The sequence below is a fragment of the Collinsella sp. CLA-ER-H3 genome (assembly GCF_040092425.1).
Classification (GTDB): domain Bacteria; phylum Actinomycetota; class Coriobacteriia; order Coriobacteriales; family Coriobacteriaceae; genus Collinsella.
On the sequence record NZ_JBBNLP010000008.1, the window covers coordinates 57,329 to 114,860 of the forward strand.

Below are 57,532 nucleotides of genomic sequence, written 5' to 3' on the forward strand. Positions count from 1 at the left end.
ACGGTGCGAATGACACGCGCCGCCTCGTCGGCCTGATGCTCGTTAAAGGTCACGAGGATATAACCGGAAATTCGAGACACGGCATTCACGGAAAAGGCGGCCAAGGCCGCCTTGATGTTATCCATGAGGATATGCTCAAAATGTGCGCGGTTCTTACCCTTCAGTCCAACCTCGTGATAGTGGACCAGGCAGACGCGAGCCGCCATTTAGGCTTCAGCAACCTTGTGGCCGAGCGCCTTCTCGTAACGGGCCTCGTCGTAAGAGATGTCGCCGTCGACAATCTCGTCCATAGCCATCGAGATGGTGTCGGCACCGGAAAGCCCGATGGTGATGTCATCGACATCCTGGACGGCAAGCACGCGGTTGTGCTGGCCACGCAGCATGCTATTGATGTCGCAGGCGCGCTTGGAGGCAAGCGAAGCGAGCAGGAAGCGGTTGTGATCGGTCTTCTCCAGAAGATCGTCAATGCAAGGCTTTACAACGGACACGGACCTCAGATCCTTTCATGCATATCGAGAACGCGAACGAGCTCATCGGTCGCGCGGTCGAGATCGTCATTTACCACGACTTCGTCGTAGCGGTCGGCAAGGGCAAGCTCATCGGCGGCGTTTGCCATACGCAGCTCAATCGTCTCGGGCGTCTCGGTACCGCGACCGACTAGACGCTCGCGAAGCACCTCGAGCGAAGGTGGTTTGATAAAGATCAGCACGGCCTCGGGGAAACGCTCCTTGACCTGCAGGGCACCCTGGACATCGATCTCCAAGATGAGAGACGAACCAGAGGCGAGCTTGGACTGAACCTCGCTCACCAATGTGCCGTAGCAGTTACCGTGGACCTCGGCCCACTCAACAAACTCACCGTTTGCCACGCGGCGGTCGAACTCCTCGCGCGTCAGAAAAAAGTAGTTGACGCCGTCGGCCTCACCTTTGCGTGGTGCTCGCGTGGTAGCCGAAACCGTCAGGCCCAGGTTCGAGCGGCGCTCGCGCACACGAGTGACGAGCGTACCCTTGCCTGCGCCTGACGGTCCAGAAATCACAAAGAGCTTGGAATCCTGAGCGCTCACTTATTTGGTCAGCTGCTCGAGGAGCTGCTCGCGCTGACGGACGCCGAGGCCCTGGACGCGACGGGTAGCGGAGATACCGAGCTCCTCCATGATCTTGGCGGCCTTGGCCTTGCCATAACCAGGAAGAGACTCGATGAGGGTGGAAACCTTCATGCGGGAAGCGATGGGGTCATCGGAGTTGAGCACGGACTCGAGGGACTTCTCGCCCTTCTTGATCTGCTCGCGAAGCTCAGCGCGGGCGTGACGTGCGGCAGCAGCCTTCTCAAGAGCCTGCTTGCGCTGCTCATCGGTAAGCTGAGGGAGTGCCATTCGTACCTCCAAATAGTTGGGTTATATCTGATTCAATAATTGGCATTTTAGCACGTAGAACGTACAAAATGCCCAATCGCGGCTCCATAGGTTAGACGATACCCGCAAAAAGTGCAATATACTGCGCCCAAAGTTAAGCCCCTGACCTGCGATTCCACACAAAGGATGGGAAAGATTACGCAGGCACAGGGGCTATTTTGTGCTAATGAGACCCAAAAGTGGTGACTTAGGGGAATCTTTTACGCGACGTTTTCGACCAGCTCAGCGACGATGGCGTCAAAGGCGGCAACCGGATCGTCGGCACCGGTGATGGGACGGCCCACCACAATGTGGCTTGCGCCACGCTCGATAGCCTGGGAAGGCGTCGCCACGCGGGACTGGTCACCTAAGGCGGCACCCACCGGACGCACACCCGGAGTCACGATCAGGGCATCAGGGCCCAGCAGCTCACGCATGTCGTGAGCCTCCATCGGCGAGCACACGATGCCATCGATGCCGTTGGCCTGAGCGAGCTTTGCCAGGCGGGCGGCCTCCTCGGCCACGGGCGACTCGACGCCGATCTCGCTCAAGGCATCCTGATTCATGCTCGTGAGCACGGTGATGGCGACGAGCTTGGCGCGGTCCTCGCGCGCCTCCTCGGCACCCTCGCGGCAGGCAGCGAGCATGGCGCCCGAACCCAAGCCGTGAACCGAGAGCAGGTCGGCACCGGCAAGCGAGGCCGAACGGGCGGCACCGCGAACCTGATGCGGAATATCATGGAACTTAAGGTCAAGGAAGACCTTAAAGCCCAGGTCCTTAAAGGTCTTGACGATCTCGGGGCCCTCAGCGTAATAGAGCGTCATGCCAACCTTGAGCCAGGCGGCATGGCCCGAAAGCTCGTGGGCGAGCTCGAGCGAACGTTCACGATCGCAGTCGAGGGCGACGATTACGCGGTCGCGGGCATCGGTCTCTAGCATTCGAAAGCACCTACCAGCTCGTTGATGTCCTTTACGCCCTGGGACTCGGCCCAGGCCTCGAGCTCATGCGCGATCTTGAGCGAAGCGCACGGATCGACGAAGTTGGCCATGCCGACCGACACGCAGGTGGCACCGGCCAGGATAAACTCAGCCGCATCCTCACCGGTCATGACACCGCCGACACCGTTGATGGGGATATCGACGGCCTGGGCAACCTCCCAGACCATGCGCACGGCGATGTGGTGGCACAGCGGGCCCGAAAGGCCGCCCTTGGGCTTGGCCACGCGGGACTTGCGGGTATGGACGTCGATGGCCATGCCCTGAATGGAGTTGATGACCGAAAGGCCGTCGGCGCCGGCAGCCTCGAGGGCCTTGGCGATCTCGGCGACGTTGACCGGCGCCATCTTCACGAACAGCGGCTTATCGGTCACCTTGCGGCAGGCAGCCATAACGGAAGAGGCGCCCTCGGGCGTGGAGCCCATGGCGGCACCGCCGGCGGCGATATTGGGGCAGCTCACGTTGATCTCGTAGCCGGCAGCCCAGGGGCACAGCTCGACATACATCTCGAGTGCGCGGACAAACTCGTCAACGGAGTGGCCGGCAACCTGACAGATGACCTGGCAGCCGTCCTTGGAGAGCTGCTCGAGCCACGGACCGGACTCGCGAGCAAAGGCGGCCACGCCGGGGTTCTGAAGGCCCACGGAGTTGATCATACCGCCGGGGATCTCGGCCATGCGGGGCGCGGGGTTACCGGGCCAGGGCTCGGCTGCGCAACCCTTGGTGGTGATGGCGCCCAGTTGGGAAACATCAAAGAAGTTCTGGAACTGCCAGCCGTAGCCAAAGGTACCGGCTGCGGTGTTGATGGGGTTTTGCATCTTGACGCCGCCGAAATCGACGGCCATGTTCACGGTACCCACTAGAAGACCACCACCTTGGAAGCATCGAACACGGGGCCGCACATGCAAGCGCCCTTCATACCGTCGACCGTCTCGACATTGCAGGTGTTGCAGGCGCCAAAGCCACAGCTCATCATGCGCTCAAGCGACACCTCGCAGTACGCACCGGCCTCGGCGGCAGCGGCGGCGACTTTCTTCATCATGACAGCGGGGCCGCAGCTGGCGACGTAGTCGTAGCCGCCCTCGCCGAGCAGCTCGGCGGCAGGATCGGTGCAAAAACTGTGCGAGCCGAGCGAGCCGTCGTCGGTGCAAACGTTGACCGTGGCGCCCAGCGCGCGGAACTCATCGACACCCACGGCCTTGGAAGCGGTGCCAAAGCCCAGGCACACGTCAACATCCACGCCCTGCTCGGCAAGCATACCGGCAAGACACAGCACAGGCGGAACGCCGATGCCACCGGCGACGAGCAGGGCCTTCCTGGTGCCCTCGGGTACCATCCAGCCACGGCCACCGGGGCCCAGCAGGTTAGAGGTGGAGCCAGGGCCCATCTGGGACAAACGACGGGTATCGTCGCCCACGACGGCGTACCACAGCTCGACGGTGCCGGCCTCGGCGTCGACGCGGTAGTAGCTCAGGGGCACGCGAAGCAGCGAGGACGCATCGCCGGGTACGGCGATGTTCACAAACTGACCGGGCTTGAGCGCACTTGCAAGCTTGGGGGCCGAGATGACGAGCGAGAAGATGCCATCGGCGATCTCCTGGTTCGAGACGACCTCGAAGTCGTGCATGCGTGCAGTGGAAGGTGTGGGCATAGACGCTCCAATCCCCCATGCGGTTGCATGGTCAAAACGAACAGAAAGCGCGGCACCGCAAGGGCGCCGCGCACAAAAGCGATAAGGCTATGCTAGCAGATGCAGCCGTCGGCAAGCGTCTGCTTACCGCCGACAAACACATCGGTGGCACGACCGGTGAGCGTGCGGCCGGCAAAACCGGAGTTCTCGGCGCGCGACTCGTAACCGTCCTCGCCAACCGTCCAGGTGGCGGACGCGTCGAACACGGTCAGGTCGGCAACGGAGCCCGCCTTGACCTGAACCTGGTCGAGGCCCAGGATCTCACGCGGCTTGATGGCCATGAGCTCGACCATACGGCCCATGCTCATCTTGCCCGTGTTGACCAGCTCGGTGAGTACGAGCGACAGCGAGGTCTCGAGGCCGATCATGCCAAAGGGCGCAAGCTCGAACTCGCGGGCCTTCTCCCACGGGGTGTGGGGAGCGTGATCGGTGACGATAACGTCGACGGTGCCGTCGATGACGCCCTGACGAATGGCCTCGGCATCCTCCTCGGTACGCAGCGGCGGGTTGACCTTGAGCGAAGTGTTGTAGGTCTCGTCCAGGTCGTTCTCGGTCAGGAACATGTGGTGCGGGGTGGCCTCGCAGGTAACCTGAACGCCAGCGGCCTTACCGGCACGCACGATCTCCAGACCATGGGCGGTGGAGATGTGCTGGATGTGCAGCTTGGCACCAGTCAGCTTGGCGATCTCGATGTCGCGGGCGATCTGGAGCTCCTCGCCGGCAGCCGGCCAACCCTCGAGAGCCAGACGGGTCGAGACCTTGCCCTCGTTGATCTGGCCGTGGCCGACCAGATCCTCGTCCTGGCAGTGGCTCATAAAGACCTTGCCGAACATCTTGCCGTAGTCCATGCAACGACGGAGCATGCCCGCGCCCTGCACGCCGCGACCGTCGTCGGTGAAGGCGACGGCGCCGTGGGCGACCATATCGCCCATCTCGGACATGGCCTCGCCCTTAAGACCGCGGGTCATGGCGCCCGACGGATAGACGCGGCAGTGACCGACCTCGGCAGCACGGGACTTGACGAACTCCACGACGGTGCCGTTATCGGTGACGGGATCGGTGTTGGGCATGGCGCACACGCCGGTAAAGCCGCCCTTGGCAGCTGCGCGGGTGCCGCTCTCGATGTCCTCTTTGACCTCGTAGCCGGGCTCGCGAAGGTGAACGTGCATATCCACCAGGCCAGGGACGAGGTACTTGCCGGAAAGATCGCGGACCTCGGCTCCCTCGACGGCGAGATTCTCGCCGACCTCGGCGATCTTGTCGCCGTCAATCAGGACGTCAACGACACCGTCAAGCTCGACGGACGGGTCGACGACGTGGGCATTCTTAAGAAGCAAGGCCATTATCGGCACCTCCAAGCAGCAGATACAGGATAGCCATACGCACGCAGATACCGGCGTAGACCTGCTCCAGGATGACGGAGCGTTGCGGGTGGTCGGCCATATAGGAGTCGAACTCGACACCGCGGTTGATGGGGCCCGGGTGGCAGATGATCGCGTCGGGCTTCATGAGCTTCTCGCGGTCCTTGGTCAGGCCGAAGAGCTTGTGGTACTCGCGAATCGTGGGGAACGGGGCACCCTCGAGGCGCTCCTGCTGCACGCGCAGCATGTAGACGACGTCCAGCTCGGGCAGGACGGAATCGAGGTCGCTCGTCACGTGGTCGCAGCCCAGGACCTCGGGCGCCGGCGGCAGCAGCGTGCCGGGGGCGACGGCGTAGGTCTCGCAGCCCATGATCTTAAGGGCGGGGATCAGCGAGCCGCAGACGCGGGAGTGCGCGATATCGCCGACGACGGCGACCTTCAGACCGTGGAAGTCACCCTTGTGCTCCCAGATGGTGTACAGGTCGAGCAGGGCCTGCGTGGGGTGGTTGTGCTTGCCGTCACCGGCGCAGATGACGCTCGCGGGCGAGTTCTGCGTGACGATGTAGGGAGCGCCGGCGTGCTTGTCGCGCACAACGATGCAGTCGATCTTATAGGCGTTGAGGGTCTCGACGGTATCGACGAGGCTCTCGCCCTTGACCGTGGAGGTCGAGGAGCCGCCAAAGTTGAGGCTGTCGGCCGAAAGACGCTTCTCGGCGAGCTCGAAGGAGCTACGGGTGCGCGTCGAGGGCTCGTTGAACATGTTGACGATGGTCTTGCCCTTGAGCGTGGGGACCTTCTTGATCGCACGCTCGTTAACCTCGGAGAACGCCTTGGCGGTCTCGAGGATGAGCTTGATGTCCTCTTCGGAGTACTCGGTAATGTCGATCAGGTGCTTATGGTTGAACGCCACGGTACTACTCACCTCCCAGCGGCGCGGAGCCCACGTGGGAACCCGGCGCGACGTCGTTAATCTCGACGGCGGTGTGGCCGTCGACTTCCTTCATATATAGGTGCACGTTCTCCTCATGCGACGAGGGAACGTTCTTGCCGACAAAGTCCGGCGAGATGGGGAGCTCGCGGTGGCCGCGGTCAACGAGGACAGCCAGCTCAATGCGGTTCGGACGGCCCAGGTCCATGACGGCGTCGAGAGCGGCGCGAATGGTACGGCCCGTATACAGGATGTCGTCCACCAGCACGACGCGCTTGCCGTCGACGCTAAAGGGAATGTTGGTGGCGTGGATCGCGGGAGCGAAATTGGTCGCATAGTCATCGCGGTAGAAGCTGATGTCGAGGCTGCCGAGCGGAACGTCGACGCCCTCGATCTCCTTGATCTCCTCGGCGAGCTTCTTTGCCAGAAGGTCGCCGCGCGTGACGATGCCGACCAGAGCGAGGTCTTCACAGCCCTCGTTGCGCTCGAGAATCTCGTGCGCGATGCGGGTCATCGCTCGATTGACGGCGGTCTCGTCCATGATGACCGCCTTGGGGGAAGTCGTGCCCATCGATCTCCTTCCTCACATGTCTTGACTGCTGACACAGTCAAAAAAATAGATGCCCGACCGCTTAAAGCGGACCAGACACCCACAGGAAGGGCTGCTCTTTGGGCAGCTATGTAATTCCATGTGGGTATCTCGTACCCCTTTAATGGTCATGGGATAGTGTAGCCAACCTCGAGCTTAATTGCGAGCATAAATACAGAGCAATCCGTAAACGGAGCCCAAAGCTCAATAAACCTATATATTTGTGGGACGAGCTTGAAAACGCACGCACGAGCTGGCATAATCCCCTCTGCTGCACGCAAATCGGATCTACGTCCAGGGCCGTGGCGTGAGCACTATCGCCAAAAGAGGAATATCTCTGTGTAGATTGCGCACAGGGAGCGACTTCTGTGCTATAGTTCAGGCTTGTTTGTTAACGCGACATGTTCGTTTGTCGCCCAAGGAGGGTCAGTTATGTCCAAAGTTTGCGAAGTTTGCGGTAAGCACCCCGTTGCCGGTCGCTCCATCAGCCACTCTCACCGCGTCACCAACCGTAAGTTCCGCCCCAACATCCAGCGCGTTTACGTCGTCGTCGATGGTCACCGTCGCAAGATGAACGTTTGCTCCACCTGCCTCAAGTCCGGCAAGGTTGCGCGCTCGTAAATAAGGTCTTACCAACAAGTACCTCGGACTCTCCGGGTCAAAGACCTCGCGTTCACATAGAACTTACCAAAGGCGCCCTCCCCAATGAGGGCGCCTTTTTGCACTCATTGGGGACAGACTTACATGAGTGTTTTCACGCATTTGGGACAGACATTACGCATGCCGGCAGCGGTTCGGCCCCTGCCTCACGCAGCCTCCCTCCAGCCTACGGTGGCCTTGGTCACGCTTGTAGCGCCGATGCCGGTGATACGGGCAATTTGCTTGACCGTGAGATGTGCCCGCCTGAGCCTCAGCAGACACGCATCACGATCGGGGCGTGGCAGGGCCTTGAGCAGCGCAGGATCTATGCTCGGAAGGACTTCGCGCGCAACGGAAAGAGCATCCTCATCGAGGATCCGTCGGCGTGGAAGAATCTCCTCTGACCAGATGCGCCCGGCAACTTCCTCGATATGCTCGCAATAGCAACGGGAACCTCCGACAATATCGAGCATAGCGGCCGCATCACAAATATCAAAGGGATCGTAGCCCAGCTGATATGCCTTGTAACTTGACCAGCGGTACGCCTCAAGTGAGTCGAGCGCACCTTTCACGGGATTGAGATGGATATAATCGAGCAGCTGCACTGCCTGCGTGTCCGACTCAACCGCGACCCGCGAATAGCGATTGTCAAAATGCTGAGCCTGTAACCTATTTATATCCAATGAGCGGCAATAACAGGCCCAGAACGGCAAAATGGCAAATCGATGTCTGTCCCAAATGAGTGAAAGCACTCATGTAAGTCTGTCCCCAATGAGCGGGGCGATACGCAAGGCAGATAGATTTAGTTGAAACGGTTCATTTGATTGAAGCGTTTTAGTTTGTCTTTTACGGGAATCTGCCCGTTCACCGAATTATTTCTTGCTATCATGCATCTTGTAGGGTAAATCTCCGATCGCAAGGAGACACAAATGGTGAAAAAGTCACCGGAAAACACTACTCCCGCCATCGTGGACAACGTGGAGGCGCTTGAGGCCAAACTCAAATCTATGCGTGAGGCCCAGGCTAAATTCGCTGAGTACACTCAGGAGCAGGTAGACAAGATCTTCTACGAGGCTGCTATGGCCGCCAACAAGGCTCGTATTCCTTTGGCCAAGCTCGCCATCGAGGAGACAGGCCGTGGCGTTCTCGAGGACAAGGTCATCAAGAACCACTACGCCGCTGAGTACATCTACAACGCTTACAAGAACACCAAGACCTGCGGTGTCATCGAGCGCGACGACGCTTACGGCATCACCAAGGTCGCCGAGCCGATCGGTATCGTTGGCGCTGTCATCCCGACCACCAACCCGACCTCCACGGCCATCTTCAAGACGCTCATCTGCCTGAAGACCCGTAACGCCATCATCATCTCCCCGCACCCGGCAGCCGCCAAGTGCACCATCGCCGCCGCCAAGCTCGTTCTCGACGCAGCTGTCAAGGCCGGTGCTCCTGAGGGCATCATCGGCTGGGTCGACAAGCCGTCCATCGAGCTGACCAACATGGTCATGCGCGACGTCGACATCATTCTCGCAACCGGTGGCCCGGGCATGGTCAAGGCTGCTTACTCCTCCGGTAAGCCCGCACTCGGCGTCGGCGCCGGCAACACCCCGGTCATCATCGACGATACCGCGGACATCAAGCTCGCCGTCAACTCCATCATCCACTCCAAGACGTTCGACAACGGCATGATCTGCGCTTCCGAGCAGTCCGTCACCGTCCTCGACTCCATCTACAAGGATGTCAAGGCTGAGTTCCAGCGTCGCGGCTGCTACTTCGTCAAGCAGGGTGCCGAGATGGACGCCCTGCGTGCCGCCATGTTCAAGAACGGCGCACTCGATCACCGCATCCCCGGCATGGCTGCCGCCAAGATCGCCGAGCTCGCCGGCATCGAGGTTCCCGCCAAGACCAAGATCCTGATCGCCGAGGTCACCTCCACCGATCCCGAGAAGGAAGAGTTCTCCCACGAGAAGCTCTCCCCGGTCCTCGCTATGTATCACGCCAAGGACTTCCAGGAGGCCGTTGACAAGGCAGAGCACCTCGTCCTCGCAGGTGGCCCGGGCCACACCGCCTCTCTCTACGTGCACCCGGCACAGAGCGAGAAGATCGCTAAGTTCCAGCACGTCATGAAGGCCTGCCGCATCGTCATCAACACCCCGTCCTCGCACGGCGGCATCGGTGACCTCTACAACTTCGGCATGAAGCCGTCTCTAACCCTGGGCTGCGGCTCCTGGGGTGGCAACTCCGTCTCCGAGAACGTTGGGGTGAAGCACTTGATCAACGTCAAGACCGTGGCAGAGCGCCGCGAGAACATGCTGTGGTTCCGCGCACCCGAGAAGGTCTACTTCAAGAAGGGCTGCACGCCCGTCGCACTCGACGAGCTCGGCACCGTAATGGGCAAGAAGCGCGCCTTCATCGTTACCGACCAGTTCCTCTTCAAGAATGGCAACACGCGTGCCATCGAGGCCAAGCTCGATGAGATGGGCATCGCTCACGACTGCTTCTACGACGTTGAGCCCGATCCCTCCCTGCAGTGCGCACGTCGCGGCGCCAAGCAGATGACGCTCTTCGAGCCGGATGTCATCATCGCCGTCGGCGGCGGTTCCGCAATGGACGCCGGCAAGATCATGTGGATGATGTACGAGCACCCCGAGGCGAACTTCGAGGACATGGCCATGGACTTCATGGACATCCGCAAGCGTATCTTCACCTTCCCCGAGATGGGCAAGAAGGCTTACTTCGTCGCCGTCCCGACCTCTTCGGGCACTGGCTCCGAGTGCACGCCGTTCGCCATCATCACCGACAAGGAGACCGGCATCAAGTGGCCGCTCGCCGACTACGCGCTGCTCCCCAACATGGCTATCGTCGACGCCGACAACTGCATGACCGCCCCGAAGGGCCTCACCGCAGCTTCCGGTATTGACGTCATGACCCACGCCATCGAGTCCTACGTCTCCATCATGGCTTCCGATTACACCAAGGGCCTCTCCGAGCGCGCCGCAAAGCTCGTCTTCGAGAACCTCCCGAGCTCCTTCACCAACGGTGCCAAGGATCCGCACGCTCGCGAGGAGATGCACAACGCATCCTGCATGGCCGGTATGGCATTCGGTAACGCCTTCCTGGGCCTCAACCACTCCATGGCCCACAAGCTCGGCGCTTTCCACCATCTGCCCCACGGCCTCGCAAACGCAGTCATCCTGACCCGCGTCATGCGTTACAACGCCGCCGAGGCTCCTGTCAAGATGGGAACCTTCTCTCAGTATCCCTACCCCAACGCGCTGCACAACTACGCCGAGATGGCTCGTTACTGCGGCATCGACGGCATGGACGACCGTGAGGTCTTCGAGAACTTCATCACCAAGCTCACCGAGCTCTGCGACTTCATCGGTGTCAAGCACACCATCGCTGAGTACGGCGTTGACGAGAAGTACTTCCTCGACACCCTTGACGAGATGACCGAGCAGGCATTCAACGACCAGTGCACCGGCGCTAACCCGCGCTACCCGCTCATGAGCGAGATCAAGGAGCTCTACCTGGACGCCTACTACGGCCGAGAGCCTCAGGATTACGCCGTCTGCTAGTTCTAGCACGGTTTTTAACGGCGGGGGTGCACGGGTGTTTCACACACCCCCGCCGTCGCTTCTATCGCATCGTTGAAAGGATGCAACCATGCTGCTACCCGATTCCAAGACCGAGCTCGTCCGCCGTGGCAACAAGGTCGTTTACGACCTGGGCGACAAGATCGTCAAGGTCTTTAACGAGACCAAGCCCGTCTCCGACGTGTTCAACGAGGCTTTGAATCTTGCCCGCATCAATGAGTGCGGCATCCGCAGCCCCAAGGCTCTCGAGGTTTCCCAGCTCGAGAACGCCAACGGCTGGGCGCTCGTGACCGAGAAGGTTCCGGGCACTACCCTTGCCGAGAAGATGACTGCCGAGCCCCAGCGCTTTGGTGAGTACCTCGAGATGTTCGTCGACCTCCAGATCGAGATCCACGGCTACACCTCCCCGCTGCTTAACCGTCAGCGCGACAAGTTCGCCCGCATGATCGACAGCCTTGATCAGCTCAATGCCACCACGCGCTACAACCTTCAGGAGCGTCTGGACGGCATGACCAAGGAGTTCAAGGTCTGCCACGGCGACTTCAACCCTTCCAACGTCATCGTCGGCGACGATGGCCAGCTGTACGTCTGCGACTGGGCACACGCCACCCAGGGCTCCCCTGCTGCCGACGTTGCCACCACCTACCTGCTCTTTGCCCTCAACAGCAAGGATCAGGCCGAGGCCTACCTGGAGCTCTACTGCGACCGCGCCGACATGCCCATGCAGGTCGTGCGTCAGTGGACGAGCATCGTCGCCGCATCCGAGCTCGCTCGTAAGCGCAACGTGAACGATGAGTTCCTGAAGAACTGGATCGACGTCGTCGATTATCAGTAATATCTGAGCGATTCGCTTCGCATCGGAGGCACAAAGAAAACCCCGCAGCTCATTTGGGCTGTGGGGTTTTCTGTTACCCGTCGAGCTGATTCACGCAACAAAAAGGACTGCCCCGCTTCTCATCCTAAGAGAGATACGGGGCAGTCCTGTAATTGCATCTAATAGCAGAAACGTCGATTAGCGACGGGCAGCCTTCACCAGCTCGGCAACCTTGGCGACGACCTCGTCAATCGCCACGTCCTCACGCTCGCCGGTAGCACGGTCCTTGAGCTCCACCGTGCCATTCTTGAGGCCGCGCTTGCCCAGAACGACCTGATACGGGAAGCCCATAAGGTCGTTGTCCGCAAACTTAAAGCCGGGGCGCTCGTCGCGGTCATCCACGACAACCTCGATACCCTCGGCACACAAGCCCTCGACGATTTGGTCGCAGACGGTCGCGCACTCCTCCTTCTTGGGATCGAGCGGAATCACCGCGACCTCGTACGGAGCGACAGAGACCGGCCAGACGATGCCGTGCTCGTCATTGTGCTGCTCCACGACGGCAGCGAGCGAGCGGGACACGCCCACGCCGTAGCAACCCATGATCAGCGGTTTTTCCTTGCCGTCCTCATCCATAAAGGTGGCACCCATGGCCTCGGAATACTTGGTACCCAGTTGGAAGACCTGAGAGACCTCGATGCCGCGGGCAGCAGAGAGCGGCTTGCCGCAGTGCGGGCAGGGATCGCCGGCAACGACGGTGACCAGGTCGGCCCACTCATCGACGGTAAAGTCGCGCTCGGGGCAGGCGCCGGTAAAGTGATAATCGACCTCGTTGGCACCGCAAGCCCACTGCTTGGACTCGCGCAGGCTCTCGTCGCAGACCAGACGAATACCATCGGGCAGGTTAACCGGTCCGATAAAGCCCTTATGCAGACCGTAAGTCTGGAGCTCCTCGTCGGTCATCATGCGATAGCCCTTGCCAAAGACATGCTCGGCCTTGCAGTCGTTGAGCTCATGATCGCCCGGGACGATGGCCACGACGGGCTTACCCTCGGCATCGATCAACGCCAGGGACTTGCGCGTGCCGTTCTCGGGGAAGCCGAAGAACTTGGCGACGGCCTCGATAGTGCCCATGCCCGGAGTCTCGACCTTGGTGAGCGTACCGTCGCCGGGGCCCTCAGTCACGACGACCTTGGTGCTTGCCGCCTCATCATCGGCAGCAAAGCCGCAATCGTCGCAGTAGACCAGCGAAGCCTCGCCGGCGTCGGCCAAAGCCATGTACTCGACGGAGGTATCGCCACCGATCTCGCCGGAGTCGGCAACGACGGGCAGGGCCTTGATGTAGCAGCGCTCGCAGATGTTAGCGTAGGCCTGCTTCATCTTGTCGTACTCCTCCTGCAGGCTCTCCTGCGTGGCGGAGAAGCTGTAGGCGTCCTTCATGATGAACTCACGACCGCGCATCAGACCAAAGCGGGGGCGGAACTCATCGCGGAACTTATCCTGGATGTGATAGAGGTTGACGGGCAGCTGCTTATAAGAGCGCAGTTCATTGCGCACCAGGGCGGTGACAGTCTCCTCGTGGGTGGGGCCCAGCACGAACTCACGGCCGTGACGGTCATCAAAGCGCACGAGCTCTTTGCCATAGGCGTCGATGCGGCCGGACTCGCGCCACAGCTCAGCGTCGACCATAATGGGCATCATGAGCTCCTGGGCACCGGCGGCATCCATTTCGTCGCGCACGATGTTCTCGATCTTGCGGATCGAGCGCCATGCGAGCGGCAGATAGGAATACAGGCCGGCGGCCTCCTTGCGGATCATGCCGGCGCGAAGCAGCAGACGGTGGCTCGCAAGCTCGGCGTCCGCCGGATCCTCTTTGAGCGTCGGCGCGTAAAGCTTAGACATATACATTGCTCGAGTCATTTATTTCTCCTCAATAAGCTTGTCGACCTCGACCATGAGCGCGTCGACAATTTGATCCTCAGCTACTTTACCAATGATCTGGCCATGCGAAAAGAGCAGGCCCTGACCTCGTCCGCAGGCAACTCCCAAGTCGGCATCAGAAGCCTCGCCGGGGCCATTAACGGCACATCCCATCACGGCGATCGAAAGCGGCGCGGAGTAGTTCTTGAGCCGTTCGGTGACCTCCTCGGCAATGGGAATGAGGTTGACCTGGCAACGAGCGCACGTGGGGCACGAGACGATCTCGGGACCACGACGACGCAGGCCCAGGGACTGCAGAATGCCCCAAGCGACCGGCGGCTCCTCAACCGGATCGGCCGTGAGCGAGACGCGCATGGTGTCACCGATACCCTCAGACAGCAGGATACCAAGGCCCACCGAGCTCTTGATGGTGCCCTGCAGCTTGGTACCTGCCTCGGTTACGCCCAGGTGAAGCGGAACGTGGGGAATCTCACGCGACAGGGCTCGATAGGTATCGAGCGTCGTATGCACGCTATGGGCCTTGGCGGAAAGAACGATGTTGGTGAAACCGCGGTCCTCAAAATGCTTGACGAAGCGCTCGCTCGACATCACGAGCTTTTCGGGCTGCGTAAGATCGTCGCGCTCGGCAATATCCTGCTCGAGCGAGCCGGCGTTCACGCCGATGCGAATCGCGCACCCAGCAGTGCCCGCAGCATCGATCACAGCATCGACCTTGGCCCAATCGCCGATGTTGCCAGGATTGATGCGCAGCTTGGCAGCACCGGCCTCAACGGCACCAATGGCGAGCTTATGGTTAAAGTGGATATCGGCGACAATCGGCACCGGAGACTCGGCACAGATGGTGCGGAAACCCTCAAGCGCGGCCTCGGTGGGCACGCTCACGCGCACGATATCGCAGCCAGCCTGCGCCAACGCGCGCACTTGCGCAAGCGTTGCCTGGGCATCAGCGGTATCGGTGCAGGTCATGGATTGGACCACCACCGGCGCGCCGCCACCGATCTGCACGCCGCCCACATGCACGGGGCGCGTCAGCTCGCGAGGCAAAGGATGGGATAAAGACAATCCAAACACTCCCCTACAAAATAAATCGAAGGACGTCGGAACGAAGCATATAGACAAACAACAGCGCAAAGAGCGCGATGCCCACATAGCTCACAATCGTCTGGACCTTGAGCGGAAGCTCGCGGCCCGCAATCTTTTGAATGATCTCGATGACCAGCTTGCCGCCATCGAGCGGTGGGATGGGCAGCAGGTTCATAAAGCCAAGCGAGAACGAAATGAGGGCGGCAAACGAAAGGAACGTGGCAGGGCCGGCAGCAGCAGCCTGTGAGGACATAACGCTAATGCCCACGATCGAAGAAGACTGATCGAGAATCTCCATCGTATGCTGCGGCTGGAGCAGGCGCATCACGCCCTCCGCGGTCTGCACAACATAGGAGAATGACAGACGTGCCGAGGTGATGGGGTCCAAACGGACTACCTGCGTAGAGGCATACACACCTAGGCGCTCGTCCTCTTTGAGCGCAACCGTGGTCGAATGCTGCTTGCCGTCACGCTCGTACTCGATGGCGATATCGTCCTTACCGGCGGCCTTGCCGATGGCATCGTAAACGCTCATCCATGTGGAGCACGATACACCGTCAACCGAAAGGATCGCATCACCAGCCTCGATACCCGCCTTGGCGGCAATAGACCCCTCGTCAACCTGACCGATCACGTTGGTATCGATCGACACGGTGACGCCCGCAATGGAATAGATGCTCATAAGCAGCAAAAAACCCGTCAGGATATTGACGAGAATGCCCGCGAGCAGCATAAAGGCGCGCTTGAGAAAGCCCTGGCCAAGATAAGTGTGCGAGCGCTCTTGCGCCAAGAAATCAGCCTCGCCGCACGGCAGCTCCCACACATCGCCCTCGGCAGTCGCATGCTCTCGATCGAACCGGCGGCCGTCAAAGGTGGTGTAACCCGCCGCGTCTCGCGGCAGCGTCTGATACTTGGTGGGATAGTAGCTCGGCGAGGGTTTCTCCCCTTCCTCATACCAGGGAGCGATGGAGCCCCAGCCCAGCAACAGAGCACAAGCCTCGAGCACATCCTCCTCGGAAAGCTCGAGCTCGACAGCAAGGTCGGCCACGGTCACGCGACCATGACGGTAGATAGCCGCGAGCACGCGATCGGCGCAGGAGACATCGGTCGGATCCATACCGCAGATGGCAGCGTAGCCACCCAGCAGCAGCGGGGTCACGCCAAACTTGGTTCCAATGCGACGCGACGTGTAATGGATGTCAAAGCGGCACGGCAGGCCCAAAAAGAACTCGGTCACACGGACGCCGCAGGCACGCGCCGCCAAAAAGTGGCCGCCCTCGTGCAAAAACACGAGGACGGAAAGCATCAGCAGGCCCCAAAAGACCGATGAGAGAACGCTCAGAACAGTATCCATAAAACGAAAAAGCAATCCTTATGGGTTAGGAACGGGTTGCGGCGAGTACCTGCGCAGCCTTTTCACGCGCCCACGCATCGATGTCGCGAAGCTGCTCAAACGAATCGACCGCCTGCATATCGTGGGCATCCATGCAGGATTCCACAATGCGATCGATATCGGTAAAGCTGCAGCCATCGTGCAGGAAGGCATCGACGGCGACCTCGTTGGCGGCATTGAGCACGCACGGCATGGTGCCACCCGTCTTGCCGGCACGCTCGGCCAGTGCCAGACAGCGGAAGGTATCCATGTCGGCAGCATCAAACGTGAGCTGCCCCAGCTCGCGGAAATCGATACGAGGCGCCGGGGTATCCCAACGCTCGGGATACGAGAACGCGAACTGGATGGGAATACGCATGTCGGAAGCACCGAGATGCGCCATCACGGAGCCGTCGGCAAACTCGACCATAGAGTGAATCTTGGACTGACGCTGCACGACCACGTTAATGAAATCGAGGTCGCAGTTAAACAGATGCATGGCCTCAATGCGCTCCAGGCCCTTATTCATGAGGGTGGCGGAGTCGATGGTGATCTTAGCACCCATGGCCCACGTGGGATGTGCGAGGGCATCGGCACGCGTCACGCGATCTAGCTCGTCGCGCGTGCGGCCAAAGAACGGACCGCCCGAGCAGGTGAGCCAAATACAATGAGCCTCGCGCGGGTTCTCCCCCAGATAGCACTGGTAGATGGCGGAGTGCTCAGAGTCGACTGGAATAAGCTGGCCCGGTTGCGCCAACGGCATAAGCAAGTCGCCGCCGACGACGAGGGACTCCTTGTTGGCAAGGGCAAGGCGCTTATTAGAGGTCAAGGCCGCATGGCTCGCCTCGAGACCGGCGGCGCCCACAATAGCAACGAGCACGCAGTCGACATCGTCGCGACGCGCGAGCTCGCAAACCGCCTGCGCGCCAACGCCGAGCTTCGTTCCCTCGGGCAACTCCTGCAGCACGGCGTCATCGCCGTGAGCGACATCGGCCACGGCAACGGCCGGAACCGAGAACTCGCGAGCGGCGGCAACGAGCTCCGAGGTGCTGGAATTGACGGACAGCGCCGTTACCTGCAGTCGATCGGCATGCTGACGGCACACGTCGAGTGCCTGCGTGCCGATAGAGCCCGTACAACCCAGGATGGCAACACGAAGGCGTCCATCGGAGCCATACGTCGTCTGGAATGACATTACAGCACGCCCCCGATCATCAAAAGCAGCTGCGCGGTAATGCAGCCGAAGATAAGCGAGTCGCTACGGTCGAGCATGCCGCCATGGCCCGGGATAAGGTTGCCGGAATCCTTGACACCCACGCCACGCTTGATGCGCGACTCAATGAGGTCGCCGATAACGCCCAGGATGGACACGACCAAGCCGCACAGCAGCGCATAGGGCAGGCTGAGTTTGTAGAAGTGCGTCGCCCACAGGATGAGCCAAATCAAAACCGAGCCCAGAATGCCGCCGACAAACCCCTCCCAGCTCTTTTTAGGAGAGATCTTGGGAACCATCTTGTGCTTGCCGATACGGCTGCCCACGATGTAGGCAAACGAATCGGAGACCCAAAGGGACGCGCAAACGCCCACTGAAAGCAGGGCGCCGGCAAAACCGGGCACGGCATCGCGCAGCAGCACGATAGCCGACAGCATAAAGCCAGTGTAGATGGGACCCATGAGCGTCACGGCCACATCAGAGATGCGGGTACGCGGCGACCAGACATACCAAATGCCCACAGCGAGCATCAGGGCAAAAAGCAGGGCATTCAGCAACATCGAATCGCCCAACGCCGACAGCGGAAAGAGTACGGCGGCAGCGATACCCATGCGCTCGTTAGCCATCTTGCCATCGAGCCTCGTCATACGGAAAAACTCATAGCAGCACAGACCGCTCATGACAGAAACAAAAATGGCCGTGGGCACGATACCCAAAACCAGGCACAGGATAAAGACAACGGCGTAGACGATACCGGCGGCGGCACGGGTAATAAAGCCCGCCAGCCACGAACCGGTGCCGCTCTTAACTGCAGGCGCTTCCGCAGTGGCAGCTTTGCGCGTAGGCGTCTTGGGAGCAGATGCCTTGGGACGATCGGACACGATTAAGCCTCCTCGGTCTTGCTCAGACCACCAAACCTACGGTCACGGCCCTGATAGGCCAAAATGGCGTCGACAAGGCCCCAACGATCAAAGTCGGGCCAATAGGTATCGGTGACGTAGAACTCGGAATAAGCCACCTGCCACAGCAGATAGTTCGAAAGGCGCAGCTCACCAGAGGTGCGAATCACAAGCTCAGGATCGGGAAGGCCGGCGGTATAGAGGTGGGAAGCCACCATGTCGTCATCAATTGCGGCAGGATCGATCTTACCGGCGGCAGCGTCGAGTGCGATCTGACGGACAGCGCGGGTAATCTCGGCACGCGCGCCGTAGTTGACGGCAAGCGCCAGCGTCATGCCGGTGTGATCGGCGCACTCGGCAAGACCGCGTTCAAAAACGTCGCGGGTCTTCTTGGGCAGCGCGGAAATGTCACCCAAAAAGACAACGCGCACGTTTTCGCGCTTCAGAAGCGGCAGCTCGTCGATAAACGTCTTGGCAAACAGATGCATCAAGACGTTGACCTCATGCTGCGGGCGGTTCCAGTTTTCGGTAGAAAACGCATAGGCAGAAAGCACGTCGACGCCCAGACGCACGCAGGCGGTAATAATCTCGCGAAGGGAGACGATACCCGCCTTGTGGCCCTCGGTGCGTGCAAGACCGCGCGATGTGGCCCAACGACCGTTGCCGTCCATGATGCACGAGATATGGTGCGGAATGTTATTGAGGTCAAGGTCGGAAAAACCGACGCCCGCAGGGGCGTCGGCAAAGTACTCGACCAGTTTATGCTCGTCGTATTGCACCTTAGATCTCCATGACCTCGGCTTCTTTTTCCTTCAGAAGCTCCTCGACCTTGGCGACATACTCATCGGTGTGCTTCTGGACCTTGGCCTGCTCGCGACGGACATCGTCCTCGGTGAGCTCCTCATCGCGCTCGAGCTTGTTGTTGAAGTCGCGACGGATGTTACGGATAGAAACCTTGGCCTGCTCGGCGTACTCGCGGCACTCCTTGACGAGCTCGCGACGGCGCTCCTCGGTGGGAGCCGGGAACGGAAGACGAACGACGGTGCCATCGGAGTTGGGGGTAATACCCAGATCGGAAGCGCCGATGGCCTTGACGATAGCATTGATGAGCGCCTTGTCCCACGGCTCGATGAGCAGCATGTGGGCCTCGGGGGTCTTGACGGCGGCAACCTGCGTGACCGGCGTGGGAACACCGTAATAATCGACGGTGATGTCGGACAGAATGTTGGCATTGGCGCGGCCGGTACGGACCTTGGAGAAGTTATGCTTGAGGGACTCGAGCGACTTGTCCATATGGGCGGTGATGTTCTCTGCCATGCTTAATCCTCCTGATAGACGAGCGTGCCGACGGGCTCACCCGCGAGCGCGCGCTTGACAGTGTCCTCGCCATCGATGTTGAGGACCAAAATCGGCATACGGTTATCCTGGCAAAGTGCCGTAGCCGTGGAATCCATAACCTGCAGACCGCGGACGAGCACCTCATGGTAGGTGATCTTATCAAAGCGGACGGCATCGGCGCACTTGACGGGATCCTTGTCATAGATGCCGTCGACCTTGGTGGCCTTGATCAGAATCTCGGCGCCGATCTCGCACGCACGAAGAGCCGCGGCGGTGTCGGTCGTAAAGTACGGATTGCCCGAACCGGCGGCAAAAATAACGACGTTGCCCTTGGAAAGGTGGTTGATGGCGCGACGGCGAATATAGGGCTCGCAGATCTCGTTCATCTGGATAGCGCTCATCACGCGGCAGGGAACATCGTTATGCTCGAAGGCATCCTGCAGGGCGAGCGCGTTCATAACGGTTGCCAGCATGCCCATGTAGTCGGCCTGAGCACGCTCCATGCCACCGGCAGCGCCGGCCATGCCGCGGAAAATATTGCCGCCGCCGACAACGACGCCGACCTCATGGCCAACGGCGAGCAGCTCCTTGACCTGCTTGGCAAGATGGTCGGTAACCTTGGGGTCGATGCCATATTGGCCGTCGCCCATCAGTGCTTCGCCGGAAAGCTTAAGAAGCACGCGTTTATATCGGATGTCGGACAAAGCGATCCTCCTTTAGATTGAACTCTCAACATTCTATCAAAGGCTCTTAGAAGAGCCATGAAAAAGCAGGCTGTGAGTAAAACCCACAGCCTGCTCATTACCAGCTACAAGAGCTTATTTACTCGCCACGGACCAGACGGTCAAAGGCAACGACGGTAATGGTGTCGCCGAGCTTCTTGGAGACCTGCTCAGCGTACTTCTTGATGGTGAGGGAGCTGTCCTTGATAAACTCCTGCTCAGTGAGCACGGACTGCTTGTAGAACTTCTCCAGACGGCCAACAGCCATCTTCTCCTGAATGGCCTCGGGCTTGCCGGACTCGGCAGCCTGAGCCATGTAGATCTGCTTCTCGTGCTCGACGGTCTCGGCCGGAACCTGATCGCGGGTAGCGCAGATCGGGGCGACGGCGGCAACCTGAAGGGCAACGTCGTGAGCGAAGGTCTTGAAGGACTCAGCCTGAGCGGTCTCGGCCTTCTCGAAAGCAAACTCGACGAGGACGCCGATCTTACCACCCATGTGGATGTAAGAAGCGAGCGCGCCGTTCTCGGCCTTACGGGCGGCGAAGCGGGAGATCTTCATGTTCTCGCCCATGATGTGAATCATCTCGGTGAGCTCGGAGGAAACGGTCTCCTCGCCCATCGGCTTCTCAAGCAGAGCGTCGACGTCAGCAGGCTCGGTGGTAGCGACAACCTCAGCGACCTTGGAAGCAAAGCCGGTGAACTTGGCGTTGGAGCCAACGAAGTCGGTCTCGCAGGAGAGCTCGAGCAGAGCGCCGGTCTTGCCATCCTCGGAGACGAACGCGGCGACAGCGCCCTCGTTGGTCTCACGGCCAGCCTTCTTGGCAGCCTTGGCAAGGCCGTTCTTACGCAGAACGTCGACAGCGGCGTCCATGTCGCCGTCAGCCTCGACGAGAGCCTTCTTGCACTCCATCATCGGGGAGTCGGTCATCTCGCGGAGCTGCTTGACCATAGCGGCGGTAATCTGGGCCATTGTGGTTCCTTTCAAAGAGATGAAAAAGAATTAACTAAGACTGATTTACTCGGCCTTGGGCTCAGCGGCCATCTCGGCCTCGGAGACCTGCTCCTTGCCGGAGCCAGCGAGGCAGGCGTCAGCCATGAGCTCGCACATAAGGGTGACAGCGGAGATAGCGTCATCGTTGCAGGGGATGCCGTACTCGACCTCGTCGGGATCGGAGTTGGTGTCGATCAGAGCGACGACGGGGATGTTCAGGCGCTGGGCCTCCTTGATGGCGTTCTCCTCGCGCTTGGTGTCGATGACGAAGAGAGCCTGGGGCAGACCCTTCATGTCGCGGGCGCCACCGAGGTTGGTCTGGAGCTTGGTGAGCTCCTTACCGAGCACAGCCTGCTCCTTCTTGGGGAGCACTGCCATGCGGCCGTCCTCGACCATGGCCTCGAGCTCCTCCATACGGTTGATGCGGGAGCGGATGGTGACGAAGTTGGTCAGCATACCGCCGAGCCAACGCTGGTTGATGTAAGGCATGTTGGCGCGCTCAGCAGCGTTCTTGACGGCCTCCTGAGCCTGCTTCTTGGTGCCGACGAACAGCACGTTGCCACCCTTGGCGACGTTCTTGACGAAGGTGTAGGCCTGGTCGGCGTCGAGGATGGTCTGCTTGAGGTCGAGGATGTAGATGCCGTTGCGCTCACCGAAGATGAACGGCTTCATCTTGGGGTTCCAGCGACGGGTCTGGTGACCGAAGTGGCAGCCGGCCTCGAGCAGGGTGCGGATATTAATCTTGGTAGCCATGTTAAACCTCCTGTGGTTTGCCTCCGCGCGGGGTCATCCTCCAAGACCAACCCGGACATGTGCTACCAAAGCCCGGGCACCACGGTATGAAGTAGCCGCGCGTGCGTGATAAAAACATGTTGCCGTGAAGCAACCCGATGAATGATAGCAGGAATGCATCTTCCTGCCAACCCGCAATCAAAACCACACACCTGAGTGCAGCGCGGAACGTCCCAGCAACTATTCGCCGCGGGGATGGGCTTGAGCCACGGCCCGCTTAAGCCGATCGGGCGTGAGATGCGTGTAGATCTGCGTCGTGGACAGACTCGCATGACCCAGCAGCTCTTGAACCGAGCGCAGGTCCGCACCGCCCTCAAGCAAGTCGGTCGCAAAAGTATGGCGCATCGCATGCGGGGCGATGTCGGCCGGAATGCCGGCGAGCGTCGCCAGCGTATGGAACCGCCGCCGGAGCATGGCGGCGCTCATGCGATTGCCGCGCGCCGATATAAGCAGCGGATGCGGCCCGGTAGCGGGGTCACGACGCTTTGCCTGAGCGAGCAATTCCGGCCTCCCCTCCTCAATATAGAGACGCGTCGCCTCGAGCGCACGACGATACAGAGGGACGATACGTTCTTTGCTCCCCTTGCCCCAAAGGCGCAGCGTGCGTTCGGACCAAGCGATGGACTCCACATTGAGTGCTGCGAGCTCAGAGATACGAGCACCCGAGGCATAGAGCAGCTCGAGCATCGCCGCATCGCGCAGTCCCGCGGGCGTCGAGGTATCAGGCGTCTTGAGCAGCGCCTCGACCTGCTGGGTCGTAAGGACGCCCGGCAGGTCACGCGGCAGCTTGGGCGATGCGATCGCCGAGACCGCATCACCCTCGACAATCCCCTCGGCAGCCATCCACCGATAGAGCGAGCGAATGGCAGACAGATGCGCCGCAAGCGTTCGGGGAGCCACCTGGTCACGCGAAAGCTCGGCAAGATAGCGACGAATGGTACGCACGTCGGCAGCAAAAGCATCGATATCCTCGCGCTCGCACCAAGCAGCAAAGCGCTCCAGCCTCGAGCCATAGGCCGTTACCGTGTTGGGAGAAAGTCCCTCGACACGTGCGATATAGGCGATAAACGAGTCGACGGTGTCGTACAGGTCAAAAGCTATGACCGGTCGCCCCCAAACAGGTCGGGGCGAGTGGCCAGATAGGCATCAAGGGCCTCGAGCGCACGGTCCGCATAGGCCTGGTAGCGGTCGCGCTTGCTGCGGCGCTTACCGTCCTCGAGCGGCGGCACCAGTCCAAAGTTAACATGCATGGGCTGATAGCCCACGGTGGCAGGATCGGTCGCATAGCCCACGAGCGCACCCAGGGCGCCCACACGCGGCAACTCGACGCCCGCGGCACCGATAGCCTCGGCATAGGTGTTGAGCGCCGCGAGCAGACCTGTCGCCACGGCTTCCATGTACCCCTCGGTGCCGGTGATCTGACCGGCCAGGCGCACGCCGGTACCGGGCACGGCAAAGGTGCCATCGAGCACGTGTGGGGCGTCGACAAAGGTATTGCGGTGCATGACACCGTAGCGGAAGAACTCAGCGTTCTCCAGGCCCGGCACCATATGGAAGACGCGCTTCTGCTCGCCAAAGGTCAGGTTGGTCTGGAAGCCCACCAGATTGTAAGCGGTCTTCTCCTTGTTCTCGGCACGCAGCTGAATCGCCGCCCAGGGGCGACGTCCGGTACGCGGGTCGGTGAGGCCGACGGGCTTCATGGCGCCAAAGCGAATGGCGTCCTTGCCGGTGCGTGCAACCTCCTCGGCAGGCTGGCAGGCCTGGAACAGATCGCCTCCCTCAAAATCCTTGAGCACCACGCGGTCGGCCGTGGTAAGCGCCTCGATAAAGGCCTCGTACTCCTCCTTGTTGAGCGGAGCGTTGAGATAGTCGCCACTCCCCTGCTCCTCGTAGCGCGACTGCGAGAACAGCACGTCCATATCGAGCGTGGAGGCATCGACGATCGGCGCCGCGGCATCGAAGAACGCAAGGGCGTCGCCACCGACGAGCTTCATGACCTCTTCGCTCAGCGCCGGCGAGCACAAGGGGCCGGCGGCAATGACCACGTGACCCTCGGGAATCTGCGTGACCTCGCCGTGAATGATCTCGATATTGGGACGGGCGGCAACCTCGGCCTCGACAAGCTCGGAAAACTTGACGCGGTCGACCGCCAAGGCACCACCGGCGGGAACAGCGGCGCGATGGGCGCAATCGAGCAGGACTGAACCCATGCGCTGGAGCTCGGCTTTTAGTAGGCCAGCAGCGGAATCTGGACGGGTCGACTTAAACGAATTGGAGCAGACGAGCTCTGCCAGGTGATCGGTATGGTGGGCCGGGGAGCTCACCTGGGGGCGCATCTCGCACAGCTTTACGGCAAACCCGCGATCTGCCAGCTGGATCGCGCACTCCGACCCCGCCAGACCGCCACCGATAACTGTCACCTGATCGAACTGCATCTGCAAACACCTTTCTAATTGACACGTTTTCCATTGTGACCGAAGGGTGTCTGGGCGTGAAGGGCAAACTTGGAGGGCGCATACCTTCCATCCATCATGCGCTCGATAAGGCCCTCGAGTTCAAGCGAACCCAAGAGTTTGAGTACGCCGACAGCATCGAGCGAGACGAGCGCCGCGATGTCGTCGACCTTGAGCGGAGAGGCGATGAGCGCATGCATCACGGTCTGCTGCGTTGGATCAAGGTCGGCAATGCCGGGAGCAATGGGGCGCGAGTAGCGCAGGGTTCCGTAGATGCGTGAGATAGCCATCTCGATAGATTCCTCGTCGACGATGCAGCAGGCACCGTTCGCAATGAGGTAATTCGTGCCACGCGACTCGGGCGATAGGATCGACCCCGGCACGGCAAGAAGTTCGCGCCCCAACTCCATAGCAGCCTCGGCTGTAGAAAACGTCCCAGAAGGCATACCCGCCTCGGATACAAAGAGGGCTTGCGACAGGGCCGCGATCACGCGATTGCGGCGCGGAAAGGCAAACTTGCGCGGACCCATGCCCCACGGAGAGATCGACACGACCGCGCCACCCGTATCAAGCGTGCGCGTAATCAGCCCCGCGCTCGAACGCGGGTAGACCACGTCGGCGCCCGTCCCCAGCACCACAACGTGTTTGCCGCCGGCGTTGACCGCAGCCCAACCCGAGGCCTGGTCACAACCGACCGCACCGCCCGAAACTACCGTCACTCCCGCCTCAACCGCCACCTTCGCCGCAAGCTCTGCCACGGCAAGACCATACGGCGAGGCCTTGCGCGCGCCGATGATGGAGAGCGCGGGCGTCGAAAGCACCTCGGGGTTGCCGCGCACATAAAGCGTCTGGGGTAAATCTGAAAGCTCCAAAACGGTCTCGGGATACAACGCATCACCTGGATGCAGCTCGAAGGTCCCCTCGGCCATCATTGGTCCCTCCTTCCCTGGTACATCGCCGCCTCGAGCACGTGGTCCTGCGTCACCTGCTCGCTCTCGGCGACATCTGCGATCGTACGCGCAATGCGAACCAGGCGCACGATGCCACGCCCTGTGAGATGCGTGCGTTTGGATAGGCCGAGCACACACTTCTCCGCCGCATCATCGAGCTCGAAGGTCGAAACGACGCCGTCAATGGACCGTGTCTCGTCATCCTCGGCCTCGGCATCCGCATCGTCCATGCGGGATTCGCGCCAAGCGCGAAAGGCGCGACCGCGCACAACGTAGTCACGTAACTCGGCCGACGACATACCCTCTGCGCCCTCGATAATCACTTGAGGGTCGGGACGGGTCACATCGATCATCATGTCGATACGGTCGGCCAAAGGACCGCGCAGTTTAGACCGATAGCGCTCGACCATCGCCGCCGAGCAGCGACACGGTACCTCGCGATCGCCCAAAAAGCCGCAGGGGCAGGGATTGCTCGCAGCCAGCAGCTGAAAGCGCGACGGGAAGGTAAAAGCCCCGTCGACGCGTACGATCCTCACGTAGCCGCGCTCGATGGGCTGACGCAGCGTCTGCAGCACGCCAGTGGGAAACTCGGCAAGCTCGTCCAAAAAGAGCACGCCGCCATGAGCAAGGCTGATCTCACCCGGGCGCACCGGGCGCCCGCCGCCGATAAGGCCTGCGGTCGAAATACTGTGGTGGGGACTGCGGAAGGGGCGGTGCCCCGCCAACAAGCCATCAATGTTCTCACCCAAAACCGAATGGATGCACAGTGCCTCCTGCTGATCCTCAACGGAAAGCTCGGGCAGGATGCCGGTCATACGGCGTGCGAGCATCGTCTTGCCCGATCCCGGAGACCCGATCATGAGCAAGCCGAGTTCTCCTGCCGCCGCAAGCGCCATGCCGCGTTTAGCGACTTCCTGCCCCAGCACGTCTGCATAGTCGAGCTCGGGCTCAAAGGTCGCCTCGACACCCTCGGAATCCAAGTAGTGCCGTGCGGCATCGCCCATGCCGTGAGCAAGCTGAGACAGATGCGCGATAAAGCCGCAATCCACGCCCGCGAGTGGCACATGCTGGTCGGACCTACCGGCGATAAAAGACAGCCCCATGTCGCGAGCCAATAGCTGAAACGCCACCTCGCCTTTGACAGGAAGCACCGTACCGTCCAAGCCGAGCTCGCCGGCGATAAGGCAGCGATCGAGGTTGTCGCGGGGAATCTGACCATCGGCCGCTAGGACCGCGATGGCGATGGGCAGATCAAAGCCGCTACCGGTCTTGCGAATATCGCCGGGCGCCAGATTGACCGTAATGCCCGAGCGCGGGATCTCGAACCCGGCGGAGCGCATCGCACAGCGAATACGACCACGTGACTCCATCACCTCCATACTCGGGATGCCGAGCATCTGAATGCCCGGAACGCCGCCGGCAAGCGAGACCTCGACCGTGACGTGAATCGCCTCGACGCCGCGGATGCAGGCCGCGTGAACGGCAAACGTCTCGAACGCCATCACGACACCTGCCAATCGAACGCGTTGTACTGATGCTCGATCTCGGCGATATGCCCGCCGCGAATGGTGACACCCACGGCATCGAAGCGGATCGCCTTGAGCGGATAATGCTCCATAAGATAGCAGCTTGCGATGCGGCGGTAGCGGCGTTGCTTTTGGGCGTCCACGGCCTCCTCGGGAAAGACCCGCGTGTTGCAATCCAGTACGACGCGTCTGGTCTTGACCTCGGCCATCACCACGACATCGTCGAGCTCATCGAGCAGCACCAGATCAGCCTCGCCCTCGGTGCAACGATAACCCTGCTCCAGCAAGGTGTAGCCGCGCTCGTTAAAGTAGTCGATGGTGATCAGCTCGCCCAGCATGCCCAGCTCGCGGGGACTGAGTCCCTTGATAAACTCGGGCGTCATCGCCCCGCAGTCGAGCTCGCCGTTTTCCCAACGCTCCTTGAGCTGCTGTGTCTTGCTCTTTTTGCTTGCGGCACTCATGGGGTCTCCTTTCCCGCACACTGCAGTGCCCCGATGATGAGGGCACCTTTCATGCGGGTAAGTACCGGAAGCTAACCAAAAGCTGACCAAATGCCGTCAAAAAACGGGCCGTACGCAACAATGGTGTTGCATACGGCCCGCTACCAGCAGGTTTATAAAACCCCAGAGGTCCCTGTCTCCACAATTGACCTAGAAAAGGCGCTCAGTCTGCAGAAAGTTTCCGCAAAAGCTCACACGATGCAGTGGACAAAGTCCATGTTTTCGAATGGCCTCGATGTGCTCGGGGCTCGCATAGCCCTTCGACTCGGCCAGATGGTACTCGGGATACTCAGCGTCGTACTCGACCATCATCTCGTCACGCGTGACCTTGGCCATGATGGACGCCGCGGCGATGCAGGCGATCTTGGCATCGCCCTTCACCACATCGCGCTCGTTAGGAACGGCGCCCAAGGGGTTGCCATCCATAAGCACGCAATCGGGCTCGAGCCCCGTATCGGCCACGGCGCCCGCAACGGCGGTACGGATAGCACGGGCCATGCCCATCTCATCGATATCCTTAGGCGCGATATGGCAAAAACCGATCGCCGTCGCCACCTCGGCAATCTTCACTGAGAGCAACTCGCGGCGCGCCGGCGTGAGCTTTTTGGAATCGTTGATGCCCCAGACGCGCGGCTCCATAGGAAGGCAGACAGCGCATACCGTCAAAGGACCGGCCACCGATCCGCGACCCACCTCGTCGACACCAACGACCACCCCATCGCCGCCAAGCTCATGCATAAGCTCGTACATGTCATTGACGCGCTCGCGCTCGGCAAGTTCCTTGGCATGGCGCTTAAGAGCACGCTCGCAAGCCTTGATCACCTGCTGGCGCGGGTCCTCGCGATAATGCTCCACGAGGGCGGGGATCTCCTCAAACGTTGCGCTCGCCAGCTCTCCGGCAACCTGCGATGCCGAAACCGAGCTCGTCATATTGGCCATACCAGGCCCTCCTTGCATGCAAATCAGATAAAAAGAAGGGCCACCCGAAGGTGACCCTTGTGTCCAAACGAGTGGACAGACGCTGCGATCTTCTTAGCGCTTCTCGGGGATGCGAGCAGCCTTGCCCACCTTGTCGCGGAGGTAGTACAGCTTGGCGCGACGGACGCGACCATGACGAACGACCTCGAGCTTGGCGATCTTGGGGCTGTGAAGCGGGAAGGTACGCTCAACACCGACACCGAAGGACATCTTGCGGACGGTGAAGGTCTCGCGGGCACCGGCGCCGGCCATGCGGATGACGTCGCCCTGGAAGACCTGGATGCGCTCGCGGTCGCCTTCCTTAATGCGGTAGTGAACCTTGACGTTGTCGGCGACGCGAACCTGAGGAATGTCCTCGCGGATCTGCTGACGCTCGATTGCGCGGATGTAATCCATGTGCAATTCCTTACTCTTCTAGAGGTGCCGTACCACCTTGGCCGGCACGTAGTTGAACAAACGTATTCGAGTATACACGCGCGGGTTTCTGCTGCAAGAACAATTTTTTACGCAGACAAAAAGACAAAACCCGCACATGATAACCGCCCGTCTCACGAATGAGACGGGCGGCATGAAGGGGACAACGCTAGGCGTCTAAACCCAAAACGTTAGGCGGAACGCTTGGCCTCGAGCTTGGCCTGAGCGGCAGCCAGGCGTGCGAGGGGCACGCGGTAGGGCGAGCAGGACACGTAGTCCACGTCGGCCACGTTAAACAGGCCCTTGATGGACTTGGGGTCGCCACCGTGCTCACCGCACACGCCAAAGTGCATGTCGGGGTTGGTGGCGCGGCCCTTCTCGACGGCCAAGCGCACCAGTTCGAGTACCGCCGTGTCGATGGTCTCGAAAGGATTGTCCTCCAAGATCTTCTTATGCATATACAGCGGGATGAACTTAGCCTCGGCGTCGTCACGCGAGAAACCGAAGGTCGTCTGGGTGAGGTCGTTGGTGCCAAAGCAGAAGAAGTCTGCGTAATGGGCGATCTCGTCGGCGACCATGCAGGCACGCGGCAGCTCGAGCATCGTGCCCACGGGAATATTGAGCTCGACGCCCTCTTCGTCGGAAACCTCTGCGATCACGCGCTCGATAACCTCGCGGGTCTGGACATGCTCCGCCGTGATGGAAACGAGCGGAACCATGATCTCGGGGCGCGGGTCGACGCCTTCCTTGATGAGGCGGGCAGCAGCCGTGGCGACGGCGCGAACCTGCATGAGCGGCAGATCGCTAAAGACGACAGACAGGCGCACGCCGCGTAGGCCGAGCATGGGGTTCGACTCGACCATGCCGTCGATACGACGCAGGCGGGTGCGCAGGACGGCAAGCTCTTCCTCGCTGGCGCCAGCGGCTTCCTTCTTGGTGATGGCGACCTCGAGCTCGCGAGGATTATCCAGGAACTCATGAAGCGGCGGATCGAGCAGGCGAACGACCACGTCGCGACCGGACATAGTCTTGAACATCGCCAGGAAGTCCTCGGTCTGAACCTTGAGCAGGTCGGCCAGGGCCTGCTGCTTCACGGTCTCATCGTCAGACAGGAAAAAGCTCTGGATGATGTTCTTACGGTCGCCCAGGAACATGTGCTCGGTGCGGCACAGGCCGATGGCCTCGGCACCAAACTCGAGGGCGAGCTCAGCGTCCTCAGGGTTGTCGGCGTTGACGCGCACGTGGTTGGCGTGGCCATCGGTCTCGTCCAGACGAATCTCGTCGGCCCAGGACAGGATGGTGTCCAGGTCGCCGGTGAGCTCAGCCGAAACCAGATCAACGGCGCCGTCGACGACGATGCCCTGAGTACCGTCGATGGAGATGATGTCGCCCTCATGCAGCACGCGGTCACTGCCCTCGATGTGCACGACCTTCTCGGCGGCGTCGATGTGGAAGCGTTCAACGCCGCAGACGCAGGGCGTACCCATGCCGCGGGCGATAACGGCGGCATGGCTCGTCTTGCCACCGTGACTGGTCAGGATGCCCTCGGCGGCGACCATGCCCTTCAGGTCATCGGGGTTGGTCTCCCAACGAACCAGAATGACCTTGTGACCCTCGTTGGCGCGCGCGACGGCGTCATCGCTCGAGAACACGACCTCGCCCACGGCGGCACCGGGGCTGGCGTTAAGACCGCTGGCCAGCGCCTCGTACTTCTTGGAGGCGTCAAACTGCGGGTGCAGAAGCTGGTCGAGCTGCGCGGGATCGATGCGGCTCACGGCCTCCTCGCGAGTGATCAGGCCCTCCTCGACCATTTCGATGGCGATGCGCAGGGCGGCGGTGGCAGTGCGCTTGCCCACGCGAGTCTGGAGCATCCAGAGCTTACCCTGCTCGATGGTGAACTCGATGTCGCACATGTCGCGATAGTGATCCTCGAGCGTCAGGAACACGCGCTCGAGCTCCTCGCCTGCGGACTCGAGGCCCGGGGTGGTCTTGAGGTCGGCGATGGGCTCGGTATTGCGGATGCCGGCGACGACATCCTCGCCCTGGGCGTTGACCAGAAAGTCGCCGTAGAACTCCTTAGTGCCGTCGGCCGGGTTGCGCGTAAAGGCGACGCCGGTCGCGGAGGTCTCACCCTTGTTGCCAAAAGCCATAGCCTGGACGTTGACGGCAGTACCGAGCTCGTCGGAGATGCCGTGCTGTTTGCGGTAGATGCAGGCGCGCTCGTTCATCCAGCTGCCAAAGACGGCCTGGATGGCAAGGCGCAACTGGAGCTCCGGATCATGCGGGAAGACGGGCTTGCCGCCGGTGACCTCGAGCTCGGGATACAGGGCGGCCTCGACGTTATCAGAGAAGATGCCCTTGAAGGTCTCGACAAGCTCCTGAAGGTCCTCGGCCGAAAGCTCGGAATCGACGCGAACACCGGCGACCAGGCGGGCCTGGGTCAGGGCGTTCTCGAACAGGTCGGCATCAACACCCATAACGACGTTGGAGAACATCTGGATAAAGCGGCGGTAGCTATCCCAGGCAAAACGCGGATTTTGCGTCTGGGCGATGAGCCCCTGAACGGAGTCGTCGTTGAGGCCCAAGTTGAGGACCGTGTCCATCATACCGGGCATGGAAAATGGAGCGCCCGAGCGAACCGACACGAGCAGCGGATCATTGTCGTCACCGAGCTTCTTGCCACAGCGGGCCTCGAGGTCGGCCTCGGCGGCAACGATCTCATCGAGTGCGCCTTCGGGCCAGACGTTGCCGGCACCGGAGTACTCGACGCAAGTCTGGCAGGTAATGGTAAAGCCACCGGGAACCGGCAGGCCGATGCGGCTCATCTCGGCAAGGTTTGCGCCCTTGCCGCCAAGCACGAAGTTCATGGACTTGTCGCCCTCAGTGACACAGGTGCCCTGGGCGTCGGTTCCAAAACGGTAAACCCTCTTGCAATCGCTCACGATACTTCCCCTTCCATGCGCTTACGCGCACGACCGTGGTAACGAATCGACCCGCCGGATGCGGGCCGTGAGGGAACTATACGGCCGGATTTGAACGGGCTTGAGCAGAGGATACGCGGTTTGGTAAACGTGCTAAAACTGGCGGTAAACGGTAGGTAAAGTTGGTTACCTTATGAAGATACCAACACAATAAAAAAGCAGGTCAGATGCGATGTTTTTGCTAAATCGCTTTATCAAAATGCTACTAATATTAGGCGCGGCGGGTGGCTCGGCGGGCGCGAGCTTCTTGGATTTCCTCCAAGTGGCTAATGATCTCGGCAGCGCTTTCCTCGATGGCCTTGCCGTCGGTACGCACCACAAAGCAGCCTAGGCGCTTCATGAGGGCACGAGCTTCCTCGAGCTCGCTGCGCACGCTCTCGGGCTCGGCATAGGAGCCGGCAACGGCACGGGCGTAGTCATCGCCCAAGCGGCTATCGCGAATTTCGGAAATCACATCGACGGTCGAAATCAGGCCGAACAGGCGCATCGGGTCGACCTCGTAAATCGACTTCGGCGGCTCCATGCCATGGGCCAACGGAACATTGGCAACCTTGTAACCTTGATAGGCCAAATACATCGACAGCGGCGTCTTGGACGTGCGCGATACGCCCAGTAGCACGATATCGGCACCCGACAGATCGTCGCAACCGCGCCCGTCATCGTGCTCAACGAAATACTCCATGGCCTCGATACGATGGAAATAGCGGTCATCGGTCTTGTGAATCACGCCCGCAACGCCCTTGGGCGGCACGCCGACGAGCGACGACAGCACGGCGAGCGTCGGACCGATCAGGTCGACCGAGCGAATGTGCAGCATGCCCAAGTAGTCGAGCACACGAGCACGAAGGGCCGGATCGACAATGGTGTGGAACACGGCGATATCGCGATGGTCGGCATCGACGCGCGGCCCCACAAATGACTTGACCTGCTCCACGGAGGCCACCTTGGGCAGGCGCAAAACGCGAAAAGCCCCTTCATCAAATTGCCCGGACGCCGCAAGCACCACCTCACAAGCGGTATCGCCGAGCGAGTCGGAGATAACGATAACGGTGGGACGAACGGCGACCGGGCAATCCATGCGGGGCTCCTTTTGCGCTTACGCGCAGGCTGGCTTACTTTTTGCGGGCAAGCTCACCGATGTTGGCGATGCCGGAGAAAACGGCCTCGAAGCGGTTGAGCAGCTTAAGGCGATTATCGCGGAGCTGCTCGTCCTTGTCCATGACCATAACCTCGTCGAAGAAGCGGTCGATGGGGGCACGCAGAGCTGCAAGGGCGGCAAATGCGGCCGGGTAATCCTCGGCAGCAAGGGCGGCATCAACAGCGGTCTGAGCGGCCTCGGAGGCGTCGGCGAGCGCGAGCTCGGCCTCGCCCATCAGGCTGCGGTCGTACTCCGCACCCAGCTCGGGCTTGGAGATGTGCGCGGCGCGGGCATAGGCGGTAGCCAGGTTGTCGAAGGTCTCGGCATCGTTCTTGCGGGCCTCGTCGAGCGCGGCGCAGCGGGCGAAGAAGACGGACGGGGCGATGATGTGCACCGCGGAGACGGCGGCAACGGTATCGGCCGGGATCTTTTCGTCGCGGGCCATGCTCACAAGGCGGCCATGGAAGAAGTCGCGAACCTGCTGGGCGACCTCGGCGGCGTCGAACTCAATGCCCTGCTCACTGTAAAGCTCGAGGGCGAAGTCGATGAGCGACGTGGGGTCGATCGGCAGACGGTCGCGCAGGATGTTGATGATGCCGATAGCGGCACGACGCAGCGCGTAGGGGTCGGAGGAGCCGGTCGGGGGCTCGCCGATGGCAAAGATACCGGCGATGGTATCGAGCTTGTCGGCGCAGGCCACGATGCAGCCAGCGGTGCCCTCGGGCAGCTCGTCACCGGCAAAGCGGGGACGATAATGATCGCGAATGGCGTGGGCGACCTCGTCGTTCTCCCCCATCGCGGTCGCGTAATAACCGCCCATCACGCCCTGCTGGCTCGTGAACTCGACGACGGCGTTGGACACCAGGTCTGCCTTGCACAGGTGCGCGGCGCGAGCAGCGTCGGCGGCAAGATGGGCGCCCAGATGAGCCTCGCGGGCGATAGCGAGCGCGAGCTGCTCGATGCGCTCGGACTTGGCGAGCACGCTACCGAGCTTCTCCTGGAAGGCAACCTTGGCCAGACGCTCACGGAATTCGTCGAGGGAGATCTTCAGGTCCTCCTCGTAGAAGAACTTTGCGTCGTCCAGACGGGCGCGCACGACGCGCTCGTTGCCGTCGATCACGCGCTCGGCGTTCTCGGGCTTGCTGTTGGAGACGACCACGAACTCACGCGTGAGCTTGCCCTCGCCGTCATAGATCGGGAAGTAGCGCTGGTTGGTGAGCATGGACTCGCAGATGATCTCGTGCGGGACCTTGAGGAACTCCTCATCGAAGGTACCGACGAGCACCGTCGGCCACTCGCAGAGGTTGATAACCTCCTCGAAGACCTTCTTGGGCGTATCGACATGGCAGCCGGGGCGGGCAGCCTCGACCTCGGCGATACCGGCGAGGATGGCCTCACGACGACGCTCGGCAGAAAGCACGCCGGCGTCCTCGAGCACCTGCTCGTAGACGGCGGGGCTGGCAACCACATGGTCACCAGGGCCAAGTACGCGATGACCACGCGTGGTGTTGCCGCTCGTCACGTCGGCAAACGACACAGGCACAACATCCTCGCCCAAAAGGCAGCAGATCCAACGGACCGGACGAACAAAGGTCGCGTGCTCGTGGCCCCAGCGCTGGCTGCGGTAGTTGGGCCACTGCAGGCCGGCAATAGTCTTCTCGCACAGAGCGGTCAGAATCGGGGTTGCCGGTGCGGAGGGAATATTCTTCTCGGCGAACACATACTCGCGACCGTCAGTGTCCTCGCGACGGACCAGGTCCTCGGCAGCCACACCGCACTTGCGGGCAAAGCCCTGGGCGGCCTTGGTGGCGTTACCGTCAGCGTCGAAGGCAATGTTGGCCGCGGGGCCACGCTTGACCTCGTGAACCTCATCGGTCGCGGTGGCGACGTCGGCCACGAGCGCAGCCAGACGACGTGGGCTCGAGATCACGCGGACCTCGCCGTGGGCCAGACCGGCCTCGTCGAGGCCCTTGGCGATCATGGTGCCAAGCTGCTTGACGGCATTGTTCAGCGGTGCGGAGGGCATTTCCTCCGTACCGATCTCAAACAGGAAATCCTTAGCGTCTGCCATGGCTTACGCCACCTCGCCTTCCTGGTCGGCATTCTCGTTGACTCCGGCGACCTCGGCCATGTAGGCCTCGCAGCACGCCTTGGCGACGGCGCGGACGCGCAGGATGTAGTTGGCACGCTCGACCGCGGATAGGGCACCGCGGGCATCGAGCAGGTTGAAGGCGTGGCTGCACTTCATAACGCAGTCGTACGCCGGCAGCGGCAGCTTTCGCTCCAGGCAGGAATGGCACTCGGCCTCGTAGTCGTCAAACTTCTGACGCATCATCTCGACGTTGGCGACCTCAAAGTTATAGGCACTGAACTCGCGCTCGTTCTCGAGGAACACGTCGCCATAGGTCATGGGCGTGCCGTCGGGCAGGTAGCTCCACACCAGGTCGTAGACGGAGTTGACGCCCTGCGCATACATGGCGATACGCTCCAGGCCATAGGTGATCTCGACAGGCACGGGGTCGACCTCGATGCCGCCCACCTGCTGGAAGTACGTAAACTGCGTGACCTCCATGCCGTTGAGCCAGACCTCCCAGCCAAGACCCCAGGCGCCGAGCGTCGGACTCTCCCAGTCGTCCTCGACAAAGCGGACGTCATGGTCGTTGGGGTCCAGGCCAATGGCGGCCAGCGAACCCAGGTAGAGCTCCTGGGCGTTGACCGGCGAGGGCTTGATGAGCACCTGGAACTGATAGTAGTGCTGCATGCGGTTGGGGTTCTCGCCGTAGCGGCCGTCGGCGGGACGGCGGCAAGGCTGCGCATAGCAGGTGCGCCACTCGGCGGGACCGAGCGAGCGCAGCGTGGTCGCGGTATGGAAGGTACCGGCACCGACCTCGGAGTCATAGGGCTGCATAATGACGCAGCCCTGCTCGCCCCAGTACTGCTGGAGGCGCAGGATGATGTCTTGGAAGGAAAGCGATGAAGCGTTCATGCCTCTAATATCCCCTCGTCGAAACGATTACACGGTTAGGTACTGTACTATAGCGGTTTTTAGTCGATAGCGCCGATGCGGTTGAGCGGCCAGTAGCGCACAAGCGCCACAGCGATCAAATCAGAGCGATCGACGGGACCAAAGTAGCGTGAGTCGGCAGAGTTTTCGCGGTTGTCGCCCATCACCCACACGCACCCGTCGGGAACGGTGTAGGGATAGCTTACCTGAGCGCCGGGCGCTTGGACCGAAAGTGGCCAGCTCATGCCCGTCGTATAGTCCTCGTCGAGCGCTTGGCCGTCAACGACCACCTTGCCATCCTGCAGGTCGACCGTCTGGCCGGCCGTGGCAATAACGCGCTTGACAAGAACATCATGCTCGGAGGTGCCATCGGGGTTGTGAAACACCACGATATCGCCCTGCTTGACGGGCTGACCGAGCTCGAGGCTCACCTTTTGCGCCAGGATCTGGTCGCCAATCTCGATTGTGTCCTCCATAGAGCCGGTGGGCACCACAAAGGGCTCGACCACAAAGGTGCGGATCAGGAAGGTGGCCACAAGCGCGATCGCGATGACCGCGATCCACTCAAAAGCGCCCCTCAACGCGGAATGTTGCGTAGGAACCATACTCACTCCTCGCTCTGCGAATACGAAGCGTCAAGGATCTCCTGCGCGTAAGCGCGCTCCTCGGGCGTGAGCCGCGCAGCCTCGATCAGGTCGGGACGCCAGCGACAGGTGCGCTCGATGGCATTCTTGCGGCGCCAGGCATCGACCTTGGCGTGATCGCCGCTCACGAGCACCGGAGGAACGCCCTCGCCGTTGAACTCGGCGGGACGGGTGTACTGCGCGTACTCGAGCAGGCCTCCGTCCTCGGCGGTCGAGAACGACTCGTCCACGTTGCTCATCTCGTCACCAAGGGCGCCGGGGATGAGGCGTACGACGGCGTCGGCAACGACCATCGCGGGCAGCTCGCCGCCCGTGAGCACATAGTCGCCGATCGACAGACGTTCATCGGCATACGCATATGCGCGCTCGTCGACACCCTCGTATCGGCTGCACACAAACAGCAGGCGCTCGCTTTTGAGCAGACGCTCGGCCACATGCTGCGTAAAAGGTTCGCCACAGGGGGTAAAGAACACCACCGTCGGCTTCGGACCCTCTGCGCTAATGGCCTCGATGGCCTCTGCGATAGGCTCGACCTTCATGAGCATGCCCTGCCCGCCGCCGTACGGCTCGTCATCGACGGTACGATGGCGGTCGTGCGTCCAGTCGCGCAGGTTATACGCCTTAAAATCAAAAAGGCCGGCCTTGCGGGCGCGGCCCAAAATCGATGTGGACATGACGGGCTCAAACATCTCGGGAAAGACCGAAAGGGTCTCGATCAGCATGTTGTCCTCCCTACTTGTCCATATCGATCAGGCCGTCCATAACGTGGACGGAAATTGTTCCTTTGTCGGGAAGATCGAGCACAACCTGCTCGATCACGGGAATCAGTACCTCGCCGTACCGATCGCCCTCGACAACCCAAACATCGTTCGCGGGCGTCGACATGATCTCGACGATCGTGCCGAGCGAACCGAAGCGCTCGTCGACCACCTCGCGACCCATCAGGTCGGTATAGGCAGCGTCGAGCGAATCGAGCTCAAAATCGTCACGATTTGCCAGCACATAGCATCCCGTGATGCCCTCGGCGGCCGTCAAGTCGTCAATGCCCTCAAACGAGACCAGATCGCCATCGCCCGTATCGGTGACGGACACGACCGTGCAAAAGCGGTCGCGCTTGAGCGCCGGCGGCGTCAGGGCGACGCGCATGCCCGGCTCTAATACAGAAGGAAGCCCCCGCAGCGGCTGCGCGAGGACCTCCCCCTTCCTTCCGTGCGGCTTGACCACACGGGCGATGTTTTTGTACTGGGACCTCAAGGTCCTAGCCCAGAACCTCTACCTCGACAGCAGTGTCGAGGCGAGCGGCCAGTGCACGGGCGAGCGTGCGAATGGCCTTGATGGTACGGCCACGACGGCCGATGACCTTAGCGACGTCATCCTCGGCGACCGAAACCTCAATCGTAGAGGCGTCATCACCATCGATGACCTCAAGGCTCACGGAATCCGGGTCGTCGACGATCTGAACAACGAGATATTCGACGAGATCGGCGATGCGATCTGAGAGCATTGCCTCACCCTCGAGCTGTGCAGCGTCAACCTCAGGCACGATTTACTCCTCGGCGCCCTCAGCGGTCTCAGCGGCAGCCTTAGCGGCCTCGGCCTCTTTGGCGAGCTGCTTCTTGGACTTCTTGACGACGGTCTCGGTCTTCTCGCCCTCGTTGGCGGCCTTGACCAGAGCGGCGACGGCGTCGGTGAGCTGAGCACCCTTGGACTGCCAGTCGGCGATCTTCTCGAGGTCGAGGTTGATGGTCTTGGGGGCGGTCATCGGGTTGTAGCGGCCAACCTCCTCGATGATACGACCGTCACGCGGGGCGCGGGAATCGGCGACGACGACACGGTAGTACGGACGCTTCTTAGCGCCGTGACGAGCAAGGCGAATCTTGACTGCCAAAGGAAACTCCTCCAACCAAGCAGCTTTAGGCTGCAACTACAAACAAACAGTTGAACATAATACGCCATCGACGCGGGCAGGTGAAGTCCGTGAGACCAACTTCTTCGGTGTAGTCGAGGGCAAATCCATATCTTAGACAAGAATTCGGGATTTGCAAGCACATACACGCACCCCACATGAGCTGCGCGGTATACTCATGACATGGAAAGACGCGAACATACATACGGTTATGAGGATGCCATGGGCGTCACACCGCCTCCCTGGACGGGCCCGGCGGTGGGTCTGATGGACCTTGATGCGTTTTTTGCGAGCGTGGAGATGCTCGATCATCCCGAGTGGCGCGGCAAGCCGCTCATCGTGGGCGGAGACGCCGATTCGCGTGGCGTCGTGTCCACGTGTTCGTATGAGGCGCGTCGCTTTGGCGTGCACTCTGCCATGGCCTCGGCCGAGGCACGGCGCCTGTGCCCGCAGGCCATTTGGACGCATGGGCATTTTGATCGCTACCGCGAGGTGAGCGCGCAGGTCATGGCGATTCTCGCCGACGAGACGCCGCGCGTGGAGCGCGTATCCATCGACGAAGCCTTTATCGATATCACACCGGGTCGCTTTGCGCCCGAAGACCCGCTGCTGGTTGCGCGGCGTATAAGCGACCGCGTGGCAGCGCTGGGAGTGACCTGCTCCATTGGCGTGGGCTGCAACAAGACGGTCGCAAAGATCGCAAGCGAGCGGGATAAGCCGTTTGGGCTGACCATCGTGCGCCCCGGGACGGAACAGCGCTTTTTGGCCGCGCTACCAGTGTCTGCCATGAGCGGCATCGGGCGCTCGGCCGAGGAGCGACTGCGCCGTATGCGCATCTACACGCTCGGCGAGCTGTCACGCGCGCCGGAATCCACCTTGGCCTCTATTTTTGGCGTCAACGGCGAACGTATGCGTCAGCGTGCGCTGGGACTTGAAATCTCCGAAGTCACGAGTCTCGATGAAGAGCGCAAGATCAAGTCGGTCAGCAATGAACGCACCTTTGCGAAAGATTTAACTGAGCGCGGAGACATCGAAGCGGCGATTGCACTGTTGGGCGAGTCAGTTGGACGCCGCCTGCGCCGTCAGGGACTGACGGGCGGCACGGTAACGCTCAAGCTTAAGTATTCGTATGGAAGCGGGCGTACGGCACAGCGCCGGCTGCCGCATCCGACCGACGATGAGAACATCTTTGTGGCAGTGGCGCTCGAGCTGCTCGACAACATCTGGCAGGAAGGGATGCATGTTCGCTTAGCGGGCATCGGCATGAGCGACTTCGACCACCAAGGCGGCATCCAGACCGACCTGTTCTGCGAAGTCGATGACCGCGGAGCCCAATCAAGCGACCGTCGCGACCTCTCGGTCGCCATCGACGCCGTCCGAGACAAGTTCGGCGACACCGCCCTATCTTTCGGCCGCCAATCCCGCTTCAACGATTAACCGCCTTTAGGCAAAAAGAAAGCCGGGCAGGTGCGGAAAACCGCAACTGCCCGGCGAAATGCGCGAAGCTAGCTAAAAAGCCCCGTATCAAATGAGCTACTAGAGGAGATTGAGGGGGAGCTGGGGGGCGTCACCCCAGAGCTTTTCTAGGCGGTAGAAGTCGCGGGCTTCGGGAGTGAAGACGTGGACGACAACCGAGCCGTAGTCCATGAGCATCCAGGTCTTCTGCTCGCGGCCCTCGATGGAGAACGGATGCTCGCCGCAAGCCTCGGCGACCTTCTCCTCGATCTCGTCGACGATCGAATCGACCTGGCGGTTGTTGGTACCGGTGGCAAGCACAAAGTAGTCGCACACGTCGGAAAGCTCGGTCAGGTCGAGCACCTGCACGTCCTCGCCCTTCTTGTCGTAGGCGGCCTGCGCGGCGGCGCGGGCGACATCCTCGGCGGCGACACCGCTCGCGGACAGCGAGGCGGCGGTGCGGTCGGACGTGGCAACGAAACTCTTGTGCTCCACACCTTCAAGAATCTGCTCGTCAGTCATGGTCTCGTCGGCCATGGAATACCTCTTTCTAGACACACCCGAGCTAGCGCAGCTGGGCGTAATGGTTGTAAATCGTAATAGCCGTGGGATAAAGATAGCGCCCGGACTGGATCACATAGACCAGACCCTGCGCAAAACAGGAGAAGAACAACTCGTCGAGCGAGGACTTCCCCACCATCTTGCGCAGCGCAAGGGCATAGTCGCCGTGGCGGTTGGGCTCGATGGCATCTGCCACAAAGACCACCATATCGAGCGGCGTCATGTCGCAGGCACCCACGGTGTGACGGTCGACAGCCTGGAAAACGGCCGGTGACAGCTCGGGAAAAAGCTGCGGAAGCTCATAGGCGGCAACAGGGCCATGCAAAAGCGGCGTCGCGGCGGAAGGAGAGCCGGCAACCTTGATGCCATAGTGAAGCGCGCGGGCCACGAGCTCGTCATCGGAAAGCACCTTGTCCCAGTCGTGAATTAAGCCGGCGGCAGCGGCATCAAAGCGGTCAACGCCGTAGACCTCGGCCAGATGAAGTGCGGTCTCGGCAACACCCAGCGAATGCACATAGCGCTTGCGCTTATCCTTCATGCGAACATCGAGCAGCTCTTGAATGCGCTTGAGCAGCGCGCGCTCATCGCCCTCAAACTGATCCTCTACCGACAACGTAGCCCCCATCACTCAAAATCTTCTTGACCCAGATCGACATACAAACTGCGCTTGCGAATGTAGCCGAGCACAGACTCGCTCGTAAGATAGCGCACGCTCATGCCGCGGGCAACTCGCTTACGAATGTTCGTCGAGCTGATCGCCAGCGCCGGAATCTGAATATAGCGCACATCGAACGGCAGCCCCGACTCTTTGATTCGGGCACGCGCCGTATCGATATCAAAACCCGGTCGCGTCGCCGCAATAAAGGTAGCAAGCTCAGCAATTCGCTCGGCATCATGCCAGGTCACAATATCGATAATCGCGTCGGCACCCGTAATAAAGTAGAGCTTTACCTGCGGCGGGTAAAAGTCGCGAAGGGCATGAAGCGTATCGGCAGTATAGGTCACGCCCGGACGGTCGATCTCGAAACGGCTCGCCAAAAAAGCCGGATTCGCGGCGGTGGCGAGAACCGTCATGGCATAACGGTCCTCGGCAGGCGTCACCGGTTTGTCGAGTTTAAAGGCAGGAGAGCCGGCCGGCATAAAGAGCACAGCGTCCAAGTCGAGCGACTCGCGCGCCTGCTCGGCAGTCACCAAGTGCCCGTAATGAATCGGGTCGAAGGTGCCGCCCATAATGCCAAGCCGAAACTCCTTGCCCTCTTTTATGGGCAGCTCGGGCAAACCGATTCCACCGCGCAGCGACATGGCTTACTCGCCCTCCGAGGTCTCGGCATCGTCCGCGGCATCCGCCGCATCGACAACCTCGACGCCCTCATCCGGAGCATCGGCCACGTCAAGGGCCTCAACGGCAACGTCCTCGCCAGCGTCCTCGAGCTCCTCGTACTCCGAGAAGTCCTCAGCGCCCTCAAAGTCAAAGGCGCGCTGGCAAATGCGGACCTCGTCGCCCGCACGGCAGCCGGCCTTCTCGAGCGCATCGTCGACACCCATGCGCGCAAACTTATGCTGCAGGTAGATGACAGCTTCCTCGTTTTCCCAGTCGGTCTGGATGACCATGCGCTCAATCGCGCGACCAATCACACGGAAGGCACCGGGCTCTTCCTGGACAATGCGGAAACGCTTCTCGCGCTGCAGACGGCGGCGCTCCCACTCCTCGTCGCGCAGATCGACCGGCTCATCGGAGACCGCCAGCTCGGCGCGCAGCTTAGCCACCTGCTCGCCCACGGCAAGCATCAGCGTGTTGAGGCCGGCGCCCGTCACGGCGGACACGGCAAAGAACATGTGTCCATCGTCGAGCGCGGCGCGCTTGAGGTCGGCAATCTTGTCGGCCGTGCCCGGCGCATCGCACTTGTTGGCGACGACGATCTGCGGACGCTCTGAAAGCTCGGCGCCATACTGCTCGAGCTCACGGTTGATGATGCGATAATCCTCGACCGGGTCGCGATCCTCAAAACCGCCCGTCATGTCGACGACGTGCATGATGAGCGCCGTACGCTCGATGTGGCGCAGGAACTGGTGGCCCAGGCCCTTGCCCTCGCTCGCGCCCTCGATCAAACCAGGAACGTCGGCAACGACGTAAGAATACTCACCGGCACGCACCATGCCGAGGTTCGGCACGAGCGTTGTAAACGGATAGTCGGCGATCTTGGGTCGGGCGGCACTCATGCGCGCGATGAGCGAGGACTTGCCCACTGAGGGGAAGCCCACGAGTGCGGCATCGGCCATAAGCTTCATCTCAAGCTCAATCCAGTGCTCCTCGGCCGGTTCGCCCAGCTGAGCGAACGCGGGCGCGCGGCGCACCGACGTCACAAAGTGCGTGTTGCCCAGGCCACCGACACCGCCGGGCGCCACGACAACGCGCTCGCCATCGTGCACCAGATCGGCAATCTCGAACATCGGGGTCTGCGTCTCGGGGTCGAGCTCACGCACCACGGTGCCCATGGGAACCTTCAGGATCAGGTCCTCGCCGCTCTTACCGTTACGATGGGCACCCTGCCCATGCGTGCCGCGTTCGGCGCGGAAGTGATGCTTAAAGCGGTAATCGATCAACGAAGACAGCTGAGCATCGGCCTGGATGACGACATTGCCGCCACGACCGCCGTCGCCGCCATCGGGGCCGCCCTTGGGGACAAATGCCTCGCGCCTAAACGACATGCATCCGGCTCCGCCGTCGCCGCCGCACACGTTAATGCGGCTGATATCGGTGAACTGTGACAACAGAATCGCCTCCTACAAAAAGAGGGAGACCCTTGAATCCTAAAACTCAAGTGCCTCCCACATATGTGCTCTATGAAGGGTGAATTACGCGTTCGCGAGCGGGCGTACGCTGACCCTGTGCTTGATACCCTTGTGGAACTCAACGGTACCGTCGACCAGCGCGAACAGCGTGTCGTCCTTGCCACGGCCAACGTTCTCACCCGGGTGGATGTGAGTGCCGTGCTGACGGACGAGAATCGTGCCCGTGGTTACCGTCTGGCCGGCATAGCGCTTCGTGCCAAGGCGCTGACCGCGGGAGTCACGGCCATTACGGGAGGAACCGAGTCCTTTTTTGTGTGCCATTGTGTATACCTACTCTTTCGTTACGAGTGTAATCTACTCGGCGACGGGAGCCTCGGCAACAGCCTCGGCCTCTGCCTTGACAGCCTTCTTGGCGCGGGACGTAGCCTGGACCTTCACGATCTTCAGCTTGGTGAGCTGCTGACGGTGACCCTTCAGACGACGATAGCGCTTACGCTTGTGGAACTTGAAGACCAGCTGCTTCTCGCCCTTGAACTGCTCAACGATCTGAGCGGTAACCTTGGCCTTGGCCAGCTTGTCGGGATCGGTGACGATCTTCTTACCATCGTTGAGGAAGATGACCGGCAGGGTGACCTTGTCGCCCTCATTGCCCTCGATCTTCTCGACGGTGATGACATCGTCGGTGGCGACCTTGTACTGCTTGCCGCCCGTGTTAACGATTGCGTACATGTTTACTTGCCCTTCATGCATCAGTTAGTGCAACAGCCGAATATAGTAGCAGGCGAAAATACCCCCGTCAACGAGTATGTGGAGCAAATCCACAAGTTCGCACAGGTATGGGGCTGACGAGTCGGCCCTCGTCGTCCTCGCATGCTTGATTCTGACGCTCGACATCGTAGGAGCAGATGGTCACGAGGTCTTGCATACCGGTGGAAACAATAGGTGCATCCACGCCCGGGGTCAAGCCCTGCAACAAAACATCAGCTGCAGAAAGCAAAATTTCCGGACGCATGGAGCCCTCGTTATCGGCATGGGTGTCGAGCATGAGCACTAAATGGTCCGGGCGCTCCCCCGCCGTGAGCTCATAGCCCACGAGCGTGTGATCCAAATCCAAGCGCTTGCTCTTTTTGCCGCGCGCGTAGTCGATGCCATGGTCCGCGCGCAGCGTGTCGATCGCACGACGCACCTCGTCGGCGCTTACGGGCGCCTCGGGATCCAAGTGCAAATCGATGCGATACGACAGGCGCGTGAGCTGCGCCGTCAACGCCGGCGTGCGCACGTCGATGTACGCCGCCTCGATGGGTGCCAGATCGGCCGGAGACGCCGCAGCCAGGCGCCCAAACGCCTCGTCGAGCGCCACGAACTCGGTCATAAACAGGTCATACCACTCGCAGGTCGACGACGTACCCACCGGTAGCGCCGAAGAGAAGCCCACGCGCATGTGCGGAGAAAAGCCCTGCGTGACGGCATAGGGAAGTCCCGCACGGCGCACAATGCGTTCAATGGTATGGATCACTTCGAGATGGCCCAGGTACTTAAGGCGATCGCGCTTGCCATAGCGAACACGAAGTCTAAAGAGCGTGGGGTTGTCGGTCAGGCGCTCACTCATGCGCGATCACCCATCAATACATTCTTGGCGTGGAGCGTGGGGCAGATTCCGCAGCCGGTGCACGACGTGCGGGTGCAGTCGGGAGTCGTGACGCCCTCGAGCGAGCGACGGTACTCGCGCTCGAGGAAGCCGCGCGTGCAGCCGGGGCTCACGTGCTCCCACGGCAGGCGCCAGTCCAACTCGTAGGGCAGGTGCACGAGCTCATTGAGGTCGATGCCGTTTTTGGCAGCAGCCTCCTTCCAGTTATCGAGCGAGAAATGCTCTACCCAGGCGTCAAAGCGAGAGCCCGCGCGCCAAGCATCGATGATGACGGGCGTCATGTCACGACCGGCGCGGGACAGCGCGGCCTCGATGAGCGAGGTCTCGGCATCGTGGTAATGCACGCGGACGGCACGGTTGCGCACACTCGTGACAAGCAGCTTCTGGCGACGTTTGACGTCGTCGTAGTCGAGCTGCGGGCACCACTGGAACGGCGTGGCAGCCTTGGGGATAAAGACCGAAACCGAGATAGACACCGAGATCGAGCCGCGACGAGCCTTGGGCACTACGGAACGACCGAGCTCCAGCACATGATCGGCCAGATTGGCGATGGCCACGATGTCCTCGTCGCGCTCGCCGGGAAGGCCCATCATGAAGTAGAGCTTCATGCGGTTCCAGCCGGCCTCGAAGGCCGCCTTGGCCGCACGGTCCAGGTCCTCCTCGGTCACGTTCTTGTTAATGATGTCGCGCATGCGCTGGCTGCCGGCCTCGGGCGCGAACGTCAGGCCGCCTTTCTTTTCGCCGGCGACCGACTCGGCCATATCCACACCAAACGAATCCAGGCGCTGCGACGGAATAGACACGCGAATACCCGTATCCTCCAGGCGACGGTTGAGCCTGCCGAGCACGTCGCGAATGCAGGAGTGGTCGGTCGTAGAGAGCGAGGTCAGCGACACCTCGTCATAGCCGGTCTTTTCCAGACCCTGAATCACCGACGAGACGATCTGGTCGGCCGAGCGCTCGCGCACCGGGCGATACGTCATGCCGGCCTGGCAAAAACGACAGCCGCGGGCGCAGCCGCGCAGAATCTCGATAGACAGGCGGTCGTGGACCAGCTGCGCATAGGGTACGCACGACTGCGACAGCGGATTCGTGGCGCCGAAATCCTCGACGACGCGCTTGTAGACCACGGTCGGAGCATCCTTGCCCTCACGCGGCACGGTGTAGCCATGCGGCGAGCAGGGCTCGTCGTGACGAACCTCATAGAGCGACGGCACATAGTTGCCGGCAATGGATGCAAGCTGCTCAACGATCTGCGCACGCGGGACTCCTTCGTCACGCAGGCGGCGATGCAGCTGGCAGGTCTCGAGCAGCGATTCCTCACCCTCACCGATGAGGATAACATCGAAGAAGGCCGCATACGGCTCGGGGTTGTACACCGAAGGACCACCAGCGATGATGATGGGGTCGTCTTCGCCTCGGTCGGCCGCTAACAGCGGAATGCCAGCGAGGTCGAGAGCCTCGAGGAAGTTCGTCACCGCCATCTCGTGCGGCACATGCAGACCGACGATATCAAACGATGCGACGGGGGCAGCACCTTCGAGCGACAGAAGCGGAATACCCGCCTCGCGCATGGCGTCACCCATATCGGGCCACGGCACATAGCCACGCTCGCAGGAGATGCCCTCGGCCTGGTTAAGAATGTTGTAGAGGATGGCGATGCCCTGGTTGGGCAAACCAACCTCGTACACATCCGGATAGATCAGGCAGCAACGGTAGTCGGCATCGGCCTTTGAAAGCGTGCCCCACTCGTGATCGATATAGCGGCTCGGCTTCTCGACCTTGGCGAGCAGCGGCTCAATTAAATGAAAACAGTCTTGATACGGAACGCGCAACGGAAAACCCCTAAGCAGCGAGATCTGATGCGTCTTGGTAGGACGCCATAGGACGGGTAGCGCCCGCGACCGTGGTCACCAGATCGCGAACGCGGGAGAACGTGGCAGTGACTACCTCGTTGGCACGGCTGTAGTCAACATCGCGCTCGCAGAGCGAAACGAGCGCACGGCCCATGCCATAGGTGCCCGCGGCAGCAGTGAGCGCCTTGACGGCAAACCCAATATGCGGCGTCTGCTTGACGAGCGCGCGGGTGACCGCGCGGATCACAAGACCGCCGGCAAGCACGCCCGCGACCTCGTAGCCGCGCTCGGGCTTAATGCCGCGTCCAAAGACGGCAGCGAGCTCAAAGAGCATGCCCACCTGCGCCAGCGCCATAACGGGATAATCGGCGCCCGGCAAAAACACCAGCGCACCAGTCGCCATATTGGTGAGCGCGCACGAGGTGATGATACGATTGGCCGCCGCGATGCGCATGAAGGCAAAGTTCGCCGCAAAAGCCGTTTCCTTGTCGGTGCGGTCGAGAATCCAGCGGGCAAGCGTCTCGAGCAGATACGTCTTATCGGTTGCCGCGACAACGCCGAGCATGGGCGTGGACTCCTCGATAAACGGCACCTCCACAGCAGACTCGGCAAGCACGCACACGGGCGCGCCGGCGATCACGAGCTCCTGCACGGCACTCTCCAAGCGGTCGGAACCACACGAGAGCACCAGCACCACATCGGTATCGGTCTTTGGAGCAATTCGCTCCTCCCCCAGACGCTCGACGCGCACAATGCCCGAGGTCGTCTGCGGCACAAAGGCGTCACGCACCGTCTCGGCCAGAAAGCGCGAGGCGGACGAATCCAGATAGACCGAAACGCGCACCGGCGTATCGGAATCCTTCTTAACGGACGCGCCCATCTTAAAAGCGCGGGTCAGCTTATCTACGGGAATTTTCATAGCAAACCCCTCCAGCGGTTACGCGGCGCCCGAACGATGCCGCCATATGGATTGTACGATACCCACCGTCAGCAGCTGAATCATCATCGAAGACGAACCGAAGCTAATAAACGGTAGCGGAATACCGGTAATCGGCATCATGCCGATGCACATGCCGATGTTCTCGAAGGTCTGGAACGCCCACATGCCAACGATGCCCACACACGAAAGACGCAAAAACAGTGACTCACACTTAAAGGCGACGCGAATCGTCGAAAAGATCAACAGCACGTAGAGGCACAGGAGCAAAAAGGAACCGCAAAAGCCAAAGGTCTCGGACAGGAAGGCGAAGACGAAGTCGGTGTGGAACTCAGGCAGAAAGCCGCCGGCCGACTGCGTCGCATGGCCCAAGCCCTTACCAAAGAAGCCGCCCGAGCCAACGGCGATAAGCGACTGCTGCAGGTTGTAGGCATCGTCCGAATCGGCATTATCGGGGTCGATAAAGACCGTCAGACGGTTCATCTGATACTGCTTGATGAGCACATCGTGGCCGAGCAACGAATCAAAGACCGAATCGAGCGCCAGGACGAGGGCCACCAGGCCCACGAGCAGAGCCAAGGTCGACAGCACCCATTCGCGGCGTGCACCGCTCATGCAGATGACGATGGCACCCGAGACCAGCACGACCAGGCCCGAGCCCAGGTCGCCCATGGCAACGACGGCCAAAAACGGAATGGACAGCATGCCGCAGAGCTTGACGTAGTCGCGAACGGTATCGATGCGACCGTTATACTGCGAGCCAAGCGTGGCAATAAAGAAGATGGTGATGAGCTTGGCAAGCTCAACCGGCTGGAATGTCAAGCCGATACCGGGAATCTTGATCCAGCCCGTCATGCCCAGACCGCCTGTATAGGACAGACCCGGAATCTTGGGCGAGAAGATCACGATCAGGTCGATGACGAGCAACGCCGTCGAGAAGTTGGAGATGCCGCGCAGGTCGGTACGCCACACCAGCACCGCAAGCACCGCGCCAATGCCAATGCCCAGCAGGTGGCGCGAGAATGAGGCGTCGGCCTTAAACTGTGACGCCGACCAAATAATGATGGCGCCATAGGCAACGAGCGCGACGGTAGCCAGCAGCACACCGATATGCACCTTTTGGCGAAACGTGCCGCGCGAGGCCGAAAGTTGCTTGTTGACGCGGTCCAGGCTGCTGCGAGAGCCGGTCTTGGTTGAACGGAACAGATCCGCCGGAGAAAAATCCATCGCAACCTCCTATCGAACCGAAGAATCGCCCGAGGCCGAAGAGGTATCGGGCTCGTCATAAATCACGCCGAGCACGTCGCGCACGACATGCATGGCGGTATCTGAGCCACCGCCGCCCTGCTCCAGGACAGTAGCGATGACATACTTGGGATCATCGGCCGGTGCATAGGCGCAGAACCACGCGTATTCGTCCTCGCCGCTTTTCTCGCCCGTGCCCGACTTGCCGTATACCTGCGGCGTCAGGGTGCCAAAGTGAGCCGCCAGGGACGTCGATGCCGTGTAAATCACGTCGTGCATGCCGTTGCGAACAAGAGTCAAATCCGAATCGCTGTTGATCTTGGCCTCCAGGCGCTTCTTCTTGCCCTTGCCGTTGTATTTATAGGCATCGCCGTCGCCATCGCGCGACACTGCAGACAAAAACACGTGAGGCACGTACTGTTTGCCGCCGTTGGCAAGACCCATATAAGCGCACGCCATCTGCAGGGGCGTCACCAGAATGTCGCCCTGGCCGATAGCAATGTTGGTCATATCGCCGGCATTCCACTTGCGGTCCTCGGCAGAGGCGTCGGTAAAGTACGACTCTTTCCACTCGGCATCGGGAATACGGCCCGCGCCCTCACTCGGCAGATCAATACCGCAGGTCTTGCCTAGGCCCCAGCGACGAAAGACCTCCTGCAGGCCCTCAGGATGTTGCTCGTCATAAAAGAACGCCTTGCCCATGTCGTAGAAGACGGGGTCGCAAGAGTTGGCGATACCCGACTGCAGCGTCATGGTGCCGTGGCCGGAATGCAGCCAGCAGTACTTACCCCACGACTTGCCCAGACCCGTCCAATAGCCCGTGCAGTTGGTCGTCTGCCCCGACGTGTAGGTTCCAAACTCAAGACCGGCCAGCGCCGAGAGCGGCTTGATGGTCGAGGCCGACATGTACTGTCCGCTAATGGCGCGGTTGAGCAGCGGGTGCGAACCCTTGTCATCATTAAGCTCGGTCCACACGTCATTTGAGACGCCGCCGATAAAGACGGAAGGATCGAACTTGGGCTGGCTCGCCATGCCCAGGATTTCGCCATTGTTGGGATCGAGACACACCACAGCGCCGTTGCCGGCATTGCTGTAGCCAGTGGTCTTGGCAAGCTCGATGGCGCTCGCCAGCGCCGTCTCACAGGCCTGTTGGATCTTAAGGTCGAGCGTGAGCTTAATGTCGGAGCCGGCCTTGGCGGGCACGGCGCCGGCCTGACCGGTCACATTGCCCGAGGCATCGACCTTGACGGTCTGCTCGCCACGAATACCCTGCAGCAGGTTTTCGTAGTAGCTCTCAACACCCGCCTGGCCCACGATATCGCCCGACTGGTACGTAATCCGGCCAGCAGAAGCATCATCATCGCCAGAGGTTTTCTTATTCTGGGCCTCGAGCTGCTCGGAGGTAATGGTGCCGGTATAGCCCAAGATATGGCATGCCGTCTCGCCATATGGATACTGGCGCTCGGTACGCTCGGCAATCTTGACGCCCGGGAACTCGCCGGCGTGCTCCTGAATATAGGCAACCGTGGAGCGACGGACGTCCGTCGCGATGGTATGCAGGCTCTGGGCGCCCTCGGAATTGTCCTGGATATTGCGCAGAACCGCCACGTAGGGCATGCCGAGCACATTGGCAAGATGGCGAACCAGAACCTCATCCTCGGCAAGGTCGCGGTAGGCCACGACAGCAAGTGAGGGACGGTTCTGGACAAGCGCCACGCCATTGCGGTCGAGGATGCGGCCGCGCACAGCGGGTGTGGTAACGGTGCGCGTCTGATTGCTATTAGCCTGCTTTTCGTAATAGTCCGACGAGACCATCTGCATGCCCCACAGCTTGACGGCAAGCGCCGCAAACATCGCGCCCACACCCGTGGTGAGGATGGAAAAGCGGCCCTTAAAGGCGGTCGCCGCGGTATTGCCCTCGCCCTCGGTGGCGCGCGGGGCCGTTCCATGCTGCGTATCGTAGGTAAAACGGGAATCGCCGCGACGCATGATGACCAGCGCGACCACGATGGCCACAACCAGCACGATACCGGCGATAATAACCGTCATCTGGGAAGACATCTACGGGCCTCCCCTATTTGAGCTTACGGGTCTTGGGCTTAAAGCGCATGCCCGTCTGGCGTCCGCCACGTGCGGAGAATCCATAACCGGACTGCGGCACGACGCCGGACATCAAAAACGGAATGGCAACCAGACCCGTCAGGATCGAAGACGGCAGCGCATGGCCGAAGATCGCAACGACAAAGCTCGTCTCCAAACCCATAAACAGCAAGATGATGCTGTAGATCACATTAATGACGAGCGCGAAGGCGCCCACGGTGACGCCGCGCGCACTCGGGCTACCGCCCGTCTGACCGGCGGCGCTATGCACCAGGGCAAAAGAACCCACGGTCAGCAGGAGCGACATAACGCCCACCGGCACGGCAGCGGAAAGGTCATAGAACAAGCCGCTGCAAAAACCGCACACGACGGCACGGTTCGGGTCGCCCGAGAACACGCTTAGGCACACCAGGATAATCATAAAGTTGACGCGACCGCCCGCAATGGAGATCTGCGGTGCCAGGCCTGCCTGCAGCAGCACGCACACAATGGCGGCGATTACAAACGTGCGGGAGCTCATCCCCTGCTCGTGTAGATCCATGGACATGCCCCCTATTCGCTCGAGCCGGAATCGGTCGTCTCGGACGTGTCGGAACTGTCATCCGGGCTCTCGTCCTTCGTCTTGGTCGCAGCATCGCGCGACGTTCCCTGCGGCGTGCTGTTGGCCGTGTTCACGTCCTCATCCGAGGCCGACTGTTCGTCGGTCAGCGAGGTAATGACCAGCACTTCCTCGTTGTTCTCGGCCGTGGTCTGAGCGCGCACCACAATGGTGTAGTACACGTCGTTTGCCGATTTCTCAACCGACGAGACGGTGCCGAGCGGAAGGCCCTTGGGGAACACACCGCCAATGCCAGAGGTCACGATGATGTCGCCAACCTTAACGTCGGAGTCGACGCTCACGTACTCAAGACGCAGCGTGCCGTCAGCCTGACCCTGCAGCATGCCCTGGGCGCGCGTGTCCTGCACCATAGCGGACACGCCCGAGTTCTCGTCGCCAATCAGGCGCACGGTGGACGTCTTGGCCGAGACCTCAATAATCTGGCCTATGACACCGGCAGAACTCGTCACAGGCATGTTGATGGTAAGACCGTCGGCAGAACCCTTATCGATGGTGACGGTCGAGGTCCAGGCATCGCCGGAGGCACCAACGATACGAGCAGCGGTCGATTTGAGGTTATAGGTCGACTGCAGGCCGACCAGACCCTCCAGTCGCTCGGCGGTCTTTTGAGCCTCGGAGAGCTCGGCGACCTTAGAGGTCAGTTCCTCGTTTTGCTTCTTAAGCTCGTCAAGCGTGTCCTGCGACGCCGTAAGGTTAGAGAACACGTTGCCGATCGCATTGAAGGGAGCCGCCACAGCCGAGCCCACAAAACGCACCGGCGAGGTAATCGTCGTCACGCCCGAACGCACGGCATGAATCGGCCCCGTCTCGCCCTCACGAATATAAAACGTGAGCAGCAACACCGAAATCAGGCTGAAAACAATCAACGGGCGCATACCCGTTGATTGTCGCTTGGTATTCAGATTTGTGGAGAAACCCGAAGATCGTGCCAAATGGAATCCACCTTTTGGAAATTAAGCATTGGTCTGGACGAAGCCGCCATCAAACGCATTGGCCTCGAGCACGCGGGCACAGCCGTTAACAACGTTATCGAGCGCCGTGGGGCTGACGTTGACCGAAACGCCGGTCTCATCGCGCAGGCGCACGTCGAGACCACGCAGCAGCGCGCCGCCACCGGTCAGCAAAATGCCGTAGTACATAAGGTCCGAGGCAAGATCGGGAGGCGTAGCGTCGAGTGCGTCCTTGACGGCCTTGGCCATCTCGTCGAGCGGCTTGTTGAGCGCGCGACGAATCTCCTCGCTCTCGATGCGCACGGTCTTGGGCAGACCGGTGATCACGTCGCGGCCGTTGACCTCGACGTCGAGTTCGTCCTTAAGCGGCACGGCGGAGCCGACCTTGATCTTGATATCCTCTGCCGTACGCTCGCCGATGGCCAGGTTGTAGGCATCGCGAACGTGCGTGAGGATGGCCTGATCGAACTCGTCGCCGGCAATACGGATGGACTGCGAGACGACGATGCCGCCCATAGCGATAACGGCAACCTCGGTGGTACCGCCGCCGATGTCGATGACCATGGAGCCGGTGGGTTCCTCGACGGGCAGGTCGGCGCCGATGGCAGCCGCCATGGGCTCTTCGATCAGATAGGCCTGGCGGGCACCGGCCTGGATCGTGGCCTCAAAGACAGCGCGCTTCTCGACCGACGTGACACCGGAGGGAACGCAGACGACAACACGCGGACGCGGAGTCCACGGATAGCGCTTCTCGGACGCCTTGTCGATAAAGTAGCGAAGCATGGCCTCGGTAACATCGAAGTCGGCGATGACGCCGTCCTTCAGGGGACGAACGGCCACGATGTTGCCGGGCGTACGGCCGAGCATGCGCTTTGCCTCGATACCGACCGCCAAGATGCGCTCGTCGTTCTTGTCGATGGCGACAACAGAGGGCTCGCGAATGACGATGCCCTTGCCGCGCACGGAGACAAGCGTATTGGCGGTGCCGAGGTCGATGGCAAGATCGCCCGCATAGCTACCGAAGAACATATCCATCAAAGAAAACAACGCAACTCCTGATGTGTTGGATGATTGCTGGAAAACTACTAGCTCATCATACTAGCGCAAGCCCGGCGCCTCACTTGCGGTGAAGCGCCGGGCAAAGCTAAATCCCATAAGGTCACTACTGGTTGTCAGCAGCCGAGAAATCCATATCAAGCGAGGAAACGGCCCAGCCTATATGGTTGTCGGAGCGCACGAATTTGACGGTGTACTCCTGCTCGCCGCCCTTGGACAGCGATGCCTTCACCTTGGCGGTCGTCTCGGTCATGGACTGATCCATGCCCTCGACGGACACGGTGGCACCCTGCGGAATCGAGGAGATGATCATCGACTTAGCGTCCTCGGACAGGCTCGAGGCCAGGCAAGACTCGGCCTTTGCGGCGTCACCGTCGCCGGCAGCCTGGAACAGATCGGTAACGACAGACTCCTGAGACGGGAAGCCAAAGCCGCGCGTGTAGGCAAAGCCCAGACCGCCCGCGGCGATCAAAATGAGCAGAAGCAGCACGATGAAGACTTTAAGACCCGTGTGGCGATGGCGACGACGGACCTTGGCCTGCTTACGATCCTGACGGTACTGCTGGACCATCTCGGACTCGGACAGCGTAAAGAAGCCGGTGTCCGAGGGATCGGGCATAAACTGACCGGTCGCGCCGGTAGGATCAAGCGGATCGACGGCAGAAGCGTCCATCGCGGGCGCCGGAGCCGTGGCCATGGCCGTCTGGGCAGACAGCGCGGCAAGCGAATCGTGCACGCGGGCAAGCTCGTCGGCCTGCTCGGAGGTGAGCTGGTAGATGCCATCGGCAGTAGCGGCGTTAAAGGCATCGAGTGCGTCGGAGGGACGGCCGGCGGCAGAAAGCGCCTGACCCATGCCGGCGTTGAGCGCACGCGTGTCGTCGCGGGGGCCGGCAAAGTCGATAGCCGTGCGGTAGGTCTCCACGGCATCCGCCGGGCGGCCGAGCTTAATGAAGCAACGACCGAGCTCGCCGAGTGCGGCGGCAGGAGCCGGATTGGCGCCGTCGATGGCAGCCTGACGGAAGGCGGTTCCTGCGTTGGCATAGTCGCCCGACTGGAACAGCGCATTGCCCAGGCCCAGATAGGCCTTGAACGGCGTGGCATAGGAAGCATCCTGCGTAGCAGCAGAGAACGCCTGAGCGGCCGTCGTGTAGTCGCCCACGGCGGCAAGCGCCTTGCCGCGGTTGGTGAGCAGCGCGCCGCGCTTGCCGTAGGTGCCGTCGTTGAGGGCGGCGGCATAGGCCTCGGCGGCCTCGGCATACATGCCCAGGTGCATCAAGGCGTTGCCACGAAGGTGATCGGCCTCGCCCATAATCTCATCGGGAGTCTTTGCCGCCCCAAGCATCTGGGCTGCAGCGGAAAAATCACCCGCGCGGTAAGCGGCGCGGCCCTGTTGGATCAGCTGGCTATTCAAGGAAGTCCCCTTTACTCGTGAACGATCTCGACATGGACGATCTCGTCGCCGGCACGCAGCTGCGAAATCACATCGAGACCCTCGACCGTGGTACCAAAGACGGTGTAACCGGAATCGAGGTTATGCTGGGCACCCAGGCAGAAGTAGAACTGCGAACCCGCGGAATCGGGGTCCATGGAGCGTGCCATGGCAAGGGCGCCATCGACATGGCTGTTGCGCGGATTGGTGGCAAACTCGCCCTTGATGCAGTAGCCGGGGCCACCGGTACCGGGCATGCCGTCGGGGCCCTCAAGACCGGCAGCGACGTCGGCGCCGGACATGTCGCGGGTATTGGGGTCGCCGCCCTGGATAACAAAACCGGGCACATAGCGATGGAACTTAAGGCCATCATAGAAGCCCATCGTGGAAAGCTCGCAGAAGTTCGCGACATGAATGGGAGCGCCCTCGCCGTCAAACTTGACCTTGATGGTACCCTTCGACGTCTCGATTACGGCGCACTCGTCGCCGACAAGCTGATACTCGGGCGTGTAGAGCTCTTTCTTAAAACCAAACATGTGGTTCCTTCCTCGTGCGTTTAAAGCATATTTGTACGAATTGTAGCAATAAGCACGAGCTTACATCAATTGCGCACGTAGGTTATGCCGACTATGGCGAACTAATTTTAGGAACGCTGCTGCGGCTTCCAGGAACCCACATTGGCATCGTACTGGTTCAGCGCGCTGTTGCCGCCCTGCGCGATGGGCGCCAGGATCTCGCTTTGGTGGGAACTCATCGACTCGCCATCGGGAATGGCCAGCGAGATGTCCCAGCTCTGGCAGATCACGTCGACGCGCTCATACATCCACTCGGCAAGCTGCTTTAAGTGGGCGATGTCATCCGCATAGACCGTATCGTCCTGTACTTTCAGGTTGTTGAGCTCATCTTGCGTCTTTTTGATCTGGTCGCGCAGGGCGTAGGCACTCTGCGACAGCTCCTGACGGGTGGACAGCGGCGTTCGGAGATAGCCGTTGTTAAAGGAATCGATGACCTCGCCGATCTGGTCCTCGTCAGCGTAGGACACGATGGTCTGATACAGACCGTCGAGCCTGGTATAGAGTTGATCATCGGTGAGCACGGTTTCTTCCTGGACCACCTCGGCAGAATCGTCCTGCTTGGTATCGTCCTCAGTGGCCTCGCCCTTTTGGCGCGTGGGGAAGGTCGTCTGCGCGGCCTGGCCAAACTGGTCGTAGAAGCCAGGCATGACACCCATGGGATCGGTCGTCACGAACCAATAGGCACCGCCGCAAACGACGGCAAGGACCGCGATGACGATAAGCGGCTTGGGAATATGACGCTTGTGCTTGTGATAGGCATCCTCGTCGGGGTGCACCTTGCGCTTGGGTTTTTGAGCATCGTCATGCAGGGAAACGGGCGTGGGAATATCGACCTTGGGGATACCGAAATCCTTATCGAAAGCTGGCAGCACGCAGGTCTCATTGGGGTCGGCGGCGTCCGAAAGCACCGCAGCGGCAGAGGCCGGCGCATGAGGCACCTCGGTATCGATCTGCTCTTGCGTTAGGCGCGGAAAGCCCGCCGTGCGGCCCGCTGCCAGGTCGGATGCTGCCGCGTCCTCGGAGAGGATACCCGGAGCGGGGCGTCCGCATTTGGGGCACGTACGATCATGCGGAGAAAGACGGGCACCGCAGCCCTCACAGAACACGAACTCAGTGTGCTCGGGACCATCGCCCGGACCCACATAGGCGTTGCAGTAGGGGCAGAACGAGGCGCCGTCCTCGATAGTCTTAAGGCAATGCGGGCAGATCACGGCATCCTCTTTTCGAAGCAATTCAAACAATCGAGGTTAGAGCATAACATCGCCACGGCCCCACAGGAGCAAGGCACCAATTCAACATCGCCAGGGCGCGTAGTTACTTCTTCTTTTTGCTTGGCATCGAAACTTTGATGCCTTGGGCGGACTTGGTCACGCGAGAGCGCTTGGCTCCGGTACTCTTCTTTTTCTTGGGCTGGGCCTGGGCCACGCCCTCGAGTGCGCGGGCCTCGGCCTCGCGAGCGGT

At 60.9% G+C, this 57,532-nt stretch carries 59 protein-coding genes (2 of these 59 cut by a window edge); 4 read left to right on the plus strand and 55 right to left on the minus strand.

Annotation, left to right across the window (positions count from 1 at the left end):
- The 10 genes from thiI to pyrR form a co-directional block, all read right to left on the minus strand.
- Positions 1-206, minus strand: partial view of a tRNA uracil 4-sulfurtransferase ThiI gene (gene thiI, locus AAAX32_RS07525; protein ID WP_349100415.1) — the 5' portion only. The gene continues 1,039 nt to the left of window position 1, outside the view; the window shows 206 of its 1,245 coding nt (coding positions 1-206); it begins with the start codon at positions 204-206; the stop codon falls past the left edge of the window.
- Positions 207-488, minus strand: a complete 282-nt coding sequence (locus AAAX32_RS07530) for a DNA-directed RNA polymerase subunit omega (protein ID WP_035138532.1) — start codon at positions 486-488, stop codon at positions 207-209.
- Positions 489-493: 5 nt separating this feature from the next.
- Positions 494-1,063: a guanylate kinase gene (gmk, locus tag AAAX32_RS07535; RefSeq protein WP_349100416.1), complete on the minus strand. Its 570-nt coding sequence runs from the start codon at positions 1,061-1,063 to the stop codon at positions 494-496.
- A complete protein-coding gene (gene mihF / locus AAAX32_RS07540; RefSeq protein WP_006236130.1) occupies positions 1,064-1,372 on the minus strand; it encodes an integration host factor, actinobacterial type in 309 nt (102 codons plus the stop codon).
- A 239-nt stretch (positions 1,373-1,611) separates the two neighbouring features.
- Complete coding sequence (gene pyrF, locus AAAX32_RS07545; protein ID WP_148346226.1) at positions 1,612-2,328, minus strand: orotidine-5'-phosphate decarboxylase; 717 nt, start codon at positions 2,326-2,328, stop codon at positions 1,612-1,614.
- On the minus strand, positions 2,322-3,245 hold the full coding sequence (locus AAAX32_RS07550) for a dihydroorotate dehydrogenase (RefSeq protein ID WP_022094721.1): 924 nt from the start codon (positions 3,243-3,245) through the stop codon (positions 2,322-2,324). The genes pyrF and AAAX32_RS07550 overlap by 7 nt, the downstream gene beginning before the upstream one ends.
- Complete coding sequence (locus AAAX32_RS07555) at positions 3,245-4,012, minus strand: dihydroorotate dehydrogenase electron transfer subunit (RefSeq protein WP_349100449.1); 768 nt, start codon at positions 4,010-4,012, stop codon at positions 3,245-3,247. The genes AAAX32_RS07550 and AAAX32_RS07555 overlap by 1 nt, the downstream gene beginning before the upstream one ends.
- A 116-nt stretch (positions 4,013-4,128) precedes the next feature.
- Positions 4,129-5,418: a dihydroorotase gene (locus tag AAAX32_RS07560; protein WP_161161343.1), complete on the minus strand. Its 1,290-nt coding sequence runs from the start codon at positions 5,416-5,418 to the stop codon at positions 4,129-4,131.
- Complete coding sequence (locus tag AAAX32_RS07565; protein WP_035138537.1) at positions 5,402-6,346, minus strand: aspartate carbamoyltransferase catalytic subunit; 945 nt, start codon at positions 6,344-6,346, stop codon at positions 5,402-5,404. The genes AAAX32_RS07560 and AAAX32_RS07565 overlap by 17 nt, the downstream gene beginning before the upstream one ends.
- 4 nt (positions 6,347-6,350) lie before the next feature.
- Positions 6,351-6,935 carry a bifunctional pyr operon transcriptional regulator/uracil phosphoribosyltransferase PyrR gene (gene pyrR, locus AAAX32_RS07570; protein WP_195361312.1) on the minus strand — a complete coding sequence of 195 codons (585 nt, stop codon included), beginning with the start codon at positions 6,933-6,935 and terminating at the stop codon, positions 6,351-6,353.
- A gap of 450 nt (positions 6,936-7,385) precedes the next feature.
- On the opposite strand from pyrR, the gene rpmB reads away from it, so the two are divergent.
- On the plus strand, positions 7,386-7,574 hold the full coding sequence (rpmB, locus tag AAAX32_RS07575; RefSeq protein ID WP_022094725.1) for a 50S ribosomal protein L28: 189 nt from the start codon (positions 7,386-7,388) through the stop codon (positions 7,572-7,574).
- 185 nt (positions 7,575-7,759) lie between these two features.
- Here rpmB and AAAX32_RS07580 read toward each other — a convergent pair whose 3' ends face one another.
- Complete coding sequence (locus tag AAAX32_RS07580) at positions 7,760-8,197, minus strand: hypothetical protein (protein WP_349100417.1); 438 nt, start codon at positions 8,195-8,197, stop codon at positions 7,760-7,762.
- 324 nt (positions 8,198-8,521) lie between these two features.
- Here AAAX32_RS07580 and adhE point away from each other — a divergent pair, with 324 nt between their 5' ends.
- Together adhE and AAAX32_RS07590 are read left to right on the plus strand one after the other, a co-directional pair.
- Positions 8,522-11,170, plus strand: coding sequence for a bifunctional acetaldehyde-CoA/alcohol dehydrogenase (adhE, locus tag AAAX32_RS07585; protein WP_349100418.1), 2,649 nt, complete (start codon positions 8,522-8,524; stop codon positions 11,168-11,170).
- Between the two features lie 88 nt (positions 11,171-11,258).
- A complete protein-coding gene (locus AAAX32_RS07590) occupies positions 11,259-12,023 on the plus strand; it encodes an aminoglycoside phosphotransferase family protein (RefSeq protein ID WP_006236119.1) in 765 nt (254 codons plus the stop codon).
- 177 nt (positions 12,024-12,200) lie between these two features.
- Here the strand turns inward: AAAX32_RS07590 and AAAX32_RS07595 are convergent, their stop codons facing one another.
- The 26 genes from AAAX32_RS07595 to rpsP all read right to left on the minus strand — a co-directional run bounded on the left by AAAX32_RS07595 (position 12,201) and on the right by rpsP (position 38,829).
- Entirely contained in the window at positions 12,201-13,922 is a 1,722-nt protein-coding gene (locus tag AAAX32_RS07595) for a proline--tRNA ligase (RefSeq protein WP_349100419.1), read from the minus strand.
- A complete protein-coding gene (ispG, locus tag AAAX32_RS07600) occupies positions 13,923-15,005 on the minus strand; it encodes a flavodoxin-dependent (E)-4-hydroxy-3-methylbut-2-enyl-diphosphate synthase (protein WP_349100420.1) in 1,083 nt (360 codons plus the stop codon). It lies immediately after the preceding gene.
- A 13-nt stretch (positions 15,006-15,018) separates the two neighbouring features.
- A complete protein-coding gene (locus AAAX32_RS07605) occupies positions 15,019-16,380 on the minus strand; it encodes a M50 family metallopeptidase (RefSeq protein ID WP_349100421.1) in 1,362 nt (453 codons plus the stop codon).
- Positions 16,381-16,405: 25 nt separating this feature from the next.
- On the minus strand, positions 16,406-17,593 hold the full coding sequence (dxr, locus tag AAAX32_RS07610; protein WP_349100422.1) for a 1-deoxy-D-xylulose-5-phosphate reductoisomerase: 1,188 nt from the start codon (positions 17,591-17,593) through the stop codon (positions 16,406-16,408).
- On the minus strand, positions 17,593-18,492 hold the full coding sequence (locus AAAX32_RS07615) for a phosphatidate cytidylyltransferase (RefSeq protein WP_349100424.1): 900 nt from the start codon (positions 18,490-18,492) through the stop codon (positions 17,593-17,595). Before AAAX32_RS07615 ends, dxr begins: the two co-directional genes overlap by 1 nt.
- Before the next feature lie 2 nt (positions 18,493-18,494).
- Positions 18,495-19,289: an isoprenyl transferase gene (locus AAAX32_RS07620; protein ID WP_117735162.1), complete on the minus strand. Its 795-nt coding sequence runs from the start codon at positions 19,287-19,289 to the stop codon at positions 18,495-18,497.
- A gap of 1 nt (position 19,290) precedes the next feature.
- Entirely contained in the window at positions 19,291-19,827 is a 537-nt protein-coding gene (frr, locus tag AAAX32_RS07625; protein ID WP_006236112.1) for a ribosome recycling factor, read from the minus strand.
- Positions 19,828-19,829: 2 nt separating this feature from the next.
- On the minus strand, positions 19,830-20,552 hold the full coding sequence (gene pyrH, locus AAAX32_RS07630; RefSeq protein ID WP_040359955.1) for a UMP kinase: 723 nt from the start codon (positions 20,550-20,552) through the stop codon (positions 19,830-19,832).
- Between the two features lie 118 nt (positions 20,553-20,670).
- Positions 20,671-21,540, minus strand: coding sequence for a translation elongation factor Ts (gene tsf / locus AAAX32_RS07635; RefSeq protein WP_349100425.1), 870 nt, complete (start codon positions 21,538-21,540; stop codon positions 20,671-20,673).
- Between the two features lie 45 nt (positions 21,541-21,585).
- Positions 21,586-22,314 (minus strand): 30S ribosomal protein S2, encoded by a 729-nt coding sequence (gene rpsB, locus AAAX32_RS07640; RefSeq protein WP_006236109.1) that lies wholly within the window; start codon positions 22,312-22,314, stop codon positions 21,586-21,588.
- A gap of 219 nt (positions 22,315-22,533) precedes the next feature.
- A complete protein-coding gene (locus tag AAAX32_RS07645; protein ID WP_349100450.1) occupies positions 22,534-23,454 on the minus strand; it encodes a tyrosine recombinase XerC in 921 nt (306 codons plus the stop codon).
- On the minus strand, positions 23,451-24,788 hold the full coding sequence (gene trmFO / locus AAAX32_RS07650; RefSeq protein WP_217108150.1) for a methylenetetrahydrofolate--tRNA-(uracil(54)-C(5))-methyltransferase (FADH(2)-oxidizing) TrmFO: 1,338 nt from the start codon (positions 24,786-24,788) through the stop codon (positions 23,451-23,453). Before trmFO ends, AAAX32_RS07645 begins: the two co-directional genes overlap by 4 nt.
- 14 nt (positions 24,789-24,802) lie before the next feature.
- Positions 24,803-25,738, minus strand: coding sequence for a DNA-processing protein DprA (locus AAAX32_RS07655; RefSeq protein WP_349100426.1), 936 nt, complete (start codon positions 25,736-25,738; stop codon positions 24,803-24,805).
- Entirely contained in the window at positions 25,735-27,258 is a 1,524-nt protein-coding gene (locus AAAX32_RS07660) for a YifB family Mg chelatase-like AAA ATPase (RefSeq protein WP_349100427.1), read from the minus strand. The genes AAAX32_RS07655 and AAAX32_RS07660 overlap by 4 nt, the downstream gene beginning before the upstream one ends.
- Complete coding sequence (locus AAAX32_RS07665; protein WP_349100428.1) at positions 27,258-27,743, minus strand: YraN family protein; 486 nt, start codon at positions 27,741-27,743, stop codon at positions 27,258-27,260. Before AAAX32_RS07665 ends, AAAX32_RS07660 begins: the two co-directional genes overlap by 1 nt.
- A gap of 189 nt (positions 27,744-27,932) precedes the next feature.
- Positions 27,933-28,721: a ribonuclease HII gene (locus AAAX32_RS07670; RefSeq protein WP_055250018.1), complete on the minus strand. Its 789-nt coding sequence runs from the start codon at positions 28,719-28,721 to the stop codon at positions 27,933-27,935.
- A 93-nt stretch (positions 28,722-28,814) separates the two neighbouring features.
- A complete protein-coding gene (rplS, locus tag AAAX32_RS07675) occupies positions 28,815-29,156 on the minus strand; it encodes a 50S ribosomal protein L19 (protein ID WP_006236098.1) in 342 nt (113 codons plus the stop codon).
- A gap of 209 nt (positions 29,157-29,365) precedes the next feature.
- Entirely contained in the window at positions 29,366-32,116 is a 2,751-nt protein-coding gene (ppdK, locus tag AAAX32_RS07680; RefSeq protein WP_349100429.1) for a pyruvate, phosphate dikinase, read from the minus strand.
- A gap of 250 nt (positions 32,117-32,366) precedes the next feature.
- Positions 32,367-33,233, minus strand: a complete 867-nt coding sequence (locus AAAX32_RS07685; RefSeq protein WP_349100430.1) for a pyruvate, water dikinase regulatory protein — start codon at positions 33,231-33,233, stop codon at positions 32,367-32,369.
- Positions 33,234-33,267: 34 nt separating this feature from the next.
- A complete protein-coding gene (glyS, locus tag AAAX32_RS07690) occupies positions 33,268-35,364 on the minus strand; it encodes a glycine--tRNA ligase subunit beta (RefSeq protein ID WP_161144687.1) in 2,097 nt (698 codons plus the stop codon).
- Between the two features lie 3 nt (positions 35,365-35,367).
- Entirely contained in the window at positions 35,368-36,279 is a 912-nt protein-coding gene (locus AAAX32_RS07695) for a glycine--tRNA ligase subunit alpha (RefSeq protein ID WP_006236091.1), read from the minus strand.
- 59 nt (positions 36,280-36,338) lie between these two features.
- Positions 36,339-36,902: a signal peptidase I gene (gene lepB / locus AAAX32_RS07700; protein ID WP_055285127.1), complete on the minus strand. Its 564-nt coding sequence runs from the start codon at positions 36,900-36,902 to the stop codon at positions 36,339-36,341.
- A 2-nt stretch (positions 36,903-36,904) separates the two neighbouring features.
- Entirely contained in the window at positions 36,905-37,663 is a 759-nt protein-coding gene (trmD, locus tag AAAX32_RS07705) for a tRNA (guanosine(37)-N1)-methyltransferase TrmD (protein WP_349100431.1), read from the minus strand.
- Positions 37,664-37,673: 10 nt separating this feature from the next.
- Positions 37,674-38,195, minus strand: a complete 522-nt coding sequence (gene rimM, locus AAAX32_RS07710) for a ribosome maturation factor RimM (protein WP_271738388.1) — start codon at positions 38,193-38,195, stop codon at positions 37,674-37,676.
- Between the two features lie 4 nt (positions 38,196-38,199).
- Positions 38,200-38,445 carry a KH domain-containing protein gene (locus AAAX32_RS07715; protein ID WP_171021534.1) on the minus strand — a complete coding sequence of 82 codons (246 nt, stop codon included), beginning with the start codon at positions 38,443-38,445 and terminating at the stop codon, positions 38,200-38,202.
- A gap of 42 nt (positions 38,446-38,487) precedes the next feature.
- Entirely contained in the window at positions 38,488-38,829 is a 342-nt protein-coding gene (rpsP, locus tag AAAX32_RS07720) for a 30S ribosomal protein S16 (protein ID WP_349100432.1), read from the minus strand.
- A gap of 240 nt (positions 38,830-39,069) precedes the next feature.
- On the opposite strand from rpsP, the gene dinB reads away from it, so the two are divergent.
- Entirely contained in the window at positions 39,070-40,284 is a 1,215-nt protein-coding gene (gene dinB, locus AAAX32_RS07725; RefSeq protein ID WP_349100433.1) for a DNA polymerase IV, read from the plus strand.
- Between the two features lie 99 nt (positions 40,285-40,383).
- On the opposite strand, the gene rsfS is transcribed toward dinB, so the two are convergent.
- The 18 genes from rsfS to AAAX32_RS07815 form a co-directional block, all read right to left on the minus strand.
- The gene (gene rsfS, locus AAAX32_RS07730) at positions 40,384-40,839 is read right to left on the minus strand and encodes a ribosome silencing factor (protein WP_035138582.1); all 456 of its coding nucleotides are present in this window, start codon (positions 40,837-40,839) and stop codon (positions 40,384-40,386) included.
- A gap of 28 nt (positions 40,840-40,867) precedes the next feature.
- On the minus strand, positions 40,868-41,488 hold the full coding sequence (yqeK, locus tag AAAX32_RS07735; protein ID WP_349100434.1) for a bis(5'-nucleosyl)-tetraphosphatase (symmetrical) YqeK: 621 nt from the start codon (positions 41,486-41,488) through the stop codon (positions 40,868-40,870).
- Positions 41,488-42,165 (minus strand): nicotinate-nucleotide adenylyltransferase, encoded by a 678-nt coding sequence (gene nadD, locus AAAX32_RS07740; RefSeq protein WP_055249998.1) that lies wholly within the window; start codon positions 42,163-42,165, stop codon positions 41,488-41,490. Before nadD ends, yqeK begins: the two co-directional genes overlap by 1 nt.
- A gap of 3 nt (positions 42,166-42,168) precedes the next feature.
- Positions 42,169-43,635, minus strand: a complete 1,467-nt coding sequence (obgE, locus tag AAAX32_RS07745; protein ID WP_349100436.1) for a GTPase ObgE — start codon at positions 43,633-43,635, stop codon at positions 42,169-42,171.
- Positions 43,636-43,719: 84 nt separating this feature from the next.
- The gene (rpmA, locus tag AAAX32_RS07750) at positions 43,720-43,977 is read right to left on the minus strand and encodes a 50S ribosomal protein L27 (RefSeq protein WP_006236075.1); all 258 of its coding nucleotides are present in this window, start codon (positions 43,975-43,977) and stop codon (positions 43,720-43,722) included.
- 33 nt (positions 43,978-44,010) lie between these two features.
- Positions 44,011-44,385 (minus strand): 50S ribosomal protein L21, encoded by a 375-nt coding sequence (gene rplU, locus AAAX32_RS07755; protein WP_035138585.1) that lies wholly within the window; start codon positions 44,383-44,385, stop codon positions 44,011-44,013.
- Positions 44,386-44,452: 67 nt separating this feature from the next.
- A complete protein-coding gene (locus AAAX32_RS07760; RefSeq protein WP_099431827.1) occupies positions 44,453-45,265 on the minus strand; it encodes a TIGR03936 family radical SAM-associated protein in 813 nt (270 codons plus the stop codon).
- Positions 45,262-47,139 (minus strand): TIGR03960 family B12-binding radical SAM protein, encoded by a 1,878-nt coding sequence (locus AAAX32_RS07765; RefSeq protein WP_349100437.1) that lies wholly within the window; start codon positions 47,137-47,139, stop codon positions 45,262-45,264. Before AAAX32_RS07765 ends, AAAX32_RS07760 begins: the two co-directional genes overlap by 4 nt.
- A gap of 10 nt (positions 47,140-47,149) precedes the next feature.
- Entirely contained in the window at positions 47,150-48,079 is a 930-nt protein-coding gene (locus AAAX32_RS07770) for a hypothetical protein (protein ID WP_349100438.1), read from the minus strand.
- A gap of 18 nt (positions 48,080-48,097) precedes the next feature.
- Positions 48,098-49,324, minus strand: a complete 1,227-nt coding sequence (locus AAAX32_RS07775) for an FtsW/RodA/SpoVE family cell cycle protein (RefSeq protein WP_055249988.1) — start codon at positions 49,322-49,324, stop codon at positions 48,098-48,100.
- Positions 49,325-49,333: 9 nt separating this feature from the next.
- A complete protein-coding gene (gene mrdA / locus AAAX32_RS07780; protein ID WP_349100439.1) occupies positions 49,334-51,403 on the minus strand; it encodes a penicillin-binding protein 2 in 2,070 nt (689 codons plus the stop codon).
- Between the two features lie 13 nt (positions 51,404-51,416).
- Positions 51,417-51,983: a rod shape-determining protein MreD gene (locus AAAX32_RS07785; protein ID WP_117797748.1), complete on the minus strand. Its 567-nt coding sequence runs from the start codon at positions 51,981-51,983 to the stop codon at positions 51,417-51,419.
- 11 nt (positions 51,984-51,994) lie between these two features.
- On the minus strand, positions 51,995-52,936 hold the full coding sequence (gene mreC / locus AAAX32_RS07790; RefSeq protein WP_118328692.1) for a rod shape-determining protein MreC: 942 nt from the start codon (positions 52,934-52,936) through the stop codon (positions 51,995-51,997).
- A 78-nt stretch (positions 52,937-53,014) separates the two neighbouring features.
- Positions 53,015-54,046 carry a rod shape-determining protein gene (locus AAAX32_RS07795; RefSeq protein WP_006236061.1) on the minus strand — a complete coding sequence of 344 codons (1,032 nt, stop codon included), beginning with the start codon at positions 54,044-54,046 and terminating at the stop codon, positions 53,015-53,017.
- 127 nt (positions 54,047-54,173) lie between these two features.
- On the minus strand, positions 54,174-55,478 hold the full coding sequence (locus tag AAAX32_RS07800; protein WP_349100440.1) for a tetratricopeptide repeat protein: 1,305 nt from the start codon (positions 55,476-55,478) through the stop codon (positions 54,174-54,176).
- A gap of 11 nt (positions 55,479-55,489) precedes the next feature.
- Positions 55,490-56,032, minus strand: a complete 543-nt coding sequence (locus tag AAAX32_RS07805) for a peptidylprolyl isomerase (RefSeq protein ID WP_055249980.1) — start codon at positions 56,030-56,032, stop codon at positions 55,490-55,492.
- Between the two features lie 107 nt (positions 56,033-56,139).
- Positions 56,140-57,282: a zinc ribbon domain-containing protein gene (locus AAAX32_RS07810; RefSeq protein WP_158566318.1), complete on the minus strand. Its 1,143-nt coding sequence runs from the start codon at positions 57,280-57,282 to the stop codon at positions 56,140-56,142.
- Positions 57,283-57,385: 103 nt separating this feature from the next.
- Positions 57,386-57,532, minus strand: partial view of an HAD-IC family P-type ATPase gene (locus AAAX32_RS07815; protein WP_342996359.1) — the end only. The gene runs 2,577 nt beyond the window's last position; the window shows 147 of its 2,724 coding nt (coding positions 2,578-2,724); the start codon falls outside the window, past its right edge; the stop codon is at positions 57,386-57,388.

Coding starts and splice junctions, on each gene's coding strand:
- yqeK (WP_349100434.1), bottom strand. CDS start 41,488: ATGGGGGCTACGTTGTCGGTAGAGGATCAGTTTGAGGGCGATGAGCGC.
- tsf (WP_349100425.1), bottom strand. CDS start 21,540: ATGGCCCAGATTACCGCCGCTATGGTCAAGCAGCTCCGCGAGATGACC.
- pyrF (WP_148346226.1), bottom strand. CDS start 2,328: ATGCTAGAGACCGATGCCCGCGACCGCGTAATCGTCGCCCTCGACTGC.
- trmD (WP_349100431.1), bottom strand. CDS start 37,663: ATGCTGATCGAGACCCTTTCGGTCTTTCCCGAGATGTTTGAGCCCGTC.
- mrdA (WP_349100439.1), bottom strand. CDS start 51,403: ATGTCTTCCCAGATGACGGTTATTATCGCCGGTATCGTGCTGGTTGTG.
- rplU (WP_035138585.1), bottom strand. CDS start 44,385: ATGTACGCAATCGTTAACACGGGCGGCAAGCAGTACAAGGTCGCCACC.
- pyrR (WP_195361312.1), bottom strand. CDS start 6,935: ATGGGCACGACTTCCCCCAAGGCGGTCATCATGGACGAGACCGCCGTC.
- AAAX32_RS07695 (WP_006236091.1), bottom strand. CDS start 36,279: ATGAACGCTTCATCGCTTTCCTTCCAAGACATCATCCTGCGCCTCCAG.
- glyS (WP_161144687.1), bottom strand. CDS start 35,364: ATGGCAGACGCTAAGGATTTCCTGTTTGAGATCGGTACGGAGGAAATG.
- AAAX32_RS07775 (WP_055249988.1), bottom strand. CDS start 49,324: ATGGATTTTTCTCCGGCGGATCTGTTCCGTTCAACCAAGACCGGCTCT.
- dinB (WP_349100433.1), top strand. CDS start 39,070: ATGGGCGTCACACCGCCTCCCTGGACGGGCCCGGCGGTGGGTCTGATG.
- rplS (WP_006236098.1), bottom strand. CDS start 29,156: ATGGATTACATCCGCGCAATCGAGCGTCAGCAGATCCGCGAGGACATT.
- AAAX32_RS07560 (WP_161161343.1), bottom strand. CDS start 5,418: ATGGCCTTGCTTCTTAAGAATGCCCACGTCGTCGACCCGTCCGTCGAG.
- nadD (WP_055249998.1), bottom strand. CDS start 42,165: ATGTCGCTGCGCGGTGGAATCGGTTTGCCCGAGCTGCCCATAAAAGAG.
- rsfS (WP_035138582.1), bottom strand. CDS start 40,839: ATGGCCGACGAGACCATGACTGACGAGCAGATTCTTGAAGGTGTGGAG.
- mreC (WP_118328692.1), bottom strand. CDS start 52,936: ATGCGCCCGTTGATTGTTTTCAGCCTGATTTCGGTGTTGCTGCTCACG.
- lepB (WP_055285127.1), bottom strand. CDS start 36,902: ATGGTTCCTACGCAACATTCCGCGTTGAGGGGCGCTTTTGAGTGGATC.
- AAAX32_RS07590 (WP_006236119.1), top strand. CDS start 11,259: ATGCTGCTACCCGATTCCAAGACCGAGCTCGTCCGCCGTGGCAACAAG.
- AAAX32_RS07660 (WP_349100427.1), bottom strand. CDS start 27,258: ATGGCGTTCGAGACGTTTGCCGTTCACGCGGCCTGCATCCGCGGCGTC.
- dxr (WP_349100422.1), bottom strand. CDS start 17,593: ATGTCATTCCAGACGACGTATGGCTCCGATGGACGCCTTCGTGTTGCC.
- AAAX32_RS07670 (WP_055250018.1), bottom strand. CDS start 28,721: ATGGCCAATATGACGAGCTCGGTTTCGGCATCGCAGGTTGCCGGAGAG.
- mihF (WP_006236130.1), bottom strand. CDS start 1,372: ATGGCACTCCCTCAGCTTACCGATGAGCAGCGCAAGCAGGCTCTTGAG.
- AAAX32_RS07685 (WP_349100430.1), bottom strand. CDS start 33,233: ATGGATTGCCCGGTCGCCGTTCGTCCCACCGTTATCGTTATCTCCGAC.
- AAAX32_RS07785 (WP_117797748.1), bottom strand. CDS start 51,983: ATGGATCTACACGAGCAGGGGATGAGCTCCCGCACGTTTGTAATCGCC.
- rpmA (WP_006236075.1), bottom strand. CDS start 43,977: ATGGCACACAAAAAAGGACTCGGTTCCTCCCGTAATGGCCGTGACTCC.
- AAAX32_RS07655 (WP_349100426.1), bottom strand. CDS start 25,738: ATGATGGCCGAGGGGACCTTCGAGCTGCATCCAGGTGATGCGTTGTAT.
- AAAX32_RS07760 (WP_099431827.1), bottom strand. CDS start 45,265: ATGAGTGAGCGCCTGACCGACAACCCCACGCTCTTTAGACTTCGTGTT.
- AAAX32_RS07665 (WP_349100428.1), bottom strand. CDS start 27,743: ATGAGTGCCGCAAGCAAAAAGAGCAAGACACAGCAGCTCAAGGAGCGT.
- AAAX32_RS07605 (WP_349100421.1), bottom strand. CDS start 16,380: ATGGATACTGTTCTGAGCGTTCTCTCATCGGTCTTTTGGGGCCTGCTG.
- adhE (WP_349100418.1), top strand. CDS start 8,522: ATGGTGAAAAAGTCACCGGAAAACACTACTCCCGCCATCGTGGACAAC.
- trmFO (WP_217108150.1), bottom strand. CDS start 24,788: ATGCAGTTCGATCAGGTGACAGTTATCGGTGGCGGTCTGGCGGGGTCG.
- AAAX32_RS07715 (WP_171021534.1), bottom strand. CDS start 38,445: ATGCTCTCAGATCGCATCGCCGATCTCGTCGAATATCTCGTTGTTCAG.
- rpsB (WP_006236109.1), bottom strand. CDS start 22,314: ATGGCTACCAAGATTAATATCCGCACCCTGCTCGAGGCCGGCTGCCAC.
- rpmB (WP_022094725.1), top strand. CDS start 7,386: ATGTCCAAAGTTTGCGAAGTTTGCGGTAAGCACCCCGTTGCCGGTCGC.
- AAAX32_RS07595 (WP_349100419.1), bottom strand. CDS start 13,922: ATGACTCGAGCAATGTATATGTCTAAGCTTTACGCGCCGACGCTCAAA.
- AAAX32_RS07795 (WP_006236061.1), bottom strand. CDS start 54,046: ATGGATATGTTCTTCGGTAGCTATGCGGGCGATCTTGCCATCGACCTC.
- AAAX32_RS07770 (WP_349100438.1), bottom strand. CDS start 48,079: ATGAAAATTCCCGTAGATAAGCTGACCCGCGCTTTTAAGATGGGCGCG.
- AAAX32_RS07805 (WP_055249980.1), bottom strand. CDS start 56,032: ATGTTTGGTTTTAAGAAAGAGCTCTACACGCCCGAGTATCAGCTTGTC.
- frr (WP_006236112.1), bottom strand. CDS start 19,827: ATGGCAGAGAACATCACCGCCCATATGGACAAGTCGCTCGAGTCCCTC.
- AAAX32_RS07555 (WP_349100449.1), bottom strand. CDS start 4,012: ATGCACGACTTCGAGGTCGTCTCGAACCAGGAGATCGCCGATGGCATC.